We start from the raw sequence: 57,671 nt of genomic DNA, 5'->3' as shown, positions 1-57,671 counted from the left end.
GCTGGCGTGCGACAGGCGCTGGGCCGCGCACGCCGCTGACGCCCATCACCCGCACGTGCAGCGCCGGGTCTTCCTTGCGCACCGTGACCAGGTCGCCGGGGGCGACCTCGCGCGCGGGCTTGGCGGGCTGGTCGTTCACCAATACCCGGCCCTTGCCGATTTCCTGCACGGCCAGGCTGCGCGTCTTATAGAAGCGCGCGGCCCATAGCCATTTGTCTAGCCGGATCTTGTCCATCGTCCCGTACCTGCCGGATTGCTGCTCAGGTGTCCATGATAGCCGCCGCGGGAAGCCTTGCCGGCCCGCGAGGCAGGCGCTTGCTGTCAGATCGCTTTCGCTCACCCTGCCAGAACGCTTAAGCCAGGCTTAAAACGGCCTATGCGCCGGAACTCGATGCGCGCGTCTCGTCTAACCAGAAACGCGTATCGGAGGGCAATCGACTCATGGACCTGAACTGGCAGCAGCAACTGGCGGAAAGCGGGCTCTGGCTGGCGCATGCGTTTGGCATATCGGCCGTCGTGCTGGTGCTGGTGGTGGGCATGCTCGCGCGCTACACGGATTGGGGACGCAAGTTCTGGCGGCTGGCGTGGCCGTATCTGAACCCTCGGCGCAGCTGGCGTCCCTTGTTGATGCTGGCGCTGCTGTTGTTCCTGGCGATGTTCGCCGTGCGCATGACTGTGCTGTTTTCGTTCTGGTACAACGGCTTCTACAGCGCGCTGCAGGCATTGGATCAAAGCGCGTTCTGGCATTTCCTGGGCATATTCTCGGTGCTGGCCTGTGTGCACGTGGTGCGCACGCTGGCCGACAGCTATGCCGGACAGGCCTTCGATATTCGCTGGCGCGTGTGGCTCAACGATCGCCTGACCCGCGACTGGCTGGGCGCGGGCGCCTACTACCGCGGCCATTTCGTCGACGCTCCGGTCGACAACCCCGACCAGCGCATCGAGCAGGACATCGCCATGTTCGTGACGGGCTCGCGCACGCTGGCGATCGGCGCGCTGAGCGCGGTGGTCTCGCTGGTGGCGTTCACTTCCATCCTCTGGGGCCTGTCCGGCGCCTTGACCGTGGCCGGCGTGGAGATCCCGCGCGCCATGGTGTTCATGGTGTACCTGTATGTGATCGTGGCGACCTTGTTCGCGTTCAAGATCGGGCGGCCGCTGATCAAGCTGAACTTCCTGTCCGAACGGCTGACGGCGAACTTCCGCTACGCGCTGGTCCGCCTGCGCGAGAACGCCGAGAATGTGGCGTTCTATCAAGGCGAGAACGTGGAGCGCGCGACCTTGTGGACGCGTTTCTCGGCCTATATCGCCAACCTGTGGGCGCGTGTGTACCGGGGGCTGAAGTTCGACGGCTTCAACCTGTCGGTGAGCCAGGTCGCGGTGGTGTTCCCCTTCATCCTGCAGGCGCCGCGCTTCTTCAGCGGCGCGATCAAGCTGGGCGATGTCATCCAGACTTCGCAGGCCTTCGGACAAGTGCAGGATTCCCTGTCCTTCTTCCGGACTTCCTACGACACCTTTGCGCAGTACCGCGCCACGCTGGACCGGCTGAACGGCTTTCTGGACGCCAACGAGGCCGCGCGCGCGCTGCCCTCAGTGCAGACCGAGCCCTTGCCCGACGGCTTGGACATCGCGGCCGTGCAGGTGGCGCGGCCCGACGGCACGGTCCTGCTGCGCGATCTGAACCTGAGTTTGCGGCCGGGCCAGGCCCTGCTGATCAAGGGGCCGTCGGGTAGCGGCAAGACCACCTTGCTGCGTGCGCTGGCCGGTCTCTGGCCGTACGCGCAGGGTTTGGTGCGGCGGCCGCAGGGCGCCTCCGCCTTGTTCCTGTCGCAGCGTCCCTATCTGCCCCTGGGCGACCTGCGTGGCGCGGTCGCATATCCGGGGCTGGCGCAACCCGAGGACGATGCGCGCCTGGCCGAAGCGCTGCGGCAGGTCAATCTGGGGCATCTGGCCGGCCGGCTGGATGAGGTGGCCGATTGGTCCCGCATCCTGTCCATAGGCGAGCAGCAGCGCGTGGCGTTCGCGCGCGTGCTGTACAACCGGCCCACCATCGTCTTCCTGGACGAGGCCACGTCGGCCACCGATGAAGGGCTGGAGCATGCGTTGTATAGCCTGCTGCGCGAGGAGCTGCCATCCTGCATGCTGGTCAGTGTGGGGCATCGCAGCACGCTCGACGCCTTCCACACGGACAGGCTGGATCTGGATGGCGCGGGGAACTGGCGGGTCGGGCCGATGGCCGCGGCGGGCGGCTCCGCGCAGCGTCGCCAGCCCGCGGATGGCCGGTCCGGCGGGCTGCAGCGGGCGGCGGCCTAGTCTGCGCCCAGCCGCCCGGCAGCGATCAGGTGCCCACGCGCAGCGGACCGGTCAGCTTGCGCAGCGCGGCGATCACGCTTTGCGCAGTGATGCGGCCGGTCTTGGGGTTGGCCGACGGAATGTTCTGGATTTCCATCGAGAACGAGGCCGAGTCGGACACGACTTCGACGCGGTGGAGATTGCGTTCCAGCGAGGGATCGGCCCAGATTTCCAGGGTGGTCTTGTCCGGGCCGATGCCGGCCAGCGACACGCTGACCGCCACGTTCAGGTTGGCCGGAAAGCCCACCGCCGCTTCTCGCGGCGAGCCGCGGAAGATCAGGCGCGGCTCGGTGATGTCCGCGATGTCGATGTTGTTGTCGGTCAGGTAGGGCGCGCCCAGCAGGCCGCGCACCGGCTTGCGGGTGATCATGGTGACGGAATGGATGACGCCTTCGGCCGCGGCGGTAATGGCGTCCAGGCCCAGGATGGCGCCCGAGGGCACCAGGATCTGGCCGTGGTGCTGGCGGGCGAGTTCGATCAGGTCGTCATGGCGCAGCAAGGCGCCGGAACTGAGCACCACCATCTTCTTGCCGGCGCGCAGCACGGGCTCGGCGATGTCGCGGAACACCGCGGCGGGCGCGCATTCCACCACCACGTCACAGTGCTCGTGCAGCGCGCCGATGGTGGTGTAGGCGGGCGCGGCCTGAGTCCAGGCAAAGGCCGGCGGGGCCTTGGGATCGCGCACCGCCACGGCGGCGAGCGTCAGGCCGGGCAGGCCGGCATCCAGGGATTGCGCCACGGCTTGGCCGATGGCGCCGAAGCCGGCGATGCCGACGCGGTAGCTGTTCATAAGGGTCCAGAGTAGGGCCGCGGCGCGCCGCGGGCGGTTCGGAAGGGGCTGGGCGACTTTGCGATGACGCGGCGCCGGGCTGTCGGCCACTGTAGCCACCGTGCCGGCAGGCGTCAATGCGGAATGGCGACCATGCCCGGCTACACTTTGCGCCTGGATCGACAGGAGTACAGGCATGCATATCCTCCCCGAAGCGCCGGGCGACCGCGACGCGATCTTCGCGCTGACGCAAGCCGCGTTCAAAGACCATCCCCACAGCCAGCAGACCGAGGGCTACATCACCAACGCGCTGCGCGAGGCGGGGGCATTGACGCTGTCGCTGGTGGCTCGGGTGGATGGACGCGTCGCAGGCCACGTCGCCTTCTCTCCGGTGACGGTCAGCGATGGCTCGGCGGACTGGTATGGCCTGGGACCGGTGGCGGTGCTGCCCGAACTGCAAGGCCAGGGCATCGGCGCGGCCTTGGTCCGAGACGGCCTGGAGCGCTTGAAAGCGCTGGGCGCCGCCGGCTGCGTGGTCATGGGGGATCCGGCGTACTACGGGCGATTCGGCTTTGCGCAGATGCCTGGCTTGAGCTATCCCGGCGTGCCGCCGGAGTACTTCATGGCCCAGGTGTACACGCGCCCGGCGCAAGGCCAGGTCGCGTATCACCCGGGTTTCGAAGCAACGGCCTAGCCGGCGCGGGCGGCGGCGGGCTTGCTTCAAGCGCGCCAGGCGCGCGGATCAACTGCCTTTCTGCGCCTGCGTCATATAGTCCACGGTCAGGTTCGACAGCGCGCGCACGCCGTTGATGAGGCCGGACTCATCAACATAGAAGCGCGGCGAATGATTCGGCGCGGCCTTCTCGACGTCGGTGCCCTTGGGCGTTACGCCCAGGTAGAAGAACATGCCCGGCACCTTCTCCTGGTAGAAGGAGAAGTCCTCCGATGCGGTGGATTTGGGCTGCAGGCCGTAGTTGCCTTCACCCGCCACGCGCCGCAGCGTGGGACCCATCTGCTCGGTCAGCGCGGGATTGTTGACGGTGGCGTTGTACAACTCCACCACGCGCACGTCCGCCTTGGCGCCCGCGCTCTGCGCGATCATGTCGGCGGTGCGCGCGATGCGCTGGTGGATGTCCTTCTTCATGCCTTCGTCATAGGTGCGGATGGTGCCTGTCATGGCGACGTTGTCCGGCACGATGTTCATGCGGTTGCCGCCGTGGATCGCGCCCACGGTGATGACGGCCGGCTCCAGCATGCTGTTGATCTGGCGGCTGGGGATGGTCTGCAGGCCCAGGATGATCTGCGAGCTGACCACGATCGGGTCGATGCCAGACCAGGGGCGCGCGCCATGGGTTTGCTTGCCGGTGACGTCGATCCAGAACTGGTCGGCGGCGGCCATGGCGGGGCCGCTGCGCCACGATAGTTTGCCCACGGGATACGAACTGGACACGTGCAGGCCGAAGATGGCGTCCACTTTGGGATTTTCCAGCACGCCTTCCTGCACCATCATCTTCGCGCCCCAGATCTTCTTGCCGTCCGGCTCGAAGTCGGCGGGGCTTTCCTCGGCGGGCTGGAAGATGAACTTCACGCTGCCGGGGAGCTGGTCCTTCATGCCGGCCAGCACTTCGGCCGTGGCCATCAGGATGGCGGTGTGGGTGTCGTGGCCGCAGGCATGCATCACGTCCACTTCCTTGCCCAGATAGGTACCCTTGGCCTTGGAGGCGAAGGGCAGGTCCACCTGTTCCTTGACGGGCAGCGCGTCCATGTCGGCGCGCAGCGCGACCACCGGGCCGGGCTTGCCGCCCTTGAGCACGGCGACCACGCCGGTGCCGGCCACGCCCGTCTTCACTTCCATGCCCAGCGCGCGCAGGTGGTCGGCGACCAGCTTGGCGGTGCGGTTTTCCTGGTTGCCCAGTTCGGGGTGTTCATGGATGTCGCGGCGCCAGGCGATGAGCTTGTCCTCGATGGCCTTGGCGCGCTGATCGATCTGCGCGGCGAGCGCGGGATTGGGCGCCGGAACCAGCGGTCCTTGGGTGCCGGGCGCGCTTTGCGCGGCGGCCGGGCCGGACATCAGCAGGTGCGCGGCGAGCGCCAGCGGGGCCAGGCGGAACAGGGGCTTGCGGTAAGGCATGTTTTGCTCTCCTCGTGGTTGTTAACCTGTTATTGGACGAGGATCTTACCGAAGCGCAAGAAGGCGGGCGCGTTTGTTACCAACGCTTAAAAACAGGCCGTTTTGATTCCGGCGAATGGAATTCCGCGCGTCGGAATCCGGGGTTCATGCGGTGCGTAGAACGTTCTTCGCGCCGCGCGCGAGGAACAGCAGCAACAGCGCCGCCAGCAGCGATGCCGTGCCTGCGAAAAGCATGGCGGCATGGAAGCCGCCGGCCAGTGCGTCGGCGGCCAATTCCGCTGAGTTGGCGGGTTGCGCCGGCAGCTCATGCAAGGTGATGGCGGCACGCGCCAGGGCCTGCGCGTCGGCTGCGCCCAGCCGCGACAGCGAACCGGTCAGCGCTTCGATGGCGCGCCCGCTCATCAGCGCGCCCAACAGCGCGATGCCTATCGTCATGCCGGTCTGGCGCAGCGCGTTCATGGTGGCCGAGGCCATGCCGGAGCGTTCGCGCGGCACCGTGGCCATCACGGCCATGCTGGTCGAGGGAACCGCCAGGCCGGTGCCCAGGCCCAGCAGCACCAGCAGGGCGCCGGACACGGCATACGGCGTGTGGGCCTCGAAGCTGGTCATGCCCAGCATGGCCAGGCCGATGAACGCAAAGCCGGCGATCATCAGGCGCGGCAGGCCGAAGCGCAGATTGAGGCGGCCGAATACCAGCGACACCAGCCCGGCCGCGGCAAACTGCGGCGCCAGTTGCCAGCCGGTGGCCAGCGGCGACAGCCCCCGTACGTGTTGCAGGTAGAGCGAGAAGAAGAACAGGCTGCTGTAGGCGGAAAAGCCCAGCACGAAAGACGCGAGGTTGGTGATGGCGAAGCCGGCGTCGCGGAACAGCCCCAGCGGCAGGATGGGCCGCGCGGCGCGGTGCTCGATCCACAGGAAGGCGAGCAGCCCGGCGGCCGCGATGGCGAGCGCAACGGTGGCTTGCGGCGCGGCCCAGCCGTGTTCGCCGGCAGCGATCAGGCCATAGGTCAGCGCGCCCAGCCACAGCACGCTGAGCGCTTGGCCCGCGGGGTCGAAGGCGGCGTGTTCGGGATGGGCGCTTTCCGTGATGCTCCAGGCGCCCAGCGCGATGGCCAGCGCTCCCACCGGCAGGTTGATGAGAAAGATGCTCTGCCAGTTGAAGTGGGCCACCAGCACGCCGCCCAGCATGGGGCCCACGATGAGCGAAATCGCATTGCAGGAAGCCCAGATGCCGATGGCCTGGGCGCGTTCCTTGGGATCGGGGAAGGCCTGGGTCAAGAGCGATAGCGCGCCCGGCACCAGCAGGGCGCCGGCCACGCCCTGCACGGCGCGGCCGATCAGCAGCGCCGTCAGGTTGTCCGCCAGGCCGCACAGGGCTGATCCCGCAGTGAACAGCAGCACGCCCGCCAGCCAGGAACGCTTGCGGCCGTAGCGGTCGCCCAAGGGGCCGGCGGACAGCATGAAGGCCGACAGGAACAGGGCGTAGGCGTCCACCACCCATTGCAGCCCGGCCATGTCGATGCGCAGGGCCGCCTGCATGGTGGGCAGGGCCACGTTGACGATGCTGATGTCCAGGATGGTGATGAAGCTGCCCAGGTTGACGGCTAGGACCAGGGCGCGGCGGCGTGCGGGATGCATGGCGGGACGCAGAGTAGAGGAAGCGTTATTCTATTCATCGACCGACCGTCGGTCAATGGAAAGAAGAACGATTCTCAAATTTTGGCCCTGTCCCCGCGCCTCCTCTACACTGGCGCCTTGCTACTGAACCGACCCTGAACGATATGCCTGCTCCCGCCGACCCGTCTGCCTTGCCAGGCCCGGACGCCGCTCCCAAACCCCGCACCAAACCGGCCGCCGTGCGGCTGGACGAGCTGATGGCGGCCGCGGAAGCGCTTTTCATCCAGAAGGGCGTCGAGGCTGCCACCATCAACGAGATCGTGGAGCGCGCGGGCGTAGCCAAGGGCACGTTCTATCACTACTTCACGTCCAAGAACGACATGCTGGCGGCGCTGCGGGCCAAGTTCTCGCAGGGGTTCCTGGACCATATCGACCGCGAGGTGCACGCCTGTGCGCCGGACGACGGCGTGGCGCGGTTGCGCGCCTGGACCCGGGCGGGTGTCGAGGCCTACTTCGACGGCTATGAGCTGCATGACGTGGTGTTCCACGACGCCCAGCATCCCGACCGCGGCGTGGCCGAGAAAAGCGCCGTGCTGGAACAGCTGGAAGCCATTCTGGAGGCGGGCGCGCGCGCCGGCTGCTGGCAGCTGGAAGATGCGGCGCTGACCGCCATCGTGCTCTACCACGGCATGCATGGCGCGGTGGACGCCAGTATTGCGCAGGGCCGGCGCGACGCGCAGGCGTTGTCCGACCCCTTGTCGGCGATGTTCCTGCGCACGCTGGGCGCGGGCTGAGGCCCGCCCCTCCGTGATCGCCGCTATTGCAGCTTGATGCCCAATTCCTTGATCAGCGGCCCCATGTCGGCGCGGTCGGCCTCGATGGTCGCGGCCAGTTCCTGTGGCGTGCTGCCGATCGGGATCATGCCCAGGGTTTCCATCTGCGCGCGCATCGCGGGTTCCTTCAGAATGTCCGCCACCGATTTCTGGATCAGCGCGACCCGGTCGTCCGGAATGCCGGCGGGCGCCATCAACCCGATCCACGGTTGCGGCGCATAGCCCTTCAGCCCTGATTCCTCCAGCGTGGGCGTGTCGGGCAGGCCGCCGAAGCGTTGCGGGCTGGTGATCGCCAGGGCGCGCAGCCGGCCGCTGTCGATCAGGCCCTTGGAACTCGAAGGCGCGTCCAGGCCGACGTCGAGCTGGCCGCCGATCAGGTCGTTCTGCGTCTTGCCCGACGAGGACGAGGGCACGTACAGGGCCTTGATGCCGGCGCGCCGCGCCGTCTGTTCCCAGACCAGGTGGAACGCCGTGCCGATGGAGAACGAACCGACGCTCAGGTTGCGCGCCTTGCTTTCGCGCACGAAGTCTTCCCAGGTCTTGAGCGGACTGTCCTTGGGCACGATGAAAATGAAGGGTGTGCGCGCGACCAGCGAGATCGGCTTGAGGTCCTTCTGCGTGTCGAACGGCAGGCTGTCCACGGCGAAAGGCACGATGGTGACGGACGAGGCGACCACCATGCCCAGCGTGTAGCCGTCCGGCGCGGACTTGACCAGCGCGCCGGTGCTGATGATGCCGGAGGCGCCGGGCTTGTTCTCCACTACCACCGGCTGGCCCCAGGCGGCGCCGAGCTTGCTGGCCAGCACGCGCAGCATGACGTCGACAGGACCGCCAGGCGGATTGGAGACGATGATCTTGACGGGTTTGTCGGGATAGGCGGCCGTGGCCGCCAGCGGCGTCAGCAGCGCTAGCGCCAGCACGGTTTGCTTGAACATGGAATTCCCCTTGTTTTGATGTGTTTGAAGCGCGGGCCGAGTGCGCCCGCGCTGATGCGCGTGCGGTCCGCGCTCAGGCCAGGATCTGCATATGCGGAGCCGCCGGCCAGCCGGGGCCGTCGCCGCGGATGAAGGCGATCCATGCCTGCTGCGTGGCCTGGGCCAGTTGCCGCGCCTGCGCAGGCGGCAGTCCGGCAAGCATGGGCGCGCCGGCGTATGCCGGCAGCGTGTCGAAGACGAAGGGCAGCTCGATGCAATGGCAGGCGCCGAAGTTCGCCGTGGGCGCCACGTCAAAGCGCGCCAGCCAGGCCTGGCGGCCCTGGGCAGCGGCGTCGCGCGCCCACTGGCGCGATGGCGCGCCGAATACCTCGTCGCCCAGTTCCTGGTCGGACGCATCCCTGCCATTGCCGGGAAAGGCGGCCATTTCGTCGCGGGTATAGCAGACCAGCACGTCGGCGCGGGACGCGGCCTGCTCGAGCGCGGGCGCGATGTCTTGCGGCAGCACCTGGCCGTCCAGCACCGGGGCGAACTGGCTGCGGCTGCTGCCCTCGGCGCGCAGTACTTCGGCCACGGCGGGCGCCTGCTGCGCCGCCAGCAATGCCGTCACGGGCAGTTCGCGCGCGGCCTCCAGGGAGTCGGCGCCCGCGGCCCGCAGGAAGGCTTGCCCCAGCGCGTCGGCTTGCTTCGCGCTGCGAAAGCCCCGGCCCAGCGCCGCGCTTTGCAGTATGGCGCGGGAGAAGCGCGGCTTGCGCGCCAGCATGGCGCAGATCGAGGACGCGCCCGCCGATTGGCCCATGACCGTAAGCCGTTCGGGATCGCCGCCCAGGTCCTGGATGTTGTCCAGCACCCAGGCTATGGCGGCTTCCTGATCCAGCAGGCCCGCGTTGGCAGTCTGGCCAGGCACATACAGCCAGCCCAGCGCGGCCAGCCGGTAGTTGACCGCGACCACCACCAGGTCGCCGCGCAGCGCCAGATTCGCGCCGTCGTACCAGTCCAGCGCGCCGCCGCCGCTTTGCCAGGCGCCGCCGTGCAGCCACACGACCACCGGCCGCCGTTTGCCGTCGGCGGCCGGCGTCCACACGGTCAGGTGCAGGCAGTCTTCGGATTGTTCGGCGTTGAAGTCTCCCATGGCGCCGCGCAGGCGCGAGGGCAATTGCGGCGCGACCGGTCCCGGTCGGGTGGCGTCGAGTTTGCCGTTCCATGCGGCGGGTTGCGGCGGCGCGAAGCGCAGGCGGCCGATTGGCGCCTGCGCATAGGGAATGGCGCTGTAGCGGCAAACGCCGCCTTGCTGCACGCCGGTCAGCGTGCCTGCCTGCAGCGCCGCCTCTACCAACTGACTCATATCCTGCCCCTTGTGTATTGGTCCATGGCCCGGCCGCGGCAGGCGCCGCGGCGGTCGGACTATGGTAGGGAGGAATGAGCCGCGCCAGGCATGCAGGTTTCGAACATTGCCATGCGCAATCCGCATGGCTGGGCTGGGGGCGCGTTTGCTACTTGAGGATGCGCGCGTCCAGGCTGTTGTCCGCCAGGGCCTGGGCCTGGGCGCGTGACATGCCCAGATGGTCGTACAGCGCGTGGAAGTTCTCGTTGACGTAGCCGCCGAAATACGCGGGATCGTCGGAGTTGACGGTGACCTTTACGCCCGCGTCCAGCAGCGACAGGATGTTGTGCTCGCGCATGTGTTCGAACACGCGCAGCCGGGTGTTGGACAGCGGACAGACGGTCAGCGGGATCTGCTCGTCGATCAGGCGCGCGATCAGCGCCGGGTCTTCGGCGGCGCGCACGCCGTGGTCGATGCGCAGCACCCTCAGCAGGTCCAGCGCTTCCCAGATGTATTCGGGCGGCCCTTCCTCGCCCGCGTGGGCGACGCCGGGCAATCCTTCGGCGCGGGCGCGCTCGAACACGCGCTGGAACAGGCGCGGCGGAAAGCCCATTTCACTGCTGTCCAGGCCGACCGCGATGAAGGCGTCGCGGTGGGGCAGGGCGGCTTCCAGCGTGCGCATGGCCTGCTCTTCGGGCAGGTGGCGCAGAAAGCTCAGGATCAGTCCGCTGCTCACGCCCAGTTGCTTGCGGCCGTCTGCCAGCGCCTGGCTTATGCCGCCCAGCACCACTTCGAAGGGCACGCCACGGTCGGTGTGGGTCTGCGGATCGAAGAACGGTTCGGTGTGCACCACGTTCTGCTCGCGGCACTTGAGCAGATAGGCCCAGGTCAGGTCGTAGAAATCCTGCTCGGTGCGCAGCACGTCCGCGCCGCGGTAATAGAGGTCCAGGAATTCCTGGAGATTGCCGTAGTCGTAGGCCGCGCGCAGGGACTCGATGTCCGGCCACGGCAGCGCCACGCCGTTGCGCTGCGCCAGCCGGAACAGCAGCTCGGGTTCGAGCGAACCTTCCAGGTGCAGGTGCAGTTCCGCCTTGGGCAGTGCGTTGAGCCAGTCGTACATGGGTGCTCCGATCAAGAAAAGTGTTGCCTGTCCAGGATAACGCGCAATGCGCTTGCAGGCTCAGGCCGTGAGCGCGATGGCGTCGGCCTGGATGGCGAGCTGGAGTTGGGCGGCGAAGGCGCGCGCCTGTCGCGTGCTGGGGCGGTCGCGGCGCCAGATGGCTGCCAGCGGCGACTTGCGCAGGACAGGCCTGTCCGGCAGGACCACCAGTTCGCCGCGCGCCTGCCGGATGGCGGCCACGCTGCCGGGCAGCATCCAAAGGTACAGGCCGTCCAGCAGCATTTCGCGGCCGAATTCCAGCGACAGGGCGCCGATCATATCCGGAATCTCCAGGCCGGCCTGGCGCAGCGACATTTCCAGTTCGCCGCGGATGCGGCTGCCGGGCAGGGCGGTGATCCAGGGGTAGGCCACGTAATCGGCCAGCGTGGCGCCGGGCAGCAGGGCCAAGGGGTGATGCGTGGCGCAGGCTAGCACCACCGAATCTTCCAGCAGCGTGGTGGAGCGGTAGATCTGCGGATTGACGGTCGACGAGAAGCGGCTGATCAGCACGTCCAGCGCGCCCGCGTCCAGGTCTTCGATCAGCCGTTCATGCGTGCCGATCTCGATAGTGAGCGTGATGCGCGGATAGGTCTGGCGGTAGGCGCGCGCGGCCTCGGCCACCGGCCAGCCCGCGAACATCGAAAAACAGCCTACCGTCAGGCTGCCCTCGTCGCCGCGCGAGACCGCGGCGAGGTCGATTTCGGCCTTGCGGAAATCGGTGAGCAGCAGGCGGGCGTGGCGGCACATGGTCTCGCCCAGCGGCGTGCAGGTGGTGCCCTTGGCGGTGCGCTCGAACAGCCGCGCGCCGACCAGCTCCTCGATTTCGGCGATGGCGCGCGACAGGCCGGACTGCGTGCTGTGCAACTGGGCGGCTGCCTTGGACAGGTTGCCCAATTCGGCGACGGTCAGCACGATTTCCAGGTGCCGGATGCGGAGCTTGCCTCGGAACGGTGTCATGGCGCGGGTCGGGAGGGAGATGCCGATTATTCTCCCGCGCTGCGCGCTTGGCAACGCCGGCCGGGATTCGGCCGGCGGGGATTCGGCCGGCCAGGATTCGGATATAGTTCGCGCCAGACCGATCATCGCAGGCGCGGCGCGGGTCGCGCGGCCGGCAGAAGAATAGGGACAGCCATGAATGCAGCGGTATGCGGAGCGCGGGGGATGGGCAGGCTCGCCCTGTTGGCGCTGGCCGCGCTGATGCTGAGCGGCTGCGGCGCTTCCAAGGTCGACGGCGTGGCCGTGACCTGGCCGCCCTTCCGGGACGGCACGCTTGCGTCCTTGCCTGCCGATGCGGCGCAATGCCCCGATCTGGCCGCCACTTACCGGGCGCAAGGCGAGTTCGTCTCGGGCGATCGCGAGGCCGGCGCGTTGCTGGACCTGCGCAATTTCCTGAGGTACCCGCTGGACCTGCCGGGCATGGACGACAATCCGTTGCCGGAATGGCGCTCCGGACCCGAGGCCACGGTGGCCTTCACGGCCGCCGCGGACGGATGGCAGGTGCTGGCGCTGGACGGACAGGGCGCGCGCTCGTCCGGCCATCTGGCGCAGCTGAATGGCGCGCAGGATCCCGCCGCCTTGCCTGGCGCGGCCCGGCCTAGCGCGGCCCGGCCGTCCCGGCCTGACGGCATCCGGCGTGTCAGCGGCTGCAGCCAGGGCCGGCTGTGGGTCAGCGTGCGGCATGACTGGCGCCAGTACGAGTCCATGGGCGTGCGGCGCCACGTGGCGCTGTTGCGGCCCGAGAGGGGCGGCCTGCTGCTGACGGTACAGCGGGAGTCCGACAGCATCGGCCTCTTGCCCTGGTATTCGAACGAGGGCAGCGTGTACCAGTACTGGTTCGCGCCCGTGGGGCGCTGAACGCGCGACCTTCCTGTTTCCCGCGGCCTGGGCCGCAGTTGATCTGATTGCCTCATGAGTTCCGCAAATCCTTCCGCCGCCGCCGACCCGCGCGCCCGCTTCATTTCCGGGCCGATGGGCCCGCATGTGCTGGAAATGGTCCTGACCGGCTGGGCCAGCATGCTTGCCGTGTTCGCGGTGGAGTTCCTGTCGCTGCTATACCTGGGCACGCTCAAGGACGAGGCGGTGCTGGGCGCGGTGGGCTTCGGATCGATGACGCAGTTCACCATCATCTCGATCTGCATCGGAGTGGCCGTGGGCGGCACGGCCCTGGTGTCGCGCGCGCTGGGGGCGGGGGATGCGCCGCGCGCCCGGGCGTTGGGCGGCGCTTCGCTGGTCTTGATGACCGTGGCCGCGCTCGTGTCCGGCGCGTTGTTCCTGGCCGTGATCGGCCCCTACACGGCGGCCATCGACCTGGCAGAGGACGTGCGCGCGCATCTGCTGTCCTACGTGCTCATCACGACCCCGTTCGCGGTCGTGATGGGCGTGGGCATGATGCTGTCCAACCTGCTGCGCGCCGCAGGCCATGGCCGCCAGTCCATGTGGGTGCTGTTGGCGGGGACGGCGACGGTCGCGGCGCTGGACCCGCTGGTCATCTTCGTGCTGGACGGCGGCATGGTGGGAGTGGCCTGGGCCGGCGGCATGGGCCGCCTGGTCACGGTGGCGCTCGGCGCCTGGCTGGTCTTCCGCAAGCACCGACTGGTTGCCTGGCCCACAGGCGCCGCGTTGCGCGCGCACCTGGGCGCGATAGGGCGGATCGCCTTGCCGGCCGCGCTGACCACGCTGGCCACGCCCGCGGCGGTCATCTTCACCCTGTCCACCTATGCGGGCTTCGGCTCCAGCGTGATGGCGGGCGCGACGGTGGTGGACCGGGTGCTGCAACTGGCTTATGCGCTGTTCTTCGTGTTGCCGGGTGCCATCGGGCCTATTCTTGGACAGAACCTGGGCGCCGGGCAATGGGACCGCGTACAGGAGACGGCGCGCCTGACTACGCGCTGGTCCTTGATGTACGGATTTGGCGTGGCCGTTGTGCTGGCCCTGTTGGCGCCCTGGATGCCCGACCTGTTCCAGGTGACCGGGCCGGGGCGCGACCTGATCGTCTTCTTCTGCCGCTACGGCAGTTTCGCCTGGGCGCTCAACAGCCTGTATTTCGTTGCCATCGCGGTGTTCAACAACCTGGGCTATGCCACGTACTCCACCGTCATCGGCTGGCTGCGCGCCACCGTGGGCACCTTGCCCTTCGTCTGGCTGGGCGCCCATTACGGCGGCCCGGAAGGCGTGCTGGCGGGGCAGACGGCGGGCTTCGCCTTGTTCAGCCTGATCGCGATGCTGCTGTGCCGGCGCGTGCTGCGCGCGCCGCCCGCGAACAGCGCGGTGGGCGTGAGGCAAGCCGCCTAGGGACGGCGCGAAGCTGCTTTCAGGCTGGCTTGGCTTGTGCGCGCGGCCCTGCAAGCGGATTGGTCTTGCGATGCGTTCGATTTTGACGGCCGGTCGCGGTACGATCCCGGCTGACTTCGATTTTTCAGGATAGCCATGCGTCAGCGTTCCGTACGCCTTCGAATCGACTCCTTCTCCCGCGTGCTGCTGGCCGCGGCTTTTACCGCCGCTGCTGCTGGCGCCGCGCAGGCGCAGGGGCCCGCTTCCGCCACCGGTTCGCGCGCCCAGCCCGCAGTGCCGGTCCAGACCCTGCCTGCCCTGACGCCCAAACGCAGCTTCGATGATGCGTCCGCGCCTGCCAGCAATGCGCCGGCGGCTTCGGTTGACGACCGGGCCGGCCAGGCGCTGCCTCCCAGGTCGGCCGCGCCTGCGCCGGCAACCTTGCCTGCGCCCGCAACCTTGCCCGCGCCCACGGCGGCCCCGGCAGCGGCTGCTCCGGCGGCGACCGCCCCTCCCGCCGCCACCGCTGCGCCGGCTGCTACCGCCGCTCCGGCAGCGCCGGCCGCCACCGCCGCGCCCGCTCCCACGGTCATCATTCCGACCGAACTCGACACCAAGGCTTGCATCGCCAAGCTGCGCAAGGGCGCCACGGCCAACGGCCTGACCGTGGCGGACTGGGACAAGTACACCGCCAACGCCAAGCTGCTGCCCACCACGGTCGCATCCGCCAAGGGCCAGCCCGAAGGGCGCGAAGCCTGGTGGGATTACATCGCCAAGACCGTGGACGAAGAGCGCGTGCGCGACGGCCTCGCGGTGCTTGCCAAATACGGTCCGCAGTTGTCGGCCATCAGCCAGCAGTACCAGGTCGACCCGGCGACGCTGGTCGCCATCTTCGGCATCGAAACCAACTACGGCCGCCAGGTCGGCAAGACCAATGTGCTGGACGCCTGGCTGACGCGCGCCTGCACCGAGAACAAGCAGTTGTGGGAAAAGAACGCCTACGCCTCGGTGCGCCTGCTGCGTGATGGCGTGGTGCCGGCGGATAATTTCATCGGCTCCTGGAGCGGCGCCTTCGGCATGACGCAGTTCATCCCGACCTCGTTCTATGAACTGGCCGCCGACGGCGACGGCAACGGCAAGATCGACCTGTACAACTCGCTGCCCGACGCGTTGGCTTCCACCGCCAACCACCTGCGCAAGCGCCGCGCCAAGTGGACCCACAATCTGCCGGCCGTGATTGAAGTGCGCGTGCCGGCCGAGCTGGCCGCCGCCATCCCGGCCTCGCCCGACGCGGAATACGTGGGCTCGCAGGACCGCCGCACGATTGCCCAGTGGGCCCAGGCCGGCCTGAAGCAGGGCAACGGCTCGGCGCTGAAGCTGCCCTCGGGCAACGAAGAGCAGGCCTATCTGTTCGCGCCCACCGGCTCCGCCGGCCCGGTGTTCCTGGCCACCGTGAACTTCGACGCCATCCTGCATTACAACCAGTCGCGCCGCTATGGCCTGGCGGTGTCGATGCTGCTCAACCGCCTGCAAGGCGGTCCGGATCTGGTCGCGGCCTGGCCCACGGACGATCCGGGGCTGTCGCGCGCGCAGATCAAGGAACTGCAGGAGATGCTCTATGGCCTGGGCCATGACGTAGGCGTGGCCGATGGCATCCCGGGCAGCAAGACCCGCGATGCCGTGCGCGAAGAACAGGTCAAGCGCAAGCTGCCCGAGGACGGCCGCGTGGGCAAGCGCATCTACGATGCGATCAAGGCCACTTGGCCGCCCGCGGCGATCCAGGCCCGCCCGGCGGCCCAGCAATGACAGGAGCTTCCGGCACGCAGGGCTATGGCGAAAACGCCGCAGCCCTGGCAGACCAGTACGAGAGCATTGCGTTCGCGGACGTGCACCGCGACGTGGCGCACCTGATCCCCTCGGCGCCGTCGCGCATCGCCGACATAGGCGCGGGGTCAGGGCGCGACGCCGCCGCGCTGGCGCGGATGGGCCATGCGGTGGTTGCGGCCGAACCCACGCCCGAACTCCGCCAGGAGGGTCAGCGCCGTCACGCGCTGCCCAACCTGGAGTGGGTCGACGACGCTCTGCCGGACCTGGCCGTGCTGCGCGGGCAGGGCCGGTTGTTCGACGTGATCATGCTGACGGCCGTTTGGATGCACCTGGACACCGACGAACGCCGCCAGGGCATGCAGGCGCTGGCCGCGCTGCTGGCGCCGCAGGGCCAGATCCTGATGTCGCTGCGGCACGGTCCGGTGCCGCAAGGACGCCGCATGTTCGACGTGTCCGCGCAGGAAACGATCGCGCTGGCAGCCGGCCACGGCCTGTCTTCGCACCATCTCAGTTCACGCGAAGACATGCTGGACCGCGCCGACGTGCGCTGGAGTTTCCTGGGCCTGCGCCGCGACTGAAGCCGAAACCCGGTCCGGCCTCGGTCCGCGGGATTCGTCCATTGGACGATGGGCCGGCGGGCCGGCCGCCGGTATCATGTCCGGCATCCTGTTCCTTCCGCCCGCCATGCCTGCCGCGCTACTCCCCGATACCTTCCAGACCGCCAGGCTGCATGCCCTGCGCATGGATGACACGCATATTTCCTTCATTGCCGCCATGCATGCGGACGAGCGCCTCATGGCGACCATGGGCGGCACCCGGACGGAGTCGGCCAGCCGCCGCTATCTATTGCAGAACGTCGAGCATTGGGCTGAGCAAGGCTTCGGGATGTATGTGCTGACTGACCGCGCCAGCGGCCTGCTGGCGGGGCGGGCAGGCCTGAAGCGTACCCAGTCGCGGGGCCGCGACGAGGTCGAGGTGGCCTATGCTTTCCTGCCCGCGAGCTGGGGCAAGGGATACGCCACGGAAATCGCCCAGGCGCTGCTGTCGCTGGGGTTCAAGCGACTGTCGGTGGACGCGCTGGCCGCCGTGGCGTTGGAAGAGAACGCCGCGTCCTGCCGGGTGCTGGAAAAATGCGGCATGCGCCAGATCGGCGGCGCGGGCGCGGGCGGCGCCGGCAAGCGCCACTACGAAATCCGCCGCGCCGAATGGCCGATGCCGGCCGCGGACGCTGCTTCCGGCATCGGCGCTAAGATTCGGGTATGAGCACCAAGCAGATCCCCGTCGACGACCCGCAGCCCGTTCCACCCGAAGCGCCCGCGCCCGAAGAGTGTTGCAACAGCGGCTGCATACCCTGCGTCTATGACACCTATAACGAAGCCATGGACGACTACCGGGAAGCGCTGAAAGCCTGGCGGGCCAGGCATCCGGAGCAATCCAAGGGCTAGGCGCCTGTCAGGGGGGACGGGCGCCAACAGGGCCTCAGCCCGCCAGCTTCATGTGGATGATGGGGCGGGGGCGGCCCGAGTCGTCCTGCGCCGAACGGCCCACGTCCTCGAAACCGTAGTGCTTGTAAAAGCCATGGGCCTGGGGGTTCTGCTCGTTCACGTCCACCAGCAGGGTGCCGTGCAGCGAACGCGCGAAATTCAGCAGGCGCCGGCCTGCTCCCTTGCCGCGCTTGTTGGCGTCCACGAACAGCATTTCGACCTTGTTGCCATTCAGGCCCATGAAGCCGGCGACTTCGCCGGCATCGTCCTCACAGACCCAGACCCGTACCGAAGGCAGGTGGGTGTTGAGCACCTGCGGGTACATGGCCTGGATTTCCTTTTCCGTCAGGAACGTGTGGGTGGCGCGTACCGAACGGAGCCAGATGTCCACCAGGGCCAGGTCATCGCCGTGGTTGCGTTCTCGGATATTCATTTTTCTAATGGTTTTACAGGTCGGGTGCCGGCGTGGTCCTTGGCCTGCGCCGGGCTTTTTTGCCGCTAGAGCCCTGCGCGGTAGAGCTCGGTCGCCGCCAGGACGGTTTCCATTTGCACAGTATGCGCGAAAACGAATCGGTCGCCGTAGACGGTTTCATCCGGAAACTCCGAAATCAGCGCCATGGGCAGGTCTTCGCGGTCGCTTTCGCTGATCTGCACCGGGATGCCGTTCAGCACATCGAATCCGGTTTCGAGCGCGTGCGCCTGGAATAGTTCAAGCTGTCGGGCATTGAACTCGACCAGGCCGGGGACGTTGCGGGCCAGCCTGGCGGTCACGCCTTCGATCAGGCGGCGGGCGCGATCGCCCCAGCCCGGATGATGGCGCAGCACCAGGAAGAAGCCCTTGGGGATGGTCCACAGCTCGAAGTGGCGCGGCAGATAGCCGGACAGCGGCCGGGTCCATTCATGGGCGGGATAGCCGTGCAGATTGATGTGCAACTGCGCGCCGCTGATGGCGTGCGCCTGGTGGCGGCCTTCGCGTTCGAAGAAGGGCGCGCGTTCGCGATAGGCGATGTCATCGCCCAGCGCGCTGTAGCGCGAGGCATGCAGCATATGGCGCGGGTGGTGCTCGCGCAGGCGGTTGAAGAGCGCGTAGCCATCCGGGTTTTCGGCGGCGATCAGGGCGAAATGGGCATCGCCGCGCGCGGCCAGCGTTTGCGCCGCGCGCAGGGCGCCGACCACGCCGGAGGTTTCGTTGGCGTGCTGCGCGCCCGAGATGAAGACGGCGGGACCGGGGCCGCGCAGATAGGTGCCCAGCACCGGGCGGCCCTGGCGCGAGACGGCCTGGAAGGCGTCGCCGCCGAACGCGGCCATGCAGCCGGCGATCTGCCCGGCGGACAGCGGTTCGCGGACCTGGGCCAGCGGCGCATCGAGCGCGGCGGGAGCGACGGGCGTCAAAGCCCCGAAATGTTCCAGCGAGATCTGCACGCGCGCCGCGCCATCGTGGCGGCGGATGTCGGGAATGATCTGCCCGGGTTGCAGCCCGCGGTCGCCGGACGGGCGGCCGGAATGCTTCTGGAAGTGTTCCAGCAGCGAGAAATAGATGTCTTCGTGCAGCGCCTCGAAGGTGCTGACGATTTCCTCGTCCACCGGCAGGGCGAAGTCGATGCCCGGAAGGTCCACGCGGATTTCCAGGCGTTCGAAATAGGGCTCGTGCGCACCCCAGGCATGGTTGCGCACCGTGTCTACGATGGCGCGGAATGCCTGCTGGTACTCGGTGGCCTGGGCGGCATCGGTCTGCAGCGCGCCCTCGGCGTCGCGCACCCGCAGCCAACCGGTGGGCGAGAGCTCCGGCGCGCCGTCCTGGGCGTAGCCGATCTGGTTGGGCGCATAGACGCGCGTATCGATCTTGCGGCCGTCAACGTAGCTCAGGCTGACGTCGTAATGCAGGTCGTCCGCGCCGGGCTGCATGGCGACGTCCACGCCGTCCAGCAGCGCGATGAGCGGATAGGCTTCCAGCGTGAAGCGCTTGGCCTGGGCTTGTTCGTGCAGCGGATAGCGCACCACGACGGACGCCAGCCCTGCGCGCTCGACCTCTTCCAGGAAGTAGTGCAGCAGCGGCTTGTAGGCGCTGCGAAAGCGCGCCGTGACGCCGGCCTGGGCCAGGCGTTCCTGCGCCGCGCGGCGCGCCTCCACGCCTTCGAACAGCCAGCCTTCCACGACCGCGCCGCGCCAGGCCGGCGCCATGTAGGCGTGGGTCCAGGCATCCAGCGTGCGGTCGAATGTTTTTTCCAGCAAAGACATACTCGATATTCCTTTCAGGCGGACCGGGGCGGCTTCAGACCTTGCCGGTCGGGTCCAGGCGGTCGCGCAGCCAGTCGCCCAGCAGGTTCAGGCCCAGTACCGTCAGCATGATGGCCAGGCCCGGGAAGACGCTGACCCACCAGGCCGTCTGCATATACGTGCGGCCGTCGGCAAGCATACCGCCCCAGCTCGGGATCATGGGATCCACGCCCAGGCCCAGGAAGGTCAGGCTGCTTTCCAGCAGGATGTTGTTGGCGACGTTCAAGGTCATCAGGATGACCAGCGGGCCCAGCAGGTTGGGCACGATGTGGTGGCGGATCATGGCCAGGTCGCGCACGCCGAAGGCGCGGGCGGCCAGCACGAACTCGCGCTCGCGCAGGGCCAGGACCTGGGCGCGCACCAGGCGCGCGTATTGCACCCACTGCGACACGATCATGAAGAAGATGACGTTGAACAGGCCGCCGCCCAGGATGGCGATGAAAGTGATGGCCACCAGGATGAACGGCAGCGCCAGCTGAACGTCGGCAAAGCGCATCACGATCATGTCCCAGAAGCCGCGGTAATAGCCGGCGATCAGGCCCATGACGATGCCCAGTAGCGCGCCGCCGACGACCGAGACGAAGCCCACCGTCAGCGAGATCTTGCCGCCGACGATGACGCGCGCCAGCACGTCGCGGCCCAGCGGGTCGGTGCCGAAGGGATGGGCCGCCGAAGCGAAGGGCGCGGTCAGGCGGGCGGCCAGGTCCATGGCTTCGCCGCCATCGGGGAACAGCCAGCCGGAAGTCAGTACCAGCAGGATCATGGCGCCGGTCAGCACGACGCCCAGCACGAATTCCAGCGAGCGGTAGCGGCTGCGGGGCTTGGCCGCCTTGGAGGCGGCGGCGGTGGGGGTAGTAGTCTGCATAAGGCTCAGCGCGTGCGGATGCGGGGGTCGACGATGCCGTAAGCGATGTCGACGATCAGGTTGACCAGGACGATGACGGTGGCCAGCACGGTGACCGTGCCTTGCAACACCGGGTAGTCGCGGCCGGAGATGGCATCGAACGCCAGCGTGCCCAGGCCCGGCCAGTTGAAGACCATTTCAATCACCACGATGCCGCCGATCAAGCCGCCGAACTGCAAGCCCAGGTAGGTGATGAGCGGAATCGCGCAGTTGCGCAGCGCGTGCTTGTACAGCACCACGCGTTCCTTCAGACCCTTGCTGCGCGCCACCATGATGTATTGCGCCGACAGCGTTTCCAGCATGGTGGTGCGCACCAGGCGGATATTGGTGGCGCTGAGGATGATGGCCATCGTCAGCGACGGCAGCACCAGGCTGGCGGGACCGCTCCAGCCGGACGGCGGCAACAGCGGGAAGGTGATCGACAGCAGCAGCACCAGCATCAGCGCCAGCCAGAAGTTGGGGAAGGACAACCCCACCAGCGACAGGATGCGGATCGCCTGGTCGGTGGCCTTGCCGCGCTTGATCGCGGCCTGGATGCCCAGCGGCAACGAGATCAGAATGGACGCCAGCAGCGAAGTGAACGCCAGCATCAGCGTGGCGGGCAGGGCGTCGCCAATCAGCTTGGCGACCGACGTGCCGCCCATGAAGCTGCGGCCGAAATCGCCATGCAGCAGTCCCTGCATATAAGACAGGTATTGCTCGTGGAAGGGGCGGTTCAAGCCCAGCGCCTGGCGGATATTGGCCAGGTCCTGCTCGGTGACGCTGCCCGAACCCTGGCTGAGCATCAGCGCAGGATCGCCGGTGAGGCGCACGGCATAGGAGACGAGCAGTGTCACGGCCACGATCACGAAGACGGCCTGCAACACGCGTTTGATGAGAAATCCGGTCATAAATCACCACCCCGGCTTGCGCCGGGACGGGTCGGTGGGGTTAATGCGTCAAGGCAGCGCCAAAAGTACTCGTCGGCAGCTACTTTTTCAGTTGTTCATGGCGCCATCGCACCACTTTCAACCGGTCTTGCCCCAGCGGGATGCCACGGATCCGGGCTCTGCCGGTCCGTAGGCATGCCCCCCAGGGGGGGAAGCGCGCAGCGCTTCGGGGGGGCTACTCTACAGCGGCGTTCAGGAAGCGGAAGCGGATGTCGCCCGGGACCTCCAGGTCCTTCACGCGTTTGTTCACCCCGACTATCGTGTTCAGGCTGTACAGCGGCAGTTCCAGCGCCTGGTCGGCCACGTAGCCGGCGATCTCCTGCAGCATGGCTTCGCGCTTCTTCACGTCGTAGACCGTGCGCTGCGCTTCCAGCATGCCGTTGAGCTTGGCGTCGTTGTCGTACGGGTTCCACTTCTGGCCCGTGTGGTACATCAGGTAGGCCGTGTTGTCGTAGTCGTAGGTCCAGCCGCCCCACTGGTTCTGCCACATCTCGCCGGTCTTGCCGCCGGGGATGATGTCGTTGAGCAGCACGCCGGTTTCATACGGCTTGATGGTGGCGCGCACACCCACGCCTTGCAGGTAGCCCGACACGGCCTGGGCCACTTCGCGGAAGTTCGAATCGCTGCCGCGCACGTCGATCTGCACGGTGGCGCCCGGCTTCACGCCGGCGGCGGCCAGCAGCTTCTTGGCTTCGGCGGGGTTGAAGGGCAGGGGCTTTTGCTCGGGGTTGTAGCCGAACGACTGCGGGCCCTGGAAGCTGGCGATGGTCTTGGCCTGGCCCAGCAGCAGCTGCTTGACGATGGCGTCGCGGTCCACCGCCATGATCAGCGCGCGGCGCACGTCGCGGTTCTGCGTGATGCCGTTCTTGGTGTTGTAGCGCAGGGCAAAGGCAACCGGGCCGCCCGTGGAGATGACGTCGGCGTTGCCGGACTTCTTCACGGTTTCGATCAGGCCCAGCGGGATCAAGGTGGCGATGTCGATGCGGCCAGCCTGCAGTTCGGCCACCTGGGTGCCGGGCTCGCCGATGAAGCGGTAAACCACCTTGTCCAGCTTGGGCTTGCCGCCCCAGTAGTCGTCGTTGCGCGCCAGCGTCACGTTGACCTTGGGCTGGTAGCTTTCAAACTTGAACGGGCCGGTGCCGACTGGGTTGATGTTGAAGTTGTCCTCGCCCTTTTCCTTGATGTACTTGGGCGGAACGATCATGGCGCCGTAGCCGGCCAGCTTGGTCAGCAGGACGGGATCGGGCTGCTTCAGGATGAAGTCCACGGTGTATTCGTCCACCACCTTGATCTCGCCGATCGAGTCGTAGTTGGCTTTTTGCGGACCCTTGGCGCCTTCCGCGCCCAACAGGCGCTCGAAGGTGAACTTCACGGCCTCGGCGTTGAAGGGTTCGCCGTTGTGGAACTTGACGCCTTCGCGCAGCTTGAAGCGCAGGCGCTTGTTGTCGTCCAGGTATTCCCAGCTGGTGGCCAGGCCGGGCTGCAGCTTCAGGTCGGCGCCGCGCATGGTCAGGCCGTCATACAGGTTGCTGCCCACCGAACCCCAGAAGGTCACGAAGGTGTCGATCGGATCCCAGCTGCCCGGGTCCTGGTTGATGGCGACATTGAGCGTGCCGGCGGCATGCGCGGTCGAGAAGACGGCGGGCAGCGCGCCGCCCAGCGCCAAAGCCAGGGCGGTGGCGGTGTAGGTTTTGCGTAGGGAGAGCATGTTCAACTCCAGGGACGGGAAGTCGGGTCGGCCGACGTGGAAAGAGGATGCGGCTCAAGCCGCGCGGGCCACCTGGTGGCCGGGCGCGAATTCAACCAGGGGAATGATGGCGGGCTCGTCGCCGACGCGCCGTACCGGGCTGGGGATCTCGCCTTCGATCAGCGAGGTGTCGATGTGGCGGCCGGGCTCGGCCACGGGTACGGCGGCCAGCAGCTTCTGCGTGTACGCGTGCTGCGGCGATTCGAAAATCTGGCGGCGGGTGCCCAGCTCGACGATCTGGCCCAGATACAGGACCGCAACGCGGTGGCTGACCTTTTCCACCACTGCCATGTCGTGCGTGATGAACAGATAGGACAGGCCGCGGTCCTTCTGCAGGTCCATCAGCAGGTTCAGGATCTGCGCCTGGATCGACACGTCCAGCGCCGACACGGATTCGTCGGCGATGATCAGCTTGGGATTGCTGGCCAGCGCGCGCGCGATACACACGCGCTGGCGCTGGCCGCCCGAGAATTCATGCGGATAGCGCTTGGCGTGTTCCGGCTTCAGGCCGACCTGTTCCAGCAGTTCGCCGATGCGGCGGGCGATGGCGTCCTCGCCGCTCAGCAGGCCGTGCGTGCGGATCGGCTCGGCGATGCTGAAGGCCACCGTCTTGCGCGGATCCAGCGAAGCGTAGGGATCCTGGAAGATGTATTGGATCTCCTGGCGCAGGCGCTGGCGGCCGGCGCTGTCCAACGAGAAAATGTCCTGGCCGTTGTAGCGCACGGCGCCCGAGGTCGGCGCCACCAGCTGCTGCAAGGTCTTGCCGATGGTGGACTTGCCGCTGCCGGATTCGCCCACCAGCGCCAGCGTTTCACCGGGGTAGACGTCGAAGCTCACTTCTTCCACGGCGTGCACGCGATGCGTGACGCGGCCGAAGAAATTGTGGCCCACGTCGAAGCGGGTGGTCAGCTTTTCCACGCGCAGCACCGGTTCGTCGTAGCGCGCCGTGTCCTGTTCGCGGGTTTCGCCGACTTCGCGCAGTGTGTCGCCTTCCAGCACGGTCTGCGGCGTGCGCAGCGGCAGGTCGCGGCCCGTCAGGCTGCCCAGGCGCGGCACCGCCGCCAGCAGCGCGCGGGTGTAGGGATGCTTGGGTGCGTTGAATATTTCGTCCACCGTGCCTTGCTCGACCTTCTTGCCGCGCAGCATCACCACCACGTCGTCGGCCATTTCCGCCACCACGCCCATGTCGTGCGTGATGAAGATCACGGCGGTGCCCAGATCGCGCTGCAGTTCGCGGATGGTGTTCAGGATCTGCGCCTGGATGGTGACGTCCAGCGCCGTGGTCGGCTCGTCGGCGATCAGCAGGCGCGGCTGGCACGACAGCGCCATCGCGATCATCACGCGCTGACGCATGCCGCCCGATAGCTGGTGCGGATAGCGGTCCAGCATCTGCTCGGCGTCGGGCAGGCGCACCTTTTCCAGCAGCTTGCATGCGGACTGGCGCGCGGCCGAGCGCGACAGCTGCTGGTGCAGCATGATGGCCTCGACGATCTGGTCGCCGATGGTGAAGACCGGGTTCAGCGAGGTCATCGGCTCCTGGAAGATCATCGCGATGTCGTTGCCGCGGATGGCGCGCATGTCTTCGTCGGAGGCCGCGGTCAGGTCGATTTCGCGGTCGGCGCTGTCGCGGAACAGGATCTGGCCCGTGGCGATGCGGCCGCTGGTGTAGTCGGTCAGGCGCATGATGGCCATGGACGTGACCGACTTGCCCGAGCCCGATTCGCCGACGATGGCCAGCGTCCGGCCGGGGCGCACCTCGAAATCCAGGTTGTCGACGGCGCGGAACACGCCGTTTTCGGTATTGAAGTCGACCGACACGCCGCGCACGGACAACAGCGGGGCGGAAGTGGATGCAGTAATGCTAGACAACGTGGATTCTCACAGCGAGGTGGCGGCGCGGGCAGCCTGGTCGTACAGGCCCGAAAGGGCGCGCAGGGTGTTGGCCAGCTGATGGCTGGCTTCGTCCGCGGCGGGGGAGTCGATGAAGGGTTTGACGAGGCACTGCTCGCGCACTTCGGCGTAGCGCTGGATCGCCGCGGCGCCAGCGTCGGTCGCCGTGTAGATCACTTCCTTGCCGGTCTTGGCACCTTGCACCACGCCCAGGCGCTCCAGCTTCTTGAGCGAATAGTTCACCAGGTGGGTGTCTTCGACATTGAGCGTGAAGCAGATGTCCGCCAGTTTCTTGCCGCGGCCGCGATGGAATACGTGGTTCAGCACCAGGATGTCCAGCGAGGTCAGCTCGGGCAGTCCTGCACAGGCCATGCAGCGCACCATCCAGCGGTTGAACGCATGCGAGGCGATGATCAGGCCGAATTCGACTTCGGAAAGCTCGGGAGCTGAAGAGGCCAGGTGGGAGGAGGAAACAATGGCGTCCCGGACGGATACAGGCATGGGCTGGCAGGGAAAGGGGACGGATCGGCGATAAAACGTTGGCGAATTATTGACGATTTGTGGATGTGGCCGTATCCGGGATAACCCGTGTGCAACCGGTATGAACAAGGCGGGCCGCAGGCTTTCGGACGCCCCTTATTTATCCGCTCCAGATGCTCGAATAAAAAAGGCCGGGACCAAAAAGCAGCAGCTGGCGGCGCGGCCGAGCTGTTAGCGTTTTGTTTCATATCAGATCACGCTTGGCGCAATCGTGATAGTTCCGCACCCCGGAACTATGGCATTCATGCCTCAATTACTCAGTCTTTATCTCCTAATTTCATTTAAATGCTTTGATAGTGGCCTGTATACAATCAGATATTTATTGTTATTAATTGTGCGTTAAGGCAAACTTGGCAAACATTTGGTTTCATACATAGACAACAAGGAGCGCCGCGCACGTCCGCAGGCGCCGTACCGGCATGAATCACTACTGGCGCCTGCGCATGGCCGCGGGCATGTTGGCGGCTGGCTTTTTTCCCGCCGGTTCCGGCGCTCAGTCGCTGCCCGAGGCAGCCCTGCGCGCCACCGAGATCGAACGCCGCCAAGAGCAGGAATTGGGGGCGCAGCGCGCCCGCGCGGCCGAACGGCCAGACGTGTTGTCGCCCGCCGGGCCGGCTGCCGGCGGCTTGGTCCTGCCGGTCGAAACGCCTTGCTTCGCCCTGAAGGAAGTCGTCTGGGACGGAGCGCAGCCTGCCGAATCGCTGACGCGCGCAGCCGATGCCGTGATTGGCCATTGCGTGGGCGGCCTGGGACTGCGGGCCTTGCAGGAACATCTGATCGGCCTGTTGATCGATCGCGGACTCGTCACCGCGCGGGTGGTCGTGCCGGAACAATCGCTGGCTGCGGGCACGCTGACGCTGCGCTACCTGCCGGGCCGCATCTCCGCCGTCAAGGGCGAGGGCGCCATCGGCTGGTGGCGCACGGCCTTGCCCACCGGGCAGGGCGGCGAAGTGAACCAGCGCGACCTGGACCAGGCGCTGGAGAACATCCGCAGGCTGGGCAGCCAGGCCGACGCGGCCATCGACGTTGCGCCCGGACCGGAGCTGGGTGATTCCGACATCCTTATCCGTCCCGGCACCGGCAAGCGCTGGCATGGATACATCGGCGGCGACAACGCCGGCATGGACGCTATCGGCAAGTACCAGGTCAACGCCGGCCTGACCCTGGACTCGCCCTTGTTTCTGTACGACCAGTTGTCGGTGTCATGGAACAGCAATACGCGCTGGCGCGACGCGGAGTCGAACACGCGCGCGGCTTCCCTGAACTACAGCGTCCCCTTCGGCTACTGGACCTTCTTTGCCGGGGCCAGCAAATCGACCTACCGGCAGACCGTGGCCGGCTTCGATGAACCCATCATCTACGGCGGCACCACCAAGCAGGTGCAGGCGGGCGTCTCGGTGGTGCCGTATCGCGGCGCCACTTACAAGGGCACCTCATCGCTGACCCTGCTGCGCAAGCGCACCACCAGCACGCTCAACGATGTGGACATCGAAGTGCAGCGGCGCGACGTCACGGGTTACGAGTTCAACCTGGGGCATCGCCACTACCTGGGGCGCGCCGCGTTGGACATCGGCGGGGGCGTGCGCGGCACGCTCGCAGGACTGTCCGACCGGCCCGGCTACGTCTATGGCGATCCGGACTGGAACGGGCGCAGCACCATCGTTTCGGCCAACGCCGGCCTGCATCTGCCGTTCGAGTTGGCGGAGCAGCCCTGGGCCTACCAATTGAACTGGCAGATCCAGCACGCCAAGACGCCCATCGTGCCGTCCGACTACTTCACCATCGGCAACCGCTATGCGGTGCGCGGCTTTGACGGGCAGATGACGCTGGCCGCCGAGGACGGCTGGACCTTGCGCAACGACTTGTCGCTGGGCCTGGACAAGCTGCTGCGCGTGCCTGGCCACCAGTTGTACACGGGTCTGGACGTGGGCCGGGTGGGCGGTCCGTCGGCGGCGTCGCTGTCCGGCCGCACGCTGGTCGGCGCCGTGGCCGGGCTGCGCGGACGGATCGCCATGCCCTATGTCAATGCCAGCTATGACCTGTCTGCCGGCTGGCCGCTGAAAAAGCCTGAATCCCTGAAAACCGCCTCGACCGTGTTCGCGGCGGTGCTGATGTTCGAGTTCTGACCCGGCGGCCGCGTGCCGCCTGACCGCCGTCCATTCTTAGTCCACCCGGATACGCATGATGTCCAAGCTTCGCTCCCTGATCGTCTGGTCCGTCGTCTTTACCCAGGTCTGGTCGCCAGTGCTGGCGCAGACCTTGCCGATCTCGGTGGACAAGAGCGTGGCGGGCGCGAAGCCTTCCGTTGGCGTCAGCAACGGCGTGCCGGTCATCAACATCGCGCCGCCTTCGGCCGGCGGCGTGTCCAACAACCGCTACACGCAATTCAACGTCGGCCCGTCCGGCGCGGTGCTCAACAACAGCGGCGGCGCCAGCCAGACCCAGTTGGCGGGGCAGGTGGGCGGCAATCCCATGTTGGGCAATCAGCGCGCCAGCACCATTCTCAACCAGGTCACCGCGCCCAATCCTTCGCAACTGCTGGGCACCTTGGAAGTGGCCGGCAACCGGGCCAATGTGATCGTCGCCAACCCGGCAGGCATCACCTGCAACGGCTGCGGTTTTCTGAATGCGGACCGCGCCACCCTGACCACGGGCAAACCGCAGGTCGGGCCTGACGGCAGCATCGGTTTCGATATCGCTTCCGGCAAGATCCGCGTCGACGGCGCCGGCCTGAACGGCGCCAATCTCAGCCAGGTCGATCTCTTGGCGCGCACACTGGAGATCAATGCCGACGTCTGGGCCGACAAGCTCAACGTGACCGCGGGCGCGGCGCGCGTCGATTACGCCTCCGGAGCCGTTTCGGCGCAGGCGGGGGAAGGTGCGGCGCCCGAAGTGGCGCTGGATACCGCGGCGCTGGGTGGCATGTACGCCAACAGCGTGCGCCTGATCGGCACCGAGGCTGGCGTGGGCGTGAACATCGGCGGCAACCTGGTGGCCCTGACCGGCGATCTGCAAGTCACGGCGGCGGGCGACGTCCGCATCGCGCCGCGCGGCACGGCGCAGGCAGCCGGCAATCTGCGCGTGGACAGCGGCCGCGATCTGGCCGTGCAAGGCGCGGCGCAGGCCGGCGGCAGCGCGGCGCTTGTGGCTGCGCGCGACGTTTCCGTACAGGGCGCGGTCGGCGCCGGTGGCGCCTTGACGCTCGATGCTGGCGGCGATGTGGCTGTCGGCGCGCAGGGCAGCCTGCGCACGCAAGGCGCCTTGCGCGTGGCTGCGGGCAAGGACCTTTCCCTGTCGGGAGGCCTGCTGACTTCGGACCAGGACCTGCGCGCGCAAGCGGGGCGCAACCTGAAGGTGGCAGGACAGGCTGTCGTGCCGCAACCGGGGCAAGGCGGCGGCACGGGCGCGGGGACCGGCACCGGCACGGGAACCGGCAATGGCACGGAGTCGGGCTCGGGAACTGGCACGGGTTCCGGCTCGGGCACCGGCACTGGCGCGGAGCCCGGCAAGACGCCTGAACCGGCTGCGCCGGGCGAACAAAGCGGCGGCGTCTCCACGGCGGGCGGCGTGGTGTCGGCGAAGGAAGGCGTCACGCTGCAGGCGGGGCGCGACATGCTGCTGTCGCGCCAGGTGTACGCGTCTGGCGCGCTGCAGGCGCAGGCCGGCGCGGACGCGGTGTCGGAGGCCGGCGCGCAACTGCAATCCGGACGAGGCATGGCGATACGCGCGGGCGAGGGCGTCACGCTGGCTGGCGCGGCCTTGACCGATGGCGCGATGCTGATCGAGTCCACGCGCGACCTGCGCCTGGACGGTAGCGCGCTGGCCTACGGCGGCGCGCTGGATCTGAAGAGCGGCGGCGATCTGCGCATGGGCGCGGCCAGTAAGGCGCAGGGCAAGCGCGTCGGGCTGGAAGCAGCGCGCGATCTGCGGGCCGATGGCGAAGTGGTGTCGGAGAACGCGGCCGGATTGAAGGCCGGACGCGAGGCCGCGGTGGGCGCGCGAGTGCTGACGCGCGGCGACCTGGATCTGAGCGCGCAAGGCGCGACGGCCGTCACCGGGCAACTGGAAGCCCTGGGGCGCGCGCGGCTGCAGTCCGGCGCAGGCATTGCGCTCACGGGCAGTCTCAGCGGCAATCAGGGCGTGGACCTGCGCGCGGCGGGTCCGCTCGCCATCAGCGGCGCGGTGGGCGCGGCGGCAGGCGAACTGAACCTGGCGTCTGGCGAAGACCTCTCCGTCAGCGGCAGCGCGCAGGCCGGCGGGCCGGTGGCGCTGCGGACGCAGGGCGCGCTGAACGTAGCGGGCACGGTGTCCTCGCTGGCTGGACTGACGGCCCAGGCGGCGGGTGACGCCACGGTAAACGGCAAGCTGCTGGCCGGCGGTCCGCTGCTGCTGGTAGCGATAGGCCAGGTGGCGGCGGGCGCGGATTCGCGCCTGCAGTCGGACGGCGCCATGCAGCTGCGCGCGGGCCAGAGCCTGTCCGTGGCAGGCATGGCGGAAACCAATGCTGGTCTGACGCTGGGCGCGGGCCGCGATTTGCGCGTGGATGGCGCGGCATTGGCCTATGGCGGCCAACTGTCGATGAACGCCGGCAACGATCTGCGTTTGACCCACGCCAGCCGCGCACAGGGCGAGGGCGTGTCGGCGCGCGCGGGCGGCGATCTGCAAGCGGACGGCGCAATCGCTGCGCGCGGCGACGTCGCGCTGATGGCGGGGCGCGATGCGCAGCTTGGCGGCAAGACGGTCGCCACCCGCGACGTGACGCTGGATAGCGGACGCAATCTGGCTATCGCGCAGGGCGCGTTGCTGGAGGCGGAACGCGCGGCGCAGATCAAGGCGGGACAAGACGCGGCGCTGGCCGGCGCGGTGCGCACCAATCAGGGCATAGGCGTCGAAGCCGGGGGCAAGCTGCGGCTTGACGGAGAAACGTCTTCTGTCGCTGGCGCAATCGATCTGCTCGCGGGCGGAGACCTGTCGGTGGGCGCGCAGGGCAAGGCATACGCGGGCGGCGCGCTGAGCGGCGCAAGCGGCGGCGCCTTGCGGGTGGCCGGCGAACTGACGGGCCAAGGCGGCCTGAGCCTGGTATCGGCAGGCGGCGCGACAGTGGATGGCCGGCTGTTGTCCGGCGATGTCTTGTCGCTGCGCGCAGGCACGGACCTGGGCACGGGATCCGCGGCGCAACTGCAATCCTCCAAGGGCATGACGTTGAGCGCGGGCCAGGATGCCCAGCTCGCGGGCATCGCCTTGAGCGACGGGGGCATATCGATAGACGCCACGCGCGGGCTGCGTCTGGACGGCAGCGCGCTGGCTTACGGCGGTAGCTTGTCGATGAGCGCCGGTCGTGATCTGTGGCTGGGCGATATCAGCAAGACCCAGGGCAAGGGCATTAGCGCCCTCGCAGGACGGGATCTCGGCGTGGGCGGCGAGATGGTGGCGCTGGGCTCCGTGGCGCTGACCGCGGGCCGCGATGCAGCTATCGGCGCCAAGCTCAGCGCCGACGGCGGCCTGACGCTGCGCGCTCAAGACACGGCCAAGGTCACGGGCCAGTTGGAAGCGACGGGCAGCGCGAGCCTGCAAGCCGGCGGCGACGTGGCGCTGTCGGGCAGCGTGCTCAGCAACCAAGGCACGGAACTGCGGGCGGGAGGCGCGCTGGATGTCAGCGGCACGGCCGGCGCGGCACAGGGCGCATTGAGCCTGGCCTCGGATGGCGACATGACCGTGGGCGGCAACGCGCAATCCGGCGGTCCCTTGTCCATGGTCGCCAAGGGCGCGCTGAACGTGGCAGGCACGGTGTCCTCGCTGGCCGGGCTGACGGCCCAGGCCGCGGGCGATGCCACGGTCAACGGCAAGCTGCTGGCCGGCGGCCCGCTGCTGCTGGAAACGATAGGCCAGCTGGTTGCGGGCGCAGATGCGCGCCTGCAATCGGAAGACGCCATGCAGTTGCGCGCTGGCCAGGACTTGATCCTGGCGGGTCAGGCGGAAGCCAACAAGAGCTTGACGCTGAATGCCGCGCGCGACCTGCGCGTGGGCGGCGCGGCATTGGCCTACGGCGGCCAACTGGCCATGGACGCGGGCAAGGATCTGCGCCTGGATCACGCCAGCCGCACGCAGGGCGAGGGCCTGACCGCGCGTGCCGGCGGCGATCTGCTGGCGGACGGCGCCATGGCGTCGCGCGGCGATATCGCCTTGATTGCGGGCGGCGATGCCAGCCTGGGCGGCAAGACCGTGGCCGCGGGCGACCTGAAGCTCGATAGCGGGCGCAATCTGACCCTTGCCCAAAGCGCTCAACTGGACGCGGAAGGCAAGGCGCAACTCAAGGCGGGGCAGGATGCGACGCTGGCGGGCGCACTGCGCAGCAACCAGGGCAACCGCATCGAAGCGGCGGGCGCCTTGCGCCTGGACGGCGCGACCTCGGCAGCATCGGGCGGAATCGACCTGCTGGCCGGAGGCGACCTGACAATAGGCGCCAGCGGCAAGGCGTTGGCAGGCGGCACGCTGCGCGGCGAGAGCGGCGGCGAATTGTCGGTGGCTGGCGAGCTGGCCAGCCAGGGCGCATTGACCCTGGTGTCGGCAGGCGGCGCAACGGTGGACGGCAAGCTGCTGTCCGGCGACGCCTTGTCGTTGCAGGCAGGCAAGGACCTGCGCGCGGGATCCGCGGCGCAACTGCAATCGTCCAAAAACATGACGTTGAGCGCAGGCCGGGACACCAGCCTCGCGGGCGCGGCCTTGAGCGACGGCGGCATCGCGATCGACGCGGCGCGCGATCTGCGCGTGGACGGCAGCGCGCTCGCCTATGGCGGCGAGCTATCCATGAATGCCGGCAGCGACCTGCTGCTGGGCAATGCCAGCAAGACCCAAGGCAAGGGTGTCACGGCGCAAGCGGCGCGTGACCTCATCGCCGGCGGTGAAATGGTGGCGGCGGGATCGGCCACCCTGACGGCAGGCCGCGACGCGGTGTTCGGCGCCAAGCTGGGCGCCGACGGCGACCTGACGCTGCGCGCGCAAGAGACGGCGAAAGTCACGGGCCAGCTGCAAGCGACGGGCGCTGCCAGCCTGCAAGCCGGCGGCGATGTGGCGCTGTCGGGCAGCCTGCTCAGCAACCAGGGTACGGAACTGCGGGCGGGAGGCGCGCTGGATGTCAGCGGCACGGCCGGCGCGGCACAGGGTGCGCTGACACTGGCCTCGGACGGTGACATGACCGTGGGCGGCAATGCGCAAGCAGGCGGCCCCTTGTCCATGATCACGCAGGGCGCGTTGAACGTGGCGGGCACGGCGTCCTCGCTGGCCGGGTTGACGGCGCAAGCGGGAACCGACGCCACCGTTACGGGCAAGCTGCTGGCCGGCGGCCCGCTGCTGCTGGAGGCGATAGGACAACTGCTGGCCGGCGCGGATGCACGCCTGCAATCGGAAGGCGCCATGGCCTTGCGCGCGGGGCAGGACCTAGTCCTGGCCGGAGAGGCAGAAACCAACAAGGGCCTGACGCTGGATGCCGGGCGCGATATGCGGGTGGATGGCGCGGCGCTGGCTTACGGCGGCCAATTGGCCATGAACGCGGGCAACGATCTGCGCCTGGCCGACGCCAGCCGCACGCAGGGCGCAGGCGTGTCGGGGAGCGCCAAGGGCGATGTGCAAGCGGGCGGCGCGATGGCCGCGCGTGGCGACATCGTGTTGAACGCGGGACGCGACGCGCGCATCGACAGCAAGGCCGCGGCCACTGGCAACATCTCGCTGATTGCCGCGCGCGACCTTGCCATGGGCAAGACGGCGCAATGGGACGCCGAAGGTTCGTCGCGGGCCCAGGCCGGTAACGACATGACGCTGGCCGGCGCCTGGCGCGGCAACGGCGATATGAGCATGGATGCCACCGGCAAGCTGTCCGTGGACGGCACGCTTGCCGCCAGCGCCGGCGGCCTGAGCTTGAACGCCGGCGGCGATCTGTCGATGAGCGGGCTGGCGCGGGTCGCGGCCAAGGGCGCGGTCAACGTCACGACGCTAGGCGATCTCCGCGTGGCGGGCGCGCTCAGTTCCCTGGACGCCTTGACCCTTCAGGCCGCGCGCAACGCGGCCGTGGCGGGACAGGTCTACGCCGCGCGCGGCCTGGACCTGAAGGCGGGCCAGGCGCTGACGGCGGCTAGCGGTTCGCATGTGCAATCCGACGCATCGATGACGCTTCAGGCCGGGCGGGATCTGAACCTCGCCGGCACGGCGCTGGCCGAAGGCGGCATGTCGCTGGACGCCGTGCGCGACCTGCGTGTGGAGGGCAACGCGCTCGCCTATGGCGGCGCGCTGCGGCTCAAGAGCGGCAACGACCTGTTGCTTGGGGCGGGTAGCCAGCTGCAGGGCAAGGGCGCGCAGGCCGACGCCGGCCGCGATCTGGCGCTGGGCGGCGTTCTGGTGTCCACCGCGGGCGCGGAACTACAGGCTGTGCGCGATGCGCGCGCGGACGGCAAGCTGGGCGCCGACGGCGCGCTGGACTTCAGCGCCGGGGGCAATCTGCGCATCGGGGCGGCGGCGCAGCTGGACGCCTCGGAGCAGGCGCGGATCGCGGCCGCGGGCAATCTGGAGATGGCCGGGGTCGTGCGCGGCGACAAGGGCGCCAGCCTGAACGCCGGGGGCCGCCTGGATCTGTCCGGCACGGCAGCATCCGCCAACGGCACCCTGGACCTGATCGCAGGCGAAGACCTGGCCCTGTCGGCCGGCAGCCGCGCCTTGTCCGGCGGCGCGCTGCAAGCGCGCGCGGGCGGTTCGCTGACGGCGGCCGGCACGATTTCCTCGCTGGCCGATCTGATCCTGGACGCGGTTGCCGATATCCGCCTCGAAGGCCAGAACCTCGCGGCCGGCAAGCTGGCGCTTCAGGCCGGCGGCGCGCTGGCCACCAGCGCGGACGCACGTCTGCAGGCCGATGGCTCGGTCGATGTGCAGGTCGATAGCGCCACGCTGGCAGGCACGCTGGTGGCGGGCCAATCCGCGACCCTGCGGATCGACAAGGATCTGACGGTGGACGGCACGGTCCTGGCCGATGCGGGCGCGCTCACCGTGAATAGCGGCGGCGCCATGACGTTGGGCGGCGCAAGCGCGCTGCAGGCAGGCGGACTGCTGGCGGCGCAGGCCGGTGGCAAGCTGCTGGCCAACGGCACGATTTCGGGCGAGCAGGACATCACGCTGAAGGCCGGCACGGACGCCGAACTGAACGGCAAGACCGTCGCCAACGGCACCCTGCGCGCGGACGCGGCCGGGGATCTCACCATCGGCCAGGCGGGTTTGGCCCAGGGCAGCAGCAAGCTGCTGCTGGGCGCGGGCCAGGACCTGCGCATCGCCGGCACGGCCGGCAACGCCACGGGCGCAGGCGCCGCGGGCGGCACGTTGCAGGCGCAGGCTGGGCGTGACCTGTTCATCACGGGCACGGCGACCGCTGGCTCGCCCATCGTCCTGGGCGCGCAGCGCGATATCCGCATCGACGGCATCGCCACGGCGCTGGAAGGCGGCCTGACGGCCGACGCGGGCGCGAACCTGCTGGTCGGCGCAGGCGGCAGGATGCAGGCCTCCGACGGGCTCAGCGCGCGCGCAGGCGCCAACCTGGGGTCCGACGGCGTCATTGCCTCGGGCGGCGGCCTGACGCTCGCCGCAAGTGGAGACGTCCTGCTGGGCGGCCTTGCCGCTGCCTTGGGCGAACGCGCGGCGGGCAATGCCTCGATCACGGCCGGACGCGATCTCATCGTCAAGCAGAACGGCCAGCTGCAAGCCGCAGGCACGCTGACTGCCCGCGCCGACCGCGACCTGTATGCCACGGGCGCGCTGAGTTCGGTGGGCGACATGCTGCTGGCCGCCGCGCGCGACGCGCGGGTGGACGGCACTGCCGCGACCGACGCCAACCTGACGCTGACGGGCCGCAACGTAGCGGTGGGCGCGGCGGGCCTGGCGCAGGCCGGCCGTACTCTGACTGCGACCGCCCAAGAGGCGTTGCAGGCGGCCGGACGCATGCTGGCCGGCGGTTCGCAAACGCTGACCGCGGGCGACAAGATCACGGTCGACGGCACCGTCGCCGCCTTGCAAGGCGACCTGTCCTTGACCGCGCAGCGCGGCGACATCGCGCTGGGCGCGGCTTCGCGCCTGCAGGCCGGGGGCGGGCTGACCGCGTTGGCGGGCGGCGCGCTCACCGCGTTCGGCTCGGCCGCCGCGGAGCAAGGCATGACGCTGCGGGCAGGCACGGACGCAACGCTGGGCGGCGTCGCCGCCACGCAGGCAGGCGCGCTGATCGCCAGCGCCGGCGGCAAGCTCACCATCACGGCGGACGGCCGCTTGCAGTCCGGCGCGGGATTGGACCTGAGCGCCGGCGGCGCGCTGCTCAACGCGGGCGTCGCGTCCGCGGGCACGCAGGCCAAGCTGTGGGCCGGATCGACGCTGGACAACACTGGATCGGTGTTGGCCGGCGGCGACCTCATCGCAACCGCCTTGGGACAACTCTCCAACGCCGGCCGTTTCGTGGCGGGCGTGGGCGCCGACGGCGCGCTCAGCCAGCCGGGCAGCATCACGCTGACGGGAGGCTCCATTGTCCACGGCGGCACCAGCCTGGCCGGCAAGGACCTGAGCTTGTCCGGGGGCAGCTTGAATCTGGCGGGCGGCAAGCTGTCCGCCATCGGCAAGGTCACGCTGGCCACGCCAGGCGACGTCGACAGCCGCAACGCGGTGGTGCAGGGCGGCGCCCTGGCTATCACCGCCGCCAATCTTCATAACCAGGGCGGCAAGCTGACTTCGACCGGCGATGCGACCATCAAGCTGGGCGGCACGCTGAACAACACCGGCGGCGTGATCGCCGCGGCCGGCGATGCGCGCATCGAAGCCGTAAGCGTCGTCAACCGCGACGGCACGCTGGCCGCCCGCGACCTCACCATTGCCGCTACCGGCGCGGTGGACAACCGCGGTGGCCTGATCCAGGCCGACAATCTGCTGACCTTGAACGCAGCCAGCCTGGACAACAGCGGCACGCTGACCGCGGCCGGCGCCCCGCCCAAGGGCGTGCTGGGCAAGATCGTCTCCATCGTGGCGGACCGCGTCAACAACCAGGGCGGCTCCATCGAGGCGATCGAGAACCTGACCCTGGGCGCCAAGGAACTGGACAACACAGGCGGCACCGTCGCGTCCCAGGGCAACGCGCGCATCGTCGCCGACACGCTCAAGAACACGCAGGGCACGCTGCAAGCCGGCAAGAGCCTGACCGTCATCGCGCAGGTATTGCAGGGGCTGGGCGTGCTGCAATCCGCGGGCGACCTGTCGTTCGCGTATGCCGGCTCCCTCAACCAGGAAGGCGACATCTCCAGCGCTCGCGACCTCAATCTATCGTTGGGCGGCGCGCTGGACAACCGCGCCAAGATCAGCGCCGGCCGCGACCTGAGCATCTCGGCGGACTCGCTGAACAACCAGGCCTCCGGCCAATTGCTGGCCGTCGGCCAGAACCGCATCACGGTGACGCAGGGCCTGACCAACGCCGGCCTCATCGACGGCGGTTCGACCCGCATCACCGCGGGCCGCGTCGACAACACCGGCCGCATCTACGGCGATGCCGTGTCGATCCAGGCAGGCACGCTGGTCAACGGCGCGGGCGCGGGCGGCGGCGCCGTCATCGCGTCGCGCGCCAGCATGGACCTGGGCGTGGGATCGCTCATCAACCGCGATCATGCGCTGGTCTATGCCGGCGCGGACCTGCGCATCGGCGGCGCGCTGGACGCTGCGGGCAAAGCCATCGGCCAGGCCGGTTCGTTGCTGAACGCCTCCGCCACGATCGAAGCGGCGGGCAATGCGGACATCTCGGCCGCGTCCATCCGCAACCAGAATGACCGCTACACCAACGAAACGGTGCAGGTGTCGAGCACGTCCAAGGTGTACTTCACCCCGGCGGGTACCACCGACATGTACGACGCCGAGACCAATTGGCTGTGCGACGAAGTGACGCCTATGTGCAGCAAGGATCCGGCCTGGCTGAACGATGATCCGGAACGCATGTTCCTGCTGCCGTCCACCCAGTATCCGGCGTCGCGCTATGGACCGCCGTTCGACTACACGCCGAGCAAGAAGGGCAGGGGCGGCGAGACTTCGCCCATTACGCCGACCTATACCCCTCCCGACGTCGGGTGCAGCGGCGGCGATGCGGCCGACCTTTGCTGGGACCGGCCGGAGAAATTCCTTTACGGTTCCGGAGAGCGCATCTGGTCTGTCTTCGGTGTCACGCCTCCGGCCGACCCCATGCCGGTCTGGGTTCCGCCGCTGTATGACAACTGCGCGATTATTGATGGCTGCGCAGCCGAGAAAGCGCGCCGCAAGGCTTACGAAGAAGCCTACGCCGCCTACAAGGCGCCGCACATGGAGTTGGAAGCGCGCATCCGGGCATTCAACGCCGACTTCAACAACCGCCTGGTCGGCACGTTCACCTATTACCAGGTGCAGGAGACCGTTACCGAGACCCGCACCCTGTCCTCCGACCCCGGCAAGATCCTGTCGGGCGGGTCCATGACGCTCACCGGCGCCGTCACCAACGACAAGAGCCAGATCGCCGCGGGCGGTGCGCTCACGGTGGCCGGTCCTGCCATCAACAACATCGGCGCGGGCGGTGAACGTACCGTCACGCGCACGGGGACCATGACGGTCACCCAGGCGCGTTCGCGCGACCGCAAGGAGTATTCCGAGGCTTACAACGCCACCCTCGCGGGCCAGCCCATCGAATTGCCGGTCGGCACTTCCGGCGGCAACGTCGCCGTCCAGCTCAACGGCTCCCGACCCGGCGCCAGCAATGGCGGCGCCGCGCCTGGACCAGTGCTGGTCGCCAGCGTCGGCCTGCCCGGCGGCACGGTGGTGCGCACTGTCTCCAATCCTGCCGGCATTCCAGACAGCCAGCTCTACACCGTCAACGGCAGGCCGGATGCGCCTTACGTCGTCGCCACCGATCCGCGTTTCGTCGGCCAGCGTCCGACCGTCTCCAGCGACTACCTGCTGGACCTGCTGAGCCAGCCCGGCGCGCTGCCCGGCACCACCATCGGCAACGGTGCCGGTTCGGGCGGCGGCCTGGCGGGCCAACGCAACGACCAGCCCGGCACGGCCGGCACGGTCAATGCCGGCGTCGGCACCGGTTCGATCTCGACCCCGGGCCAAGGCGGTGCGTCCGTTGGCGCCAGCAGCGGCCTTGAAGGCCAGCGTATGAACGGCCAAGGCGGCTCCGGACCCATCAATGCCGGCGTCGGCGCGGGTTCGGTCTCGAACGCGGGCCAGGCCGGCGCCACCGTCGGCGCCAATAGCGGCCTGGACGGCCAGCGCCTGGACGCGCAAGGCGCATCCGGCCCCGCCGGCGCCACGCTCGGCGCGGGCGGCTCGCTCTCTGCCAGCGGCGCCACCGCCGCGGCCGACGGCCAGAACCTGTCCGGCGCGCGCCTGGGCAGCTGGGATTCGCTGGTGCCCGCGGGCGCCAAATTCCAGACACCCTCGGGCCAACCCAAGCGCCTGGGCGACGGTTTCTATGAACAGAAGCTTGTGTCCGACCAGATCCTGGCCACCACCGGCCAGCGCTTCCTCAACAAGTACAGCGACAACGACAGCCAGTACAAGGCCCTGCTCGCCGCCGGTGCGCAGTTCGCCCGCGACAACGGCATCCAGCTCGGCGTCGCGCTGACCGACGCGCAGCAGCGCCAACTCACCACCGACCTGGTCTGGCTGGTCGAGCAGACCGTCACGCTGCCCGACGGCACCACCGAGACCGTGCTGGTTCCGCAGGTCTACCTGCTGGTGCGCGAAGGCGACCTGAAGGGCGACGGCACCCTCATGGCCGGCCGCGACGTCAAGCTGCAGGCCGAAGGCGACATCGTCAACAGCGGCACCATCGGCGCGCGCGAAGCCACCGTCATGACCGCCGGCAACATCGTCAACCAGGGCGGCGGCCTGATCCAGGGCTCCACCGTCGACCTCGCCGCGCGCGAGGACCTGACCAATCTGGTGTCGCTGATCAAGGGCGACAACGTCGCCCTGAAGGCGGGACGAGACATCGCCCTGACGTCCACCGCCGCCTCCGAGAACTTCGGCAGCACCTGGGGCACGCACGTCAGCGGCGTGGCCCGCGTCGACGCAGGCAACCTCAACATGCAGGCTGGCCGCGACATCACGCTGACCGCGGCGCAAGTCTCGGTCAAGGATGACGCGCGTCTGCAGGCCGGGCGTGACATCGCCTTGGAAACGCTTACGGAGAGCCACGGCGAATCGCTGGTCTTGAAGAAGAACAACCGCCACGACCTGAGCACCAGCTCCGAAGTCGGCTCGACCATCGCGGCGGGCGGCAATCTCACGTTGGTCGCGGGCCAGGACGTCAATGCGCGTGCGGCCGAAGTCACTGCTGGCAAGCAGCTGGCGGTGGGCGCGGGACGCGACATCAACCTGGTCGCCGGGGTGGAAACCGGCTCGGCTTATGACGAGGTTCGCTACAAGACCAAGAGCTTCCTGTCGTCCAAGACCACGCACACCATCTCCTCCAGCGACTGGGAACAGGCCAAGGGGTCGACCTTTACCGGCGACACGGCGGTGTTGATGGCTGGGCGGGATTTGAATGTGGTGGGGTCGAATGTCATCGGGGACAACGACGTCACGCTGATGGCGAATCGGGACATCAACATTGCTGCAGCGACCGAGTCGTACAAGGACTACCAGTACGAGAAGGTGACCAAGTCTGGCTTTGGCGGTGGCGGCGGCTTCAGCGTCGGTTATAGCAAGCAGCAACGAACCGACTGGATGAAGGGCGAAAGCGGAGGCTACTCCAGCAGCACTGTCGGCAGCGTGGGTGGCAATCTGACCATCGACGCCGGGCGCGACGTGGGAATCTTCGCCAGCAACGTACTGGCGCAGGACGGAGATATCTCGATCAGCGGCCGCAATGTGGCGATCATCGCTGGCGTCGGTGAAGCCCGTCAGCACGAGTACCACGAGTTCAAGCAATCCGGAATCACGATAGGCGTGGCGGGCGGCGTGCTCGGTGCCGCCCAACAGATACACGGCACGCTCAAACAGGCAGACGATGCCAAGAGCGGCCGCCTGGCCGCGGTCAAAGTGGGCCAGGCCGCCTATCAGGCGGTGCAGGCCAATCGCATGCTGGAGGCTGCAGAAGGAACCAATGCCACGGCAGCGGATAAGGAGAACGCCAGCGCGCAGATCCAGATTAGCGTAGGCGCCAGCAAATCGGTCAGCGAAACGAAGCGCACGCAGGAGTCGGTATTCGGCTCTTCCGTCATGGGAGGCGGCAATGTCTCCATCGTGGCCTTGGGTGAGCGAGGCGTTCCGGGCTCGGGCAATTTGTCCATCATCGGAAGCGATGTCACTGGCAGGAACGTGCTGCTTGGAGCCACGAACGATCTTTCGCTGCTGAGCCAGGCACAGAGTTCCACGGAGACCTCAACCAACAAGAACAGCGGGTGGAAGGTGGGCGTGGGCATTGGCGTATCCGACAGCGGTAGCGGCGGCGGCATCAACATCTTCGCCAGCGGTTACATGGGTAGTGGCAACGCCAAGGGCAACGGCACGACCTATCGCGAGACCCAGGTCAGCGCGCGCGACAACCTGACGCTGGCATCGGGACGCGACACGCTGCTGGAGGGCGCACAGGCTCGTGCCGACAGCATCCGCGCCGATATCGGACGGAATCTGACCATCACCAGCCAGCAGGACACCGACCGTTATGACGCCAAGCAGAAACAGGTCAACGCAGGGGGCAGCTTCAGCTTTGGTTCCATGACCGGTAGCGCCTATGTCGGCGCGAGCATGGGCAAGACCAAGTCGAACTATGACAGCGTCATCGAGCAGTCCGGGCTTTTTGCAGGCGCGGGCGGTTTCGACATCAACGTGGGCAAACACACTCAGCTGGACGGAGCGGTGATCGCCAGCGACGCGGAAGCAGCCAAGAACAGACTTTCGACCGAGACCCTTGGCTTTACCGACTTGAAGAACAAAGCTGAGTACAAGGCCACCACTACCGGTGTGAATCTGGGCATGTCGGGCGCGTTCGATGTTGCCAACAAGGGGGGCGCCAACAAGGCGGGGCCGTCGGGCTTCAGCTTTGGCCAAACCAGCGGAAGCGACTCCGGCACGACCTACGCCGCGATCGATCGAGGCACGATCGAGGTGCGCTCGGACAAGGATAGCGGTCGCGACAGCACGGCCGACCTAAGCCGGGACACCGCAGGTGCGAACGGCAGCATCGGGCAGATCTTCGACAAGGACAAGGTACGCGAGCAGCTGGAGTTCCAACAGGCCTTTGGGCAACTGGGGATGCAGCTTGCCGGGGATCTGACAAAGAAGCTGGAAAAGGACTATCCCGAAATTTGGGGGGAGGGAAAGCTTGGAAAAATCGCTGTGCATTCGATTGTCGCGGCAACTGGCGCGGCTCTTGGCGGTGGGAACATTTCCGGAGCAATTGCAGGTACCGTCGCAGGCGATCTGACTACGGCATCGTTGAAGAATGCAATCGATGAGGCAATGAGCAACCTGCCTGCATCCGTTCGGAAAGATGTCGCCAACGTCGCTCTGAATACATTAGCTGGCCTGGCGGGTGGCTTGGCGGGTGGAGCGAATGGAGCGGGCGCAGCCCTTTCTGCTGACATGTTCAATCGTCAACTTCATCCTGCTGAGAAAGAGCTCGCTAAGAAGCTCGCCTCAGACGCGAAGAATAGTGGGCTTGAAGTAACGACTGAGCAGATTGAAGCGCAGCTACGCAGAATGGAAGTAACCTTCATAAACGGTGAAACCTATGTGGGAGTGCCGGCGGTAGTAGTGGGTGAGCAAAATATGCAAGACAGAGGAACAAATTTCTCTGTGATAGGACACACCGAGGATGGTCGGCAGATCTGGATGGAATTCTCTTCACCTGCGGATGCTCAATTGCAGGACCTTATTCTGCGTCATTCCAACGGGGGGGCGGTTCCTACCGGCGTTTCGTACAAAGCAGAGCCGAATTTGGTCAACTACTGGGAGTATTTCGGTTTACCAAAGTCGGGGGGGGCGGACAAATCTCCATTGACTCAATATTGCGTGACAGCAGAGTGTGCGGCGGGTTTGCCCAGAAACATGTCTGCAGCGGATTACCTGGATAGGCGCAATCAGAATGCAGATGTTCTCGCATACCTTGGTAAGGCAAATGGTCGTTTTGGTGCAATAGCTGGGACTATAGGAAGTGTGCCGACAAACCCATATGCACCGGGGGCTCTCGTCGCGGCAAGAGGTTCCGAGGTGGCTGGTTGGTTAATTGGTGGTCTCGAGCAGGCAATTAGGCCGAATCCTCAATCCTATGCGCTAGGTGCCGGAGTGGACCTGGGAGCCAAACAGTTGACGAGCAAGTTTCCAAATGGCGCGATGTTGTTTAACGAGATTGGTGAATATATAAAGAGTAAATATGGAAACTAACTTCTTGAGAAGAATAAAACGTCATTTAATTCTGGATGGTTCTATTAAGTCTATTTATCAATATTTTTTGACTGTTTCCGGAATCGCATTGATATTTTTCGATATAAAAATTTGGGAGACTGGCTGGATTTTCTATGTTGGTCTGATTTTGGCAGGAATTGGAGGTCTATCAGGTAGAGCGATAGCGTTAAAAATAAAGCCATTTGAGGATCCTCCTTATCCCAAGGGGTGGCTCGATAAGAAAGGTGAGAGGCAGTCGTCAGATAAGAACTAGTGCAGGAGTTGTTTGGTGTATGTGGAGAAATAAAGTGGTGGGCTGATTCCGTTGGACGGGGGGGTGAGATGTTTTTAAATTTCAGCGTAGTTAAAGAACTTTGGATAGATCTTTGAGAAAATATTGGCGTGCCTCATTTTATAATTTAGCGGCGTCCTTCGCTGTTGTGCTGACATTTTCAGGCTGTTCGTTCATTATGGGATCCCCTCCCGCACCCCTGTTAACGAACCCCGCACCTCAAGAACTCATCAGCCCGGTGCTGATCTACACCACCGACTGCGATTTCAAAAAGAAAATTGATAGTGTCGGATTCATAGGCGCCAGAACCGCCTATCCTGCGACCTACGCTGCCGAATCCGTATGCAACGCATTGAATGCCGAACTGCCAGCTGCCATGGATGCGGCGGGTGTCAAGGCAATATTGAAGTTGCGCAAATTCGACCTCAAGACGGCCAGGCCGGAAACGATGAAAGAGGATGCACTGACCGCAGGCGTCAAGTATGTAGTCGCGGTGAGCCAGCCGAACGCATTTGAGGGTTCTCAGCAGTATCCGGCCAGCGTATCGGTGGGTATTCGTCTGTATGACGCGGAGTCGGGCGAGTACCGGGGCATGGCAGAAGATACGTATGGGATTTCGCTGCGTGACTTTTCAAACCGTGGGCCGAACGCCGAGGGACAGCGGATCGCAGCGGATGTCGCGAACAAGCTGGCGCGCTCCATGGTGCAGCGGTGCATCGAGAAGTATCCCTACCAATGTCATAAGACTGGCCTGCTGCGTTTCGCGGAACCTCGTGATGCATTCGGGAAATAATCTATCAATTAGCAGGGCGTCGGGCTGGATTTCTTCAGCTGAAACTGTAGTCTCCGCTTGATGCAAGCATCAGAATTTATCTTGTGCCGAGGTGCGTGAGGTGTCGAAGTTTGTATTTCGAATATTGGTCCCTGTATTAGTGATATCAGGCGGGCTCTCAGGTTGCTCAGCAACCAATCCTAATATTTTCAATAGCTACGACGCGACCCAAAACTCACGCGTCCGTGTTTTTGTCTACACCGCCGATCGAATTCGTCTGGATTTTGATCGTACCTGCTACACCAGTCCTGGCCTGTTGGGACATGGGGAAGGGTTGGAGATCATGCAGCGGAGCCATTATCAGGGCAGTCGCAGCGTTGGCATGGCTCCCACTTCAAAGCGTGGCGATGCTGTCTTCGATGAATTCATCATAAAGGCCGGCATTCCCTTGACCATATATGGTCAGGTCGGTGGTAAGTATCATTCGCCGAGCGTCTCCATTTATATGCGCGAAACGCGTGACGCAGGCTATTTCACGCCGATAGCTGGCGCGAACTACGAGATATATGTTCGGGATCGCAAAGTAATCGTCGAAGATCTAGGCGTGGACGGCGTAGGTAGCGCCAGCCGACTCATTGAACTCACTCCCACGAAGGCTTGTGCGGCCAACGGAAGTTAAGAACTGCATGCGTTTGCCGTTAGTTTGGTAGCGGAGATTTGGTCATGTCTTCGCTGTAGATGGCTGAAGCATGGGCTGACGTGCCTACCCTGCCATTTTCCATATGCCGGTCTTGATCTGACCTTTTGGGTCATCTGGATTTGGCTATCGACTGCCAGACCGGCGACGGTCCACGCCTAGCTAGAGAGTCGGGGCATTCACGGAGTGCGTTGTGCGGCAAAAACTACCAATACTGCGGGTCGCCCGCCAAACCTTCGATTACCTGGGCGACCACGGCGGACCGTTGATCGGCGCGTCGCCCCTGTTGATCCTGATCCTGCTGGCAGGCATTGCACTCGGCATGCACCTGGATTACATGGCGTATGTCGAGCACAGCAAACTGCTGGAATTGACAGGCTGGGTGGTGAGCACGGCCGCGCCGGTATTGGCGGCGGTGGCTTGGCACCGATGCATTCTGCTGGGCGAGACGCCGCCCGCGCGCGTCGTGGCGGGCAAGCCGGAGCGCATGTATTTCATCGTGCTGATCGTGGGCGCCGCCTTGATGTTCGTGACGACACTGTTGTGCTACATCGTGATGTTGTTCGCGCAGGGGCCGGACGGCTCACATTGGCTCGGCGTTGTGTTGGTACTGCTGCTGGTGCTGGCGCCGTGTTTTTTCATGGGCTACATCTTCCTGGCATTGCCGCACGCCGCCCTGACCGGCAAGATGGAAATATCGCGGATCGCGCCGCTGGTGCGAGGCAACCGGTTGCGCCTGCTGGCCGTGGCCGCGCTGCCGGTGCCGCTGTTGCTGCTGTTGGAGGCGGCCCGGATCTTTGTGCTGCAGATGCCGAGAGAGCCGAGCATCGGATACTACCTGTACAGCGCCATCGCGACATTCGCCGCCACTCTGATTTCCGTGACCTCGATGTCGGTCAGCTATCGGACGCTGGCGCTTAAGCCCATGGAAGAGGGTGTTCAACTCGCACCGAGTGCCACGGTGACTTGATCCGGGCATGGGGGAGCGCCTGGACAACGACATTGATTTCCTACTCGGCTGGCTCGACGGCCGGCCCTCGCTTCGTTCGGTCCTCTGACAAGCTCAATTTTTCGTCAATTGCGCGATCGTTCTCGCTTCTTGCTTCAACGTCTTTCAATAACTTGCTTTGTTGTTAATTTACAAAAAGACATCTATTGTTATTTATTGTCGTTTAAGGCAAAATTATTGGACAATTAGTTTCAATGTGAAACTTAAAAGCCAAATGGCAAGAGTCCTCTGGGGCGGCATCCGGATGAACGCGAGTCGGGAGTTCGCGTATAGCCACGGGGATGCTTCAACGCCAGGACTTAGGCTGTCTTTTGCGAGTTGAAACATGAAGAAGTTGCTTTCCGTTGTTCTTATTTTCCTGAGCGGGTGCGCAGTCAAGCAGCCGACGCCCAAATACCAATTGGATAAACAGGCCAATCAGGCCCTCATCCAGTCCGGCAAACCGGTGGAAATCTTCTATCACGACGATCAATTCGTGGTCATGGATCTCGGCGGATCCCAAGCGGCTAACGTGCTCGGCATTCTTGGCCCGGTAGGTCTCTTGATGGGCATGACGGCGGACGCGGCGCACAAACTGGACTTCAAGGCGCGTGCTGAACGTCGCTCCGAGGAATTCTCCAAACTGGTTGCCGAGAACTTTCCCGATGAGAGCATCAACCAGATGTTCGCGCGCAATGTCGCCGACTTGATTGCCAAGGAGGGCCGGGGAGTGAAGGTCACGAAGGTGACGCGCCCTTCGGGCGGCGACAATCTGGCAGCGAGCGTGTCCAAGGATATGGAGCCCACCGCGGGATACATGCAGCTTATCTTGCGACTCAGCGCCGGATATGGAGCCAGGTCCGCTACAGATACCTATAAGCCAGTGACGATCATCGAGTATGCGTTGAAGGACGAGGACGGAACGGCGCTGATGTCGCGCTTTTTCGACCGCTTCTACGGCGAGTCGGACAAGACTTTCCTTACCTACCCGGGCTTGCTTGAAGACTACAAGGGCGCGCGCGGCGAACTGAGCGCGAGGCTGAATTATTGGAGCGAGCCGCTTTACACCGAGATCTTCCATTTCCCGGATCAACCCACGGCGAAGTAGGTAACGCCCGATGACTCAACGTCCTTGGCCGGCGAGCTTGATTCAGTTGCCGCCAAGCTAAACTCTCGCCCCGGAAAAATGTTGAGGTTCAAGCCCCCGGCTGAAGTACTGGACGCAATGCTGCACTGACCGTCTGAATCCACATCATCGCTTTTGCGGGGGATTGCCGGGGGAGTTTTTGGGGCGAAAAAAATTCAGAAAACAAACCCAAGACATTAAGAATCGCCCTGGCCAGCCATTAGCTATCAATAGAAGAAGCGTAGCTTCAGGCTCCCTCCTGAGCGGCTACGACGCAGGATTCCTATCCCAGGGCAGCGCAACGGGGCGACGCACTGGGACAGCGCCGGCAAATTGATTCATCAGACTGCTGCCTATCGAGCAGCCCGGCCAGGACTCTTTCCCTTGGGACGCGGCCATCTCCATGGTTTTGTACGGACACGGCGTGACCTGCTTCATCGGTTTGGATAAGCACAACTGGCACTACGACCGGCTGCTGGATCCGGACTTCTATTCAATAGATCTGAATCCGCGCAATGCGGCCTATGGCCAGCCCAACAGGCACGTGGTGGGTTCGGCAACCGAACTGTCTTCCTACTATCGGCCGAACAGCTTCGATGTGGTGATCGCCAATGGGCTTATCGGGTTTGGCCTGGATACCGAGGAAGCGTTCAACCAATTGATGTTTGAATGCCATCGCGTATTGGCCAGCGATGGAATGCTAGTGCTCGGCTACAACGACAAGCCCGACCGCCTGAACTTCAATATTGAGCAGGCCCCGGGTTATCAAGTCTTCAAGACCTTCGAGCCTGGCATAGCGGGTATGACAGGGGCGCGCCACGTCGTGGCGGACGGGTTTCAGCATTGCTATGTATTCCTGCGGCCACGGTGCATGGGGCATGTCGCCGGAGAGATGGATATTGCTGCTGCGGCTTGAGCTGGCGCGCGGTCAGGACTGCAGGGAATAGAGAGCTGCGTGCATGTGGTTGCATGCATGCAGCCTGATCACGCCTAGCGGTAGCGCAAGCTACGTTGCCGGATCGGGACGATCGCGCGGTGATGCCTGCCTCCAATCTTATTTATTTCTCACGACGGTTCCGCCCCAAAAACCGGCGTTGAGGCCTGTCGTCGCTACAAAAAAAGTAAATACCAATTCAGAAAAACTCTGGATAGAAAACCTCCGCCAAAACATAGAATTTGAAACTTCGGCTGACGCTCAGCGGCAAGGCCACTAGCGTGCTCGACGCTATTAAGTTCTTTCTGAGGTTTTTGGGGCTCATGAAGTTCGTCAAGAAAATAACCTACGCCCTGAAGCGCGCTATTTTCCGGGTTTCTCCGGCTCTCTTAAGAAGGTTGGGCGCCAATTTCCAGCTACGGGTGCCTAGCCGGATGTTCATGGAGCAAGAGGTCTTTGACTACGTCAATGAACATTTCCGGCGCGGCGCGGCGGCTCCCGTGGCCAGGTGCCTTTTCATCGGTCTGGATAAGCACAACTGGCATTACGACCAGCTGTTGAGTCTTGACTTCTATTCAATCGACCTGAATCCGCGCAATGCGGCCTACGGCCAGCCCAAGGCACGTGGTGGGCTCGGCGACAGAGCTGTCCTCTCACTATCCACCCCACAGTTTTGATGTGGTGTTTGCCAATGGGTTGATCGGTTTTGGCCTGGATACCGAGGAGGCATTCAATCAATTGATGTTTGAATGCCATCGCGTCCTGACGGGCGATGGGATGCTGGTGCTCGGCTATAACGACAAGCCCGATCGTCTGAGCTTCAAGGTCGAGCAGGCCAAGGGGTTTCAGGTCTACAAGACATTTGAGCCCGGCATCGCCGGGATGACGGGTGCGCGGCACGTCGTGGCGGACGGGTTCCAGCATTGCTATGTGTTCTTGAGGCCCCGGCGCCTCGGGCTTGCGGAGCAGGGCCTGGCTTGGTAGCCATGGCAGAGCGCGCAGCCGCGTCCGTATGGCTCAGCATTTCAAAAACGTAATCCCGCTATCCGCTTTCTGTCTGCATCGCCTTCCTAGAATTTGATCGTGCAGTCCCCTCCACGATACATAGGAATTAAGCATGCAGATGATCCGCAAAGCCGCATTGATCCTGGCGCTGTCGGCCGCCGCTACCGGCGCGGCGCTGGCGCAGCCTGCGTCGCCTCCCGCCGGCCTGGCCAATCCCTACGGTCCGTCATTGACGCGTGCCGAAGTGCTGGCCGACCTGGCGCTCTGGAAGCGCGCGGGCGTGGACCGGTTCTGGCGTGGCGAGGAGACGCCGGACATTTACAGCCCGGAGTACAAGGCCGCATTCACTGAGTACTTCCGCCTGCGTTCGGGGCCGGAGTATCAAGCCGAAGTGCAGCGCCAGAACGCGCTGCGCTGATAGCCGGCCGACGCGGCGGGAGAGCCCGGCGTGGCTGACTCCTCCGTCATCAATCCCCCCGAGTCCAGTCCCAGGTTGCAGCTTGCCGACCTGGAGCTGGACTTGTTGCGTTGCCGCGCCTATCGCAACCGGCAGTTCCTGCCGCTGACGCCCAAGGAGTTCGGCTTGCTCGCTTTCCTGATGCAGCGGCCCGGGGTGGTGTGTGTGGGTTGGGAGCTTGCCGAGCAGGTCTGGAAAATGAAGCTGCATGTCCACGACAAGCGCAATTTCAAGTCCCATGCCGTTGCGGTCGCGATGCGCCGGCTGCGCAAGAAGGTCGATGCGGGTTCGGGTCCCAAGCTGCTGCATACGATACGGGGCGGCAGCTACCTGCTGACGGAAGGCCCGTTGTGACGCGCACAAGTTCTTGAACGGCGGTCGCCATGCGTCGGGTCGCCATGCGCCGCGCGATACCAGGAAAAAAAATCGCGCACCCGAAAGGCGCGCGGCGATCATCAGGCCTTCCCTTCGCGGAGGAGGGCTCGATCAAGGGATTTCCTGCTTGCAGCGTTTTATGAAAGCTGGCGCTAGAACCGATGGCGGATGCCCATATTCACCTCGGTCGCCTTGGCGTTGTCCAGGAAGGCCCAGTTGGTGGTGTAGGAGGCCACCGCATACAGATCGGTGCGCTTGGACAGGTTGTAGTTGTAGCCCAGGCTGTAGGTGTTGCTGGTGGCGTCACCGCCCGTGAGCTGCTTGTTGTTGGCGTCGGCGCGTTGCCACGATGCGAAGGCGCCGCCGGATTTGCCGACCGGGGCGGCCAGCGCCAGCATGTAGGCATTGGAGCGGAAGCCCTTGACGAAGGCGTAGGACGGCGTACCGGTAAATCCGCCGATGCTGCCGCCGTTGGGGATGCCCTTGCCGGCGAACCAGCCGTCGGTCATGCGGTTGTAGGCCAGGGCCACCTTGACGACTTCAAAGTCGTAGGAGCCGCCGATGATGTAGGAACGCGGCGTGGCATCGGTCTGGCTCTGGCTCAGCTTGTTCGAGGCGTTGAGCTGGTCGTAGGTGGCAAAGCCCATGACGGGGCCGTTGTCGTAGCGCAGGCCGGCGGTGATGGCGCGAGTGTTGTCGGCGGTGGCGAAACCGGTCTGGGCGAGGCGGCGGTCGTCGGCGTTGAAGGCGTAGCCGACGGCGCCCTTGAAGCCGGCCATCGACGGGGTTTCATAGACGATCAGGTTGTCGTAGCGCACGAAGTAGGCCGAGCTGAAGCCCAGGCCGGCGCCGGTGTTCAATTGATTGAAGCCGCCGCCGAACGATGAGCCGAACATGCCGGTGAAGTAGCGCGCGGCGACGTTGTACTGCCGGCCCAGGCGGACCTCGCCCCAGTCGGCGCTGCCCAGGCCCACCGTGGCTTCGCGGCCGAAGAGGCGGCCGCTTTGCAGCGAGTTGCCGTTGCGGCTGTCGTAGCCGGACTCCAGCTGGAACAGCGCATACAGGCCGTCGCCCAGGTCTTCCTTGCCGCGCAGGCCCCAGCGCGAACCCGCGGTGGTGCCGGTGGTGGATCCGATGCGGCTGCTGTCGACGCGGGTGCGGCTGCCGGTGGCGGGATCGGTGTAGGTGCCGTCGACGTTGGCGTAGCCGATGCCGGTATCGATAAGGCCATAGAGCGTGACGGAAGAGGACTGCGCATAGGCGGCGCCGGACAGTGCCGTGGCGGCCGCCGCGACGTATAGCTTTTTCATTGTGGACTCCGTGAGCAGGGAAGATCGATATGCGTCATACCGACCGGAAGCCACGGAAAACATGTCTTCTGGCGGATAGGCAGGGCCAGTGTGAAGGCCGTTGCCCGACAATCCGCGGTCGCTGAAATTACAAATCTGATCGTCCCGGCATCACGGTTTTGTCATGTCCGCGTGGATCGCACATGACGCGGTGCCTGGCCGCTGGTCTTAGCCCTCCAGCCCTCCCAGATCCGGCGGCCGGTTCTCGATGATGGCCTCCATGCTGAAGAACCCCGTCACCGTCGACAGCTCGAAATCCGTGATCAGCTTCTGGTAGAAGCGGTCGTACCCGGCCATGCCGCGGCAGACCACCTTGATGAGGTAGTCCCAATCTCCGCCGATGCGATAGAACTCGGTCACTTCGGGCAGGCGCCCCACGTGTTGCCGGAAACCATCGGCCCAGGCCTTGGCGTGGTGGCTGGTGCGGATCATTACGAAGACCGTCAGGTCCAGCCCCAGTTCGACCAGGTTGACCTCGGCCCGGGTGCCGCGAATGATGCCGCAGGCGTTCAGACGCTGCAGCCGGCGCCAGCAGGCGTTTTGGGACAGGCCGACGCGATCGGCCAGCTCGCGTTGCGACAGCGCGCCGTCCTTTTGCAGGCAGGAGATGATATTCAGATCAAACTTGTCTATTTTTTCCATATAAAAGATCAAATGACCCAATTTTCATGAATTCAGGCAAAAATTAGGTGAGGTTTTAAATTTCACCCCATCGTATGATATTCCGACGTTCCCAGGAATATCCTCGACATGAATACGATCACCAAAACCGCCTCCGCCCCGGCTACCCCGTTGCAGCAATTTCAAGAAAGCCTGAAGGCGGACGACGTCGCCGCGGCGCTGGCCGATGGGCTGATCGGCAAGGATGCGGTGGTCGACGGTCCCTATGGCGTCAAGCCACTGGTCTATGCGGATTACGTTGCGTCCGGCCGGGCGCTAATGCAGGTCGAGCGCTTCGTTCTGGAGCAGGTGCTGCCGTACTACGCCAACTCGCATACCGAGGCGTCTTATTGCGGCGGCTTCATTACCCGCCTGCGCCGCGAGGCGCGCGCGGCGATTGCGCGCTGCTGCTGTGCGGGCGATGAGCACGCGGTGATTTTTGCGGGCTCGGGCGCGACGGCGGGGATCAATCGGCTGGTGCATCTGTTCGGCGTGCGCGAGGCCATCGCCGCGGGCCGCAAGGTGCGCGTCATCATTGGCCCCTACGAACATCATTCCAACATCCTGCCGTGGCGCGAATGCGGCGCGGAAATCGTCGAGCTGGCGGAAAGCCCTGAAGGCGGCCCCGACCTGGCGCAGCTGGATGCGGCGCTGCAAGCCGGGGAGGGCGCGCTGGTGGTTTGCGCGCTGTCGGCGGCTTCGAACGTGACGGGCATCGTGGCGGATGTGGCGGAAGTGACCCGGCGCGTCAAGGCCGCGGGCGCCAAGATGCTGTGGGACTATGCCGGCGGCGCCCCCTATCTGCCGATCCGGATGACGCCTGCCGCCGATGCGGCGATCGACGCGATTGTTTTCTCGCCACACAAGTTCATCGGCGGCCCGGGCGCGTCTGGCGTGCTGATCGTGCGCCGCGACGCGGTGCTGGACACCACGCCCACCTGGCCCGGTGGCGGCACGGTCCGCTTCGTTTCGCCCGTGGGCCATGACTACAGCGGCAGCCTGGAAGCGCGCGAGGAAGCGGGCACGCCCAATGTGGTGGGCGATATCCGTGCCGCCCTGGTGCTGCTGGTGAAGGAAGCGCTGGGCGCGGACTTCATGCGCCAGCGCAATCAACACTTCGTGCAACGCGCGCTGGCCAGATGGCAGGGCGCGGCGCAACTGGAACTGCTGGGTTCGCTCACGGCGGCACGCTTGCCGATCTTTTCGTTCCGGGTGCGCAATGGCCGCGGCGGCTTCGTGCATCAGCAACTGGTGACGCGCATGCTGAGCGACCGCTTCGGCATCCAGGCGCGCGGCGGCTGCGCTTGCGCGGGTCCTTACGTGCATCGTTTGCTGGATATCGGCGCGGATGAATCGCTGCAGATGCGCCAGGCCATCCTGGACGGCCGGGAAATGGAAAAGCCGGGCTTCATCCGGCTGAACTTCAGCGTGCTGCTGGCGGACGAGAAGGCCGATTTCATCCTGGATTCGGTGCTGGCGCTGGCCGCGGACGCAACCGAGTTTGAGCACCGCTACGGCTTCGACCCGAGCCGCGCGATTTTCTTCCCGAAAAGCGCCGACAAGCAGGCCGCGTGAGACGTGCGCCCGCCGCCAGGCGGGCCGCTCCATCCCTCATTCAGTCCTTCATCTGGAGGCCGCAGGTTCTGATCCACGCGGCCTTCTTGTCCGCCAATTCGTCGGACGCGTCGCTCAGCGCGCGCGCCATCCTTGCCGGAAACTCCACCCCTTGGCGGCGACAGGCCTCGAAGTCGTCGACCAGGGCGTAGCGGGCATCCAGCAGGTCCAGCCGGCCCTGGCACAGTTCGCGATTCAATTGCAGGTCGTTGGAAGCCTCGCGCGTGCGCTGCACGTCCTGCGCGCGGTCGATGCGCGCCTGCTCCGCCTTGATCTGCGCGATGCAGTCTTCCGCGACCGCGGGCGCGCTGGCGCTGGCGGTGCAGATGAGCAGGACGGCAAGAGTACGACGGTTAAGGGCGGCCATGCGGAGATACCTTGATAGTGCGACAGAATGGGCAGCATCATAACTGCTGGGAAAATCGGGACAGGAGCCGATGCGATCGGCCCTTTGTAGACAGGCATGACGCTTGCTGACTCCCGCATGCCGTTAAGGCCTCGAAAATCCACCGGCTCCACCATTCAGGCTGGGACATATGACGGATGCCAAAATCTGCGCTGGGCGGAAGGCTGTTCTCGTTGTCGATGACAACGAGACCGCCAGATGGATACTGGCCGAGATATTGGCCGGGGAGGGTTATGCCGTCTGCGAGGCGGGCAATGCCGACGAGGCGCTGCAGCGGCTCGGGGAGCGTCCCGACATACGCGCGGTCATTACGGACATCGAGATGCCGGGCTCCATGGATGGCCTCGAGATGGCGGCGCGAATACGCCATCAATCGCCTGAAATTGCCGTGCTTCTCACGTCGGGCCGTCATTACCCCGCAGCGGATGATCTTCCGCCAGCGACGAAGTTCATCCTGAAGCCATGGGCCGCGGATGAGTTGATCCGTGAATTGGAAACAGTGCTGTGCCTCAGCTACTAAGGAAGCAGGCGGGCCGAAATACCATCATTGTCCGGCCCCCTGCCCGGGGGAGGCCTTGGGGAAGTAGAGGGTGAATGTCGTACCCTCTTGGGCGGAACTGGCCACATCGACGTGACCGCCTGTTTGCGAGACGTAGCCGAAAACCTGGCTCAAGCCCAAGCCCGTTCCTTTGCCTTCCGGTTTGGTGGTGAAGAAGGGTTCAAAGATGTGGTCCAGAATTTCCGGCGCGATGCCTTCGCCATCGTCCGAAACGCTGACGGCGACAAACGGCCCGGTGGCGAGGCCTCCCTGTTCATCCGGGCGCGAGTCCACGCAGCTGACTGCAATTCTTACATTGCCGCCGAAAGGCATGGCGTCTGCGGCATTGACCACCAGATTCAACAAGGCGTTTTCCAGCTGGCTGACGTCGGCGCAAATGAGGCAGGGATCATCAGGGAGCTGGTACTGCACCCGGACTGCTGCTCCAAGTGTTGCCTGGAAAATCGGCTTCATCCCTTCGATGCATAGACCGACGTCTACCTGGGAGGGTTCGAGAGGCTGGCGGCGCGCATACGCCAGCATTTGCTGGGTCAGGTGGGTCGCCCGCTGCGCCGTATCTGCAATGGCATTGAGGTACTTGACGCGCTTTTCAGGCGCGAGTTCGGGGTTGCGCAGCAACTCCGCGGCCCCGTCGATGACCGAGATGAAATTGTTGAAATCGTGGGCCAGACCGCCAGTCACGCGCCCCAGCGCTTCCATGCGCTGGGCCCGATGCAGAGCCAGCTGGGTCGCCTGCAACTCGAGCTGGCTGTGCCGCTTTTCAGTGATGTCGCGCGTGACCTTCGCGAAACCGATGAGCTTGCCCGAACCGTCCCGTATGGGGTCTATGACCACGCTGGCCCAGAATCGCGAGCCGCCCTTGCGGACTCGCCAGCCCTCGGCCTCGAATCTGCCTTCGCTCGACGCGATGGCCAAGGCCCGCTGCGGGACGCCTGCGGCGCGATCTTCATCGGTGTAGAAGCGCGAGAAGTGCTGCCCGATGATTTCGGCGGCTTCGTAGCCTTTGAAGCGCTGCGCGCCGGCATTCCAGCTTGCAATGAAGCCATTGGCGTCGAGCAGGAAAATCGCATAGTCAAGGACGCCCTCCACCAGAAGCTGGTAGCGGTAGGGTTCATCCAATTGGGCCAAGCTGCTGAAAGGGGCAGCAGTCCCTTCTTCCGGGGGCTCGACGAGGCTCATTGGTACTCCAATTCGCGGTGCTGGGAGCACCAATTATTCATCGACGAAACCGACCGTGCAATGGTGCGGCGCCCGCAGCCATCCTTCGCCTTGAACCATCCCTGGGCTACTGGTCGGAAACCCAGTTTACGGCGTTCCAAAACTCGCCTACTGTGCTTCACATATCAACGACTCACAGGCGCTGCCATGCGCCTTCGTGTTAAACGGTCGAAGATAGAAATTTCTGTTTTATCAACACGTTACGTTGGAGATGAAAGAGAATGACCGACACCCTCATCAAGGTCGACCTGGCCCAATCCCCCTACGAGAACGCACAGATCCACAATCGCTGGCATCCGGATATTCCGATGGCCGTGTGGGTCAAGCCGGGGGACGACTTCGTGCTGGAAACCTATGACTGGACCGGCGGCGCGATCAAGAACGATGACAGCGCCGACGACGTCCGCGACGTGGACCTGTCCACGGTGCACTTTCTTTCGGGGCCGGTGGGCGTGGAAGGGGCTGAGCCCGGCGACTTGCTGGTGGTGGACCTGCTGGACATCGGCGCCAAGCCGGACAGCCTGTGGGGTTTCAATGGCTTTTTCAGCCGCAATAACGGCGGCGGTTTCCTGACCGAGCATTTTCCGCATGCGCAGAAATCCATCTGGGATTTCCATGGCATGTTCACTTCGTCGCGCCATATTCCCGGCGTGAACTTCGCCGGGCTGATCCATCCCGGGCTGATCGGCTGCCTGCCCGACAAGAAGCTGCTGGACACCTGGAACCGGCGCGAGCAGGTGCTGATCGACACCAATCCCAACCGCGTTCCGCCGCTGGCCAATCCGCCCGCGCCGAAGACGGCGCACATGGGCGCCATGCAGGGCGCCGACCGCGACAAGGCGGCGGGCGAGGGCGCGCGCACCGTGCCGCCGCGCGAACACGGCGGCAACTGCGACATCAAGGATCTGTCGCGCGGCGCGCGGGTGTTTTTTCCGGTCTATGTGCAGGGCGGCGGCCTGTCAGTAGGCGACCTGCATTTCTCGCAGGGCGACGGCGAGATCACCTTCTGCGGCGCCATTGAAATGGCGGGCTGGGTGCACATGCGCGTGTCGCTGATCAAGGGCGGCATGGAGAAGTACGCCATCAAGAACCCGATCTTCAAGCCCAGCCCGATCACGCCGGCCTACAAGGACTTCCTGATCTTCGAAGGGATTTCGGTGGACGAATCCGGCAAGCAGCACTATCTGGACGTGAACGTCGCGTACCGGCAGGCTTGCCTGAACGCCATCGAATACCTGAAGAAGTTCGGCTATTCGGGCGCCCAGGCGTATTCGCTGCTTGGCTGCGCGCCGGTGCAGGGGCATATCAGCGGGGTGGTGGACATACCCAATTCTTGCGCCACGCTGTGGCTGCCGACGGAGATCTTCGATTTCGACATCCAGCCCTCGGCGTCCGGCCCCGTCAAGCACATCCAGGGTGGCGTGGACATGCCGCTGTCGCGCGACCGCTAGGAGAAGCCGCCATGCCCATGTATGACTATGCCTGCGGCGATTGCGGCGAGTTCGCGGCGCTGGTGCCGCTGGCCCGGTGGCGCGATCCCGCCGCCTGCCCGCAATGCGGCGCGATGTGCGGCCGCATCGTGGGCGGAGCGCCGGCGATTTCGGCGTTGTCGTCCGCGGTGAACCGGGCGCGCGCCGTCAACGAGCGCAGCGCGCACGAGCCGCGCAGCTCGCGGTCCGGCCACGGCATGAATTGCGGATGTTGTTCCGGCGGCAAGACGGGCGGCAAGACGCGTACCACGTCGGATGGGGCGAAATCGTTCGCGGGCGCCAGGCCCTGGATGATCAGCCACTGAGAACGTGCCGCCAGCGTGCAA

44 protein-coding genes (1 of these 44 running past the window's edge) are annotated in these 57,671 nt (G+C 65.8%); 25 read left to right on the top strand and 19 right to left on the bottom strand.

What is annotated here, in order from left to right:
• A protein-coding gene (locus AC6LKD_RS03155; protein WP_013394915.1) for an RNA-binding S4 domain-containing protein crosses the window boundary here: on the bottom strand, window positions 1–235 show its 5' portion. It extends 146 nt beyond the left edge of the window; only the first 235 of its 381 coding nucleotides appear in the window; it begins with the start codon at window positions 233–235; its stop codon lies beyond the left edge, outside the window.
• Between the two features lie 206 nt (window positions 236–441).
• Between AC6LKD_RS03155 and AC6LKD_RS03150 the strand changes: the two genes are divergently transcribed.
• On the top strand, window positions 442–2,310 hold the full coding sequence (locus AC6LKD_RS03150) for an ABC transporter ATP-binding protein/permease (protein ID WP_498115046.1): 1,869 nt from the start codon (window positions 442–444) through the stop codon (window positions 2,308–2,310).
• A 25-nt stretch (window positions 2,311–2,335) separates the two neighbouring features.
• Here the strand turns inward: AC6LKD_RS03150 and AC6LKD_RS03145 are convergent, their stop codons facing one another.
• Window positions 2,336–3,139, bottom strand: coding sequence for an aspartate dehydrogenase (locus AC6LKD_RS03145; protein ID WP_013394913.1), 804 nt, complete (start codon window positions 3,137–3,139; stop codon window positions 2,336–2,338).
• Window positions 3,140–3,314: 175 nt separating this feature from the next.
• On the opposite strand from AC6LKD_RS03145, the gene AC6LKD_RS03140 reads away from it, so the two are divergent.
• On the top strand, window positions 3,315–3,812 hold the full coding sequence (locus tag AC6LKD_RS03140) for a GNAT family N-acetyltransferase (RefSeq protein ID WP_498115044.1): 498 nt from the start codon (window positions 3,315–3,317) through the stop codon (window positions 3,810–3,812).
• 48 nt (window positions 3,813–3,860) lie between these two features.
• Here the strand turns inward: AC6LKD_RS03140 and AC6LKD_RS03135 are convergent, their stop codons facing one another.
• A complete protein-coding gene (locus tag AC6LKD_RS03135) occupies window positions 3,861–5,249 on the bottom strand; it encodes an amidohydrolase (RefSeq protein ID WP_013394911.1) in 1,389 nt (462 codons plus the stop codon).
• A gap of 144 nt (window positions 5,250–5,393) precedes the next feature.
• Window positions 5,394–6,887, bottom strand: a complete 1,494-nt coding sequence (locus AC6LKD_RS03130) for an MFS transporter (RefSeq protein ID WP_498115042.1) — start codon at window positions 6,885–6,887, stop codon at window positions 5,394–5,396.
• A 143-nt stretch (window positions 6,888–7,030) separates the two neighbouring features.
• Between AC6LKD_RS03130 and AC6LKD_RS03125 the strand changes: the two genes are divergently transcribed.
• Window positions 7,031–7,660 carry a TetR/AcrR family transcriptional regulator gene (locus AC6LKD_RS03125; RefSeq protein WP_498115041.1) on the top strand — a complete coding sequence of 210 codons (630 nt, stop codon included), beginning with the start codon at window positions 7,031–7,033 and terminating at the stop codon, window positions 7,658–7,660.
• 23 nt (window positions 7,661–7,683) lie between these two features.
• Here the strand turns inward: AC6LKD_RS03125 and AC6LKD_RS03120 are convergent, their stop codons facing one another.
• The 4 genes from AC6LKD_RS03120 to AC6LKD_RS03105 all read right to left on the bottom strand — a co-directional run bounded on the left by AC6LKD_RS03120 (window position 7,684) and on the right by AC6LKD_RS03105 (window position 12,071).
• On the bottom strand, window positions 7,684–8,634 hold the full coding sequence (locus AC6LKD_RS03120) for a Bug family tripartite tricarboxylate transporter substrate binding protein (RefSeq protein WP_013394908.1): 951 nt from the start codon (window positions 8,632–8,634) through the stop codon (window positions 7,684–7,686).
• A gap of 73 nt (window positions 8,635–8,707) precedes the next feature.
• Window positions 8,708–9,976, bottom strand: coding sequence for a carboxylesterase family protein (locus AC6LKD_RS03115; protein WP_498115040.1), 1,269 nt, complete (start codon window positions 9,974–9,976; stop codon window positions 8,708–8,710).
• Between the two features lie 148 nt (window positions 9,977–10,124).
• Window positions 10,125–11,075: an adenosine deaminase gene (locus AC6LKD_RS03110; RefSeq protein WP_498115038.1), complete on the bottom strand. Its 951-nt coding sequence runs from the start codon at window positions 11,073–11,075 to the stop codon at window positions 10,125–10,127.
• Between the two features lie 60 nt (window positions 11,076–11,135).
• Window positions 11,136–12,071 (bottom strand): LysR family transcriptional regulator, encoded by a 936-nt coding sequence (locus tag AC6LKD_RS03105; protein ID WP_498115036.1) that lies wholly within the window; start codon window positions 12,069–12,071, stop codon window positions 11,136–11,138.
• A gap of 204 nt (window positions 12,072–12,275) precedes the next feature.
• Between AC6LKD_RS03105 and AC6LKD_RS03100 the strand changes: the two genes are divergently transcribed.
• The 6 genes from AC6LKD_RS03100 to AC6LKD_RS03075 all read left to right on the top strand — a co-directional run bounded on the left by AC6LKD_RS03100 (window position 12,276) and on the right by AC6LKD_RS03075 (window position 17,656).
• On the top strand, window positions 12,276–12,968 hold the full coding sequence (locus tag AC6LKD_RS03100; protein ID WP_498115034.1) for a hypothetical protein: 693 nt from the start codon (window positions 12,276–12,278) through the stop codon (window positions 12,966–12,968).
• A gap of 54 nt (window positions 12,969–13,022) precedes the next feature.
• On the top strand, window positions 13,023–14,405 hold the full coding sequence (locus tag AC6LKD_RS03095; protein WP_498115033.1) for an MATE family efflux transporter: 1,383 nt from the start codon (window positions 13,023–13,025) through the stop codon (window positions 14,403–14,405).
• Window positions 14,406–14,540: 135 nt separating this feature from the next.
• A complete protein-coding gene (locus AC6LKD_RS03090) occupies window positions 14,541–16,190 on the top strand; it encodes a lytic murein transglycosylase (RefSeq protein ID WP_498115032.1) in 1,650 nt (549 codons plus the stop codon).
• Window positions 16,187–16,789 (top strand): class I SAM-dependent methyltransferase, encoded by a 603-nt coding sequence (locus AC6LKD_RS03085; protein ID WP_498115030.1) that lies wholly within the window; start codon window positions 16,187–16,189, stop codon window positions 16,787–16,789. Before AC6LKD_RS03090 ends, AC6LKD_RS03085 begins: the two co-directional genes overlap by 4 nt.
• A 76-nt stretch (window positions 16,790–16,865) precedes the next feature.
• Window positions 16,866–17,474, top strand: coding sequence for a GNAT family N-acetyltransferase (locus AC6LKD_RS03080; RefSeq protein ID WP_498115029.1), 609 nt, complete (start codon window positions 16,866–16,868; stop codon window positions 17,472–17,474).
• Window positions 17,471–17,656, top strand: a complete 186-nt coding sequence (locus tag AC6LKD_RS03075) for an oxidoreductase-like domain-containing protein (protein WP_013394899.1) — start codon at window positions 17,471–17,473, stop codon at window positions 17,654–17,656. Before AC6LKD_RS03080 ends, AC6LKD_RS03075 begins: the two co-directional genes overlap by 4 nt.
• A gap of 34 nt (window positions 17,657–17,690) precedes the next feature.
• Here AC6LKD_RS03075 and AC6LKD_RS03070 read toward each other — a convergent pair whose 3' ends face one another.
• The 7 genes from AC6LKD_RS03070 to AC6LKD_RS03040 form a co-directional block, all read right to left on the bottom strand.
• On the bottom strand, window positions 17,691–18,128 hold the full coding sequence (locus tag AC6LKD_RS03070; protein WP_013394898.1) for an acetyltransferase: 438 nt from the start codon (window positions 18,126–18,128) through the stop codon (window positions 17,691–17,693).
• A gap of 65 nt (window positions 18,129–18,193) precedes the next feature.
• The gene (locus tag AC6LKD_RS03065; RefSeq protein WP_498115028.1) at window positions 18,194–19,933 is read right to left on the bottom strand and encodes a M14 family metallopeptidase; all 1,740 of its coding nucleotides are present in this window, start codon (window positions 19,931–19,933) and stop codon (window positions 18,194–18,196) included.
• A gap of 34 nt (window positions 19,934–19,967) precedes the next feature.
• Window positions 19,968–20,837, bottom strand: coding sequence for an ABC transporter permease (locus AC6LKD_RS03060; RefSeq protein ID WP_498115027.1), 870 nt, complete (start codon window positions 20,835–20,837; stop codon window positions 19,968–19,970).
• Window positions 20,838–20,842: 5 nt separating this feature from the next.
• Entirely contained in the window at window positions 20,843–21,766 is a 924-nt protein-coding gene (locus AC6LKD_RS03055) for an ABC transporter permease (RefSeq protein WP_013394895.1), read from the bottom strand.
• A 214-nt stretch (window positions 21,767–21,980) separates the two neighbouring features.
• Window positions 21,981–23,513: an ABC transporter substrate-binding protein gene (locus AC6LKD_RS03050; RefSeq protein WP_492276182.1), complete on the bottom strand. Its 1,533-nt coding sequence runs from the start codon at window positions 23,511–23,513 to the stop codon at window positions 21,981–21,983.
• A 54-nt stretch (window positions 23,514–23,567) separates the two neighbouring features.
• A complete protein-coding gene (locus AC6LKD_RS03045) occupies window positions 23,568–25,421 on the bottom strand; it encodes an ABC transporter ATP-binding protein (protein WP_498115026.1) in 1,854 nt (617 codons plus the stop codon).
• Window positions 25,422–25,430: 9 nt separating this feature from the next.
• Window positions 25,431–25,943, bottom strand: a complete 513-nt coding sequence (locus tag AC6LKD_RS03040) for a winged helix DNA-binding protein (protein WP_207469372.1) — start codon at window positions 25,941–25,943, stop codon at window positions 25,431–25,433.
• A 458-nt stretch (window positions 25,944–26,401) separates the two neighbouring features.
• Here AC6LKD_RS03040 and AC6LKD_RS03035 point away from each other — a divergent pair, with 458 nt between their 5' ends.
• From AC6LKD_RS03035 to AC6LKD_RS02980, 12 genes are all read left to right on the top strand, one after another.
• The gene (locus AC6LKD_RS03035) at window positions 26,402–28,108 is read left to right on the top strand and encodes a ShlB/FhaC/HecB family hemolysin secretion/activation protein (protein ID WP_498115025.1); all 1,707 of its coding nucleotides are present in this window, start codon (window positions 26,402–26,404) and stop codon (window positions 28,106–28,108) included.
• A gap of 55 nt (window positions 28,109–28,163) precedes the next feature.
• Window positions 28,164–43,403 carry a hemagglutinin repeat-containing protein gene (locus AC6LKD_RS03030; RefSeq protein ID WP_498115024.1) on the top strand — a complete coding sequence of 5,080 codons (15,240 nt, stop codon included), beginning with the start codon at window positions 28,164–28,166 and terminating at the stop codon, window positions 43,401–43,403.
• A complete protein-coding gene (locus AC6LKD_RS03025; protein ID WP_498115023.1) occupies window positions 43,393–43,677 on the top strand; it encodes a hypothetical protein in 285 nt (94 codons plus the stop codon). Before AC6LKD_RS03030 ends, AC6LKD_RS03025 begins: the two co-directional genes overlap by 11 nt.
• Window positions 43,678–43,789: 112 nt before the next feature.
• Window positions 43,790–44,488: a hypothetical protein gene (locus AC6LKD_RS03020; RefSeq protein WP_207469379.1), complete on the top strand. Its 699-nt coding sequence runs from the start codon at window positions 43,790–43,792 to the stop codon at window positions 44,486–44,488.
• Window positions 44,489–44,588: 100 nt separating this feature from the next.
• Window positions 44,589–45,146 (top strand): hypothetical protein, encoded by a 558-nt coding sequence (locus tag AC6LKD_RS03015; protein ID WP_498115022.1) that lies wholly within the window; start codon window positions 44,589–44,591, stop codon window positions 45,144–45,146.
• A gap of 211 nt (window positions 45,147–45,357) precedes the next feature.
• The gene (locus AC6LKD_RS03010; protein ID WP_498115021.1) at window positions 45,358–46,134 is read left to right on the top strand and encodes a hypothetical protein; all 777 of its coding nucleotides are present in this window, start codon (window positions 45,358–45,360) and stop codon (window positions 46,132–46,134) included.
• 364 nt (window positions 46,135–46,498) lie between these two features.
• Window positions 46,499–47,260, top strand: coding sequence for a hypothetical protein (locus AC6LKD_RS03005; RefSeq protein ID WP_013394885.1), 762 nt, complete (start codon window positions 46,499–46,501; stop codon window positions 47,258–47,260).
• Window positions 47,261–47,702: 442 nt separating this feature from the next.
• Window positions 47,703–48,194: a methyltransferase domain-containing protein gene (locus AC6LKD_RS03000; RefSeq protein ID WP_498115020.1), complete on the top strand. Its 492-nt coding sequence runs from the start codon at window positions 47,703–47,705 to the stop codon at window positions 48,192–48,194.
• Window positions 48,195–48,535: 341 nt separating this feature from the next.
• Complete coding sequence (locus AC6LKD_RS02995; RefSeq protein WP_498115019.1) at window positions 48,536–48,889, top strand: hypothetical protein; 354 nt, start codon at window positions 48,536–48,538, stop codon at window positions 48,887–48,889.
• Window position 48,890: 1 nt separating this feature from the next.
• Entirely contained in the window at window positions 48,891–49,196 is a 306-nt protein-coding gene (locus AC6LKD_RS02990) for a hypothetical protein (RefSeq protein WP_498115018.1), read from the top strand.
• A 133-nt stretch (window positions 49,197–49,329) separates the two neighbouring features.
• Window positions 49,330–49,635, top strand: coding sequence for a DUF4148 domain-containing protein (locus AC6LKD_RS02985; RefSeq protein WP_013394882.1), 306 nt, complete (start codon window positions 49,330–49,332; stop codon window positions 49,633–49,635).
• A gap of 30 nt (window positions 49,636–49,665) precedes the next feature.
• Window positions 49,666–50,028, top strand: coding sequence for a winged helix-turn-helix domain-containing protein (locus AC6LKD_RS02980; RefSeq protein ID WP_013394881.1), 363 nt, complete (start codon window positions 49,666–49,668; stop codon window positions 50,026–50,028).
• A 173-nt stretch (window positions 50,029–50,201) separates the two neighbouring features.
• Here the strand turns inward: AC6LKD_RS02980 and AC6LKD_RS02975 are convergent, their stop codons facing one another.
• Both AC6LKD_RS02975 and AC6LKD_RS02970 read right to left on the bottom strand, forming a co-directional pair.
• Window positions 50,202–51,359 (bottom strand): porin, encoded by a 1,158-nt coding sequence (locus AC6LKD_RS02975; protein WP_498115017.1) that lies wholly within the window; start codon window positions 51,357–51,359, stop codon window positions 50,202–50,204.
• A gap of 207 nt (window positions 51,360–51,566) precedes the next feature.
• Complete coding sequence (locus AC6LKD_RS02970; protein WP_013394879.1) at window positions 51,567–52,040, bottom strand: Lrp/AsnC family transcriptional regulator; 474 nt, start codon at window positions 52,038–52,040, stop codon at window positions 51,567–51,569.
• A gap of 108 nt (window positions 52,041–52,148) precedes the next feature.
• Here AC6LKD_RS02970 and AC6LKD_RS02965 point away from each other — a divergent pair, with 108 nt between their 5' ends.
• Window positions 52,149–53,633 (top strand): aminotransferase class V-fold PLP-dependent enzyme, encoded by a 1,485-nt coding sequence (locus AC6LKD_RS02965; protein ID WP_498115015.1) that lies wholly within the window; start codon window positions 52,149–52,151, stop codon window positions 53,631–53,633.
• Between the two features lie 40 nt (window positions 53,634–53,673).
• On the opposite strand, the gene AC6LKD_RS02960 is transcribed toward AC6LKD_RS02965, so the two are convergent.
• Window positions 53,674–54,039 (bottom strand): hypothetical protein, encoded by a 366-nt coding sequence (locus AC6LKD_RS02960; RefSeq protein WP_498115014.1) that lies wholly within the window; start codon window positions 54,037–54,039, stop codon window positions 53,674–53,676.
• A 169-nt stretch (window positions 54,040–54,208) separates the two neighbouring features.
• On the opposite strand from AC6LKD_RS02960, the gene AC6LKD_RS02955 reads away from it, so the two are divergent.
• Entirely contained in the window at window positions 54,209–54,598 is a 390-nt protein-coding gene (locus tag AC6LKD_RS02955; RefSeq protein ID WP_207469393.1) for a response regulator, read from the top strand.
• A gap of 24 nt (window positions 54,599–54,622) precedes the next feature.
• On the opposite strand, the gene AC6LKD_RS02950 is transcribed toward AC6LKD_RS02955, so the two are convergent.
• A complete protein-coding gene (locus AC6LKD_RS02950) occupies window positions 54,623–55,816 on the bottom strand; it encodes a two-component system sensor histidine kinase NtrB (RefSeq protein WP_498115013.1) in 1,194 nt (397 codons plus the stop codon).
• A 260-nt stretch (window positions 55,817–56,076) separates the two neighbouring features.
• Here AC6LKD_RS02950 and fmdA point away from each other — a divergent pair, with 260 nt between their 5' ends.
• Window positions 56,077–57,306: a formamidase gene (fmdA, locus tag AC6LKD_RS02945; RefSeq protein ID WP_498115012.1), complete on the top strand. Its 1,230-nt coding sequence runs from the start codon at window positions 56,077–56,079 to the stop codon at window positions 57,304–57,306.
• An 11-nt stretch (window positions 57,307–57,317) separates the two neighbouring features.
• Window positions 57,318–57,650 (top strand): zinc ribbon domain-containing protein, encoded by a 333-nt coding sequence (locus AC6LKD_RS02940; RefSeq protein WP_013394873.1) that lies wholly within the window; start codon window positions 57,318–57,320, stop codon window positions 57,648–57,650.
• Window positions 57,651–57,671: the final 21 nt, after the last annotated feature.

It is taken from the genome of Achromobacter sp. D7-1 (assembly GCF_059760445.1).
This window is presented reverse-complemented; position numbering and strand designations above follow the sequence as displayed.

What these genes read in the sequence shown, in the direction of transcription:
- AC6LKD_RS02955 (WP_207469393.1), top strand. Translation starts at nt 54,209, where the DNA reads ATGACGGATGCCAAAATCTGCGCTGGGCGGAAGGCTGTTCTCGTTGTC.
- AC6LKD_RS03150 (WP_498115046.1), top strand. Translation starts at nt 442, where the DNA reads ATGGACCTGAACTGGCAGCAGCAACTGGCGGAAAGCGGGCTCTGGCTG.
- AC6LKD_RS03035 (WP_498115025.1), top strand. Translation starts at nt 26,402, where the DNA reads ATGAATCACTACTGGCGCCTGCGCATGGCCGCGGGCATGTTGGCGGCT.
- AC6LKD_RS02960 (WP_498115014.1), bottom strand. Translation starts at nt 54,039, where the DNA reads ATGGCCGCCCTTAACCGTCGTACTCTTGCCGTCCTGCTCATCTGCACC.
- AC6LKD_RS03060 (WP_498115027.1), bottom strand. Translation starts at nt 20,837, where the DNA reads ATGCAGACTACTACCCCCACCGCCGCCGCCTCCAAGGCGGCCAAGCCC.
- AC6LKD_RS03005 (WP_013394885.1), top strand. Translation starts at nt 46,499, where the DNA reads ATGAAGAAGTTGCTTTCCGTTGTTCTTATTTTCCTGAGCGGGTGCGCA.
- AC6LKD_RS03095 (WP_498115033.1), top strand. Translation starts at nt 13,023, where the DNA reads ATGAGTTCCGCAAATCCTTCCGCCGCCGCCGACCCGCGCGCCCGCTTC.
- AC6LKD_RS03075 (WP_013394899.1), top strand. Translation starts at nt 17,471, where the DNA reads ATGAGCACCAAGCAGATCCCCGTCGACGACCCGCAGCCCGTTCCACCC.
- AC6LKD_RS03125 (WP_498115041.1), top strand. Translation starts at nt 7,031, where the DNA reads ATGCCTGCTCCCGCCGACCCGTCTGCCTTGCCAGGCCCGGACGCCGCT.
- AC6LKD_RS03130 (WP_498115042.1), bottom strand. Translation starts at nt 6,887, where the DNA reads ATGCATCCCGCACGCCGCCGCGCCCTGGTCCTAGCCGTCAACCTGGGC.
- AC6LKD_RS03145 (WP_013394913.1), bottom strand. Translation starts at nt 3,139, where the DNA reads ATGAACAGCTACCGCGTCGGCATCGCCGGCTTCGGCGCCATCGGCCAA.
- AC6LKD_RS03110 (WP_498115038.1), bottom strand. Translation starts at nt 11,075, where the DNA reads ATGTACGACTGGCTCAACGCACTGCCCAAGGCGGAACTGCACCTGCAC.
- AC6LKD_RS02940 (WP_013394873.1), top strand. Translation starts at nt 57,318, where the DNA reads ATGCCCATGTATGACTATGCCTGCGGCGATTGCGGCGAGTTCGCGGCG.
- AC6LKD_RS03030 (WP_498115024.1), top strand. Translation starts at nt 28,164, where the DNA reads ATGATGTCCAAGCTTCGCTCCCTGATCGTCTGGTCCGTCGTCTTTACC.
- AC6LKD_RS03050 (WP_492276182.1), bottom strand. Translation starts at nt 23,513, where the DNA reads ATGCTCTCCCTACGCAAAACCTACACCGCCACCGCCCTGGCTTTGGCG.
- AC6LKD_RS03115 (WP_498115040.1), bottom strand. Translation starts at nt 9,976, where the DNA reads ATGAGTCAGTTGGTAGAGGCGGCGCTGCAGGCAGGCACGCTGACCGGC.
- AC6LKD_RS03025 (WP_498115023.1), top strand. Translation starts at nt 43,393, where the DNA reads ATGGAAACTAACTTCTTGAGAAGAATAAAACGTCATTTAATTCTGGAT.
- AC6LKD_RS03120 (WP_013394908.1), bottom strand. Translation starts at nt 8,634, where the DNA reads ATGTTCAAGCAAACCGTGCTGGCGCTAGCGCTGCTGACGCCGCTGGCG.
- AC6LKD_RS02975 (WP_498115017.1), bottom strand. Translation starts at nt 51,359, where the DNA reads ATGAAAAAGCTATACGTCGCGGCGGCCGCCACGGCACTGTCCGGCGCC.
- AC6LKD_RS03080 (WP_498115029.1), top strand. Translation starts at nt 16,866, where the DNA reads ATGTCCGGCATCCTGTTCCTTCCGCCCGCCATGCCTGCCGCGCTACTC.
- fmdA (WP_498115012.1), top strand. Translation starts at nt 56,077, where the DNA reads ATGACCGACACCCTCATCAAGGTCGACCTGGCCCAATCCCCCTACGAG.
- AC6LKD_RS02965 (WP_498115015.1), top strand. Translation starts at nt 52,149, where the DNA reads ATGAATACGATCACCAAAACCGCCTCCGCCCCGGCTACCCCGTTGCAG.
- AC6LKD_RS03105 (WP_498115036.1), bottom strand. Translation starts at nt 12,071, where the DNA reads ATGACACCGTTCCGAGGCAAGCTCCGCATCCGGCACCTGGAAATCGTG.
- AC6LKD_RS02950 (WP_498115013.1), bottom strand. Translation starts at nt 55,816, where the DNA reads ATGAGCCTCGTCGAGCCCCCGGAAGAAGGGACTGCTGCCCCTTTCAGC.
- AC6LKD_RS03065 (WP_498115028.1), bottom strand. Translation starts at nt 19,933, where the DNA reads ATGTCTTTGCTGGAAAAAACATTCGACCGCACGCTGGATGCCTGGACC.
- AC6LKD_RS03140 (WP_498115044.1), top strand. Translation starts at nt 3,315, where the DNA reads ATGCATATCCTCCCCGAAGCGCCGGGCGACCGCGACGCGATCTTCGCG.
- AC6LKD_RS02985 (WP_013394882.1), top strand. Translation starts at nt 49,330, where the DNA reads ATGCAGATGATCCGCAAAGCCGCATTGATCCTGGCGCTGTCGGCCGCC.
- AC6LKD_RS03100 (WP_498115034.1), top strand. Translation starts at nt 12,276, where the DNA reads ATGGGCAGGCTCGCCCTGTTGGCGCTGGCCGCGCTGATGCTGAGCGGC.
- AC6LKD_RS03135 (WP_013394911.1), bottom strand. Translation starts at nt 5,249, where the DNA reads ATGCCTTACCGCAAGCCCCTGTTCCGCCTGGCCCCGCTGGCGCTCGCC.
- AC6LKD_RS03055 (WP_013394895.1), bottom strand. Translation starts at nt 21,766, where the DNA reads ATGACCGGATTTCTCATCAAACGCGTGTTGCAGGCCGTCTTCGTGATC.
- AC6LKD_RS02970 (WP_013394879.1), bottom strand. Translation starts at nt 52,040, where the DNA reads ATGGAAAAAATAGACAAGTTTGATCTGAATATCATCTCCTGCCTGCAA.
- AC6LKD_RS03070 (WP_013394898.1), bottom strand. Translation starts at nt 18,128, where the DNA reads ATGAATATCCGAGAACGCAACCACGGCGATGACCTGGCCCTGGTGGAC.
- AC6LKD_RS03090 (WP_498115032.1), top strand. Translation starts at nt 14,541, where the DNA reads ATGCGTCAGCGTTCCGTACGCCTTCGAATCGACTCCTTCTCCCGCGTG.
- AC6LKD_RS03040 (WP_207469372.1), bottom strand. Translation starts at nt 25,943, where the DNA reads ATGCCTGTATCCGTCCGGGACGCCATTGTTTCCTCCTCCCACCTGGCC.
- AC6LKD_RS02995 (WP_498115019.1), top strand. Translation starts at nt 48,536, where the DNA reads ATGAAGTTCGTCAAGAAAATAACCTACGCCCTGAAGCGCGCTATTTTC.
- AC6LKD_RS03085 (WP_498115030.1), top strand. Translation starts at nt 16,187, where the DNA reads ATGACAGGAGCTTCCGGCACGCAGGGCTATGGCGAAAACGCCGCAGCC.